This window comes from Streptococcus sp. ELY_90, from assembly GCF_058314475.1.
The window spans coordinates 1-57,671 of record NZ_JBZFUJ010000012.1; the positions used below are offsets into that span (position 1 = coordinate 1).

The 57,671-nt window shown below is 42.6% G+C and carries 50 protein-coding genes, 1 pseudogene and 1 other annotated feature (1 of these 52 running past the window's edge); of the genes and pseudogenes, 46 read left to right on the forward strand and 5 right to left on the reverse strand.

Translation table 11 applies throughout. The features are described from left to right. A pseudogene (locus AC4HAF_RS07890) lies at positions 1-244 on the forward strand (IS5/IS1182 family transposase); the annotation flags it as partial. Between the two features lie 51 nt (positions 245-295). Here the strand turns inward: AC4HAF_RS07890 and mscL are convergent. Further along, positions 296-676: a large conductance mechanosensitive channel protein MscL gene (gene mscL, locus AC4HAF_RS07895; RefSeq protein ID WP_491090676.1), complete on the reverse strand. Its 381-nt coding sequence runs from the start codon at positions 674-676 to the stop codon at positions 296-298. Positions 677-811: 135 nt separating this feature from the next. Here mscL and AC4HAF_RS07900 point away from each other — a divergent pair, with 135 nt between their 5' ends. The 14 genes from AC4HAF_RS07900 (at position 812) to AC4HAF_RS07965 (ending at position 19,044) form a co-directional block, all read left to right on the forward strand. Next, positions 812-2,299 (forward strand): HlyD family secretion protein, encoded by a 1,488-nt coding sequence (locus tag AC4HAF_RS07900; protein ID WP_491097317.1) that lies wholly within the window; start codon positions 812-814, stop codon positions 2,297-2,299. 178 nt (positions 2,300-2,477) lie between these two features. Continuing rightward, the gene (dnaG, locus tag AC4HAF_RS07905; protein WP_491097318.1) at positions 2,478-4,235 is read left to right on the forward strand and encodes a DNA primase; all 1,758 of its coding nucleotides are present in this window, start codon (positions 2,478-2,480) and stop codon (positions 4,233-4,235) included. A gap of 7 nt (positions 4,236-4,242) precedes the next feature. Continuing rightward, the gene (gene rpoD / locus AC4HAF_RS07910; RefSeq protein WP_491090671.1) at positions 4,243-5,358 is read left to right on the forward strand and encodes an RNA polymerase sigma factor RpoD; all 1,116 of its coding nucleotides are present in this window, start codon (positions 4,243-4,245) and stop codon (positions 5,356-5,358) included. A gap of 14 nt (positions 5,359-5,372) precedes the next feature. Further along, complete coding sequence (locus AC4HAF_RS07915) at positions 5,373-5,708, forward strand: metal-sulfur cluster assembly factor (RefSeq protein WP_491090670.1); 336 nt, start codon at positions 5,373-5,375, stop codon at positions 5,706-5,708. A gap of 217 nt (positions 5,709-5,925) precedes the next feature. Continuing rightward, positions 5,926-6,780 (forward strand): dTDP-4-dehydrorhamnose reductase, encoded by an 855-nt coding sequence (gene rfbD, locus AC4HAF_RS07920; protein WP_491097319.1) that lies wholly within the window; start codon positions 5,926-5,928, stop codon positions 6,778-6,780. A gap of 136 nt (positions 6,781-6,916) precedes the next feature. Further along, positions 6,917-8,071, forward strand: coding sequence for a beta 1-4 rhamnosyltransferase Cps2T (gene cps2T, locus AC4HAF_RS07925; RefSeq protein ID WP_491097320.1), 1,155 nt, complete (start codon positions 6,917-6,919; stop codon positions 8,069-8,071). Beyond that, positions 8,061-9,014, forward strand: coding sequence for a glycosyltransferase family 2 protein (locus AC4HAF_RS07930; protein ID WP_491097321.1), 954 nt, complete (start codon positions 8,061-8,063; stop codon positions 9,012-9,014). The genes cps2T and AC4HAF_RS07930 overlap by 11 nt, the downstream gene beginning before the upstream one ends. Before the next feature lie 9 nt (positions 9,015-9,023). Next, positions 9,024-9,836 carry an ABC transporter permease gene (locus tag AC4HAF_RS07935; protein ID WP_491090663.1) on the forward strand — a complete coding sequence of 271 codons (813 nt, stop codon included), beginning with the start codon at positions 9,024-9,026 and terminating at the stop codon, positions 9,834-9,836. After that, positions 9,836-11,059, forward strand: a complete 1,224-nt coding sequence (locus AC4HAF_RS07940) for an ABC transporter ATP-binding protein (RefSeq protein WP_491090662.1) — start codon at positions 9,836-9,838, stop codon at positions 11,057-11,059. Before AC4HAF_RS07935 ends, AC4HAF_RS07940 begins: the two co-directional genes overlap by 1 nt. A 14-nt stretch (positions 11,060-11,073) precedes the next feature. Further along, on the forward strand, positions 11,074-12,468 hold the full coding sequence (locus AC4HAF_RS07945; RefSeq protein ID WP_491097322.1) for a glycosyltransferase family 2 protein: 1,395 nt from the start codon (positions 11,074-11,076) through the stop codon (positions 12,466-12,468). After that, positions 12,465-14,216, forward strand: coding sequence for a rhamnan synthesis F family protein (locus AC4HAF_RS07950; RefSeq protein ID WP_491097323.1), 1,752 nt, complete (start codon positions 12,465-12,467; stop codon positions 14,214-14,216). The genes AC4HAF_RS07945 and AC4HAF_RS07950 overlap by 4 nt, the downstream gene beginning before the upstream one ends. Next, positions 14,213-16,696, forward strand: a complete 2,484-nt coding sequence (locus AC4HAF_RS07955) for an LTA synthase family protein (protein ID WP_491097324.1) — start codon at positions 14,213-14,215, stop codon at positions 16,694-16,696. The genes AC4HAF_RS07950 and AC4HAF_RS07955 overlap by 4 nt, the downstream gene beginning before the upstream one ends. Positions 16,697-16,705: 9 nt before the next feature. Continuing rightward, positions 16,706-17,641 carry a glycosyltransferase family 2 protein gene (locus AC4HAF_RS07960; RefSeq protein WP_491097325.1) on the forward strand — a complete coding sequence of 312 codons (936 nt, stop codon included), beginning with the start codon at positions 16,706-16,708 and terminating at the stop codon, positions 17,639-17,641. A gap of 8 nt (positions 17,642-17,649) precedes the next feature. Continuing rightward, complete coding sequence (locus AC4HAF_RS07965) at positions 17,650-19,044, forward strand: DUF2142 domain-containing protein (protein ID WP_491097326.1); 1,395 nt, start codon at positions 17,650-17,652, stop codon at positions 19,042-19,044. 411 nt (positions 19,045-19,455) lie between these two features. Here AC4HAF_RS07965 and AC4HAF_RS07970 read toward each other — a convergent pair whose 3' ends face one another. Continuing rightward, positions 19,456-21,402: an RICIN domain-containing protein gene (locus AC4HAF_RS07970; RefSeq protein WP_491097361.1), complete on the reverse strand. Its 1,947-nt coding sequence runs from the start codon at positions 21,400-21,402 to the stop codon at positions 19,456-19,458. 241 nt (positions 21,403-21,643) lie between these two features. Here AC4HAF_RS07970 and AC4HAF_RS07975 point away from each other — a divergent pair, with 241 nt between their 5' ends. Next, positions 21,644-23,290, forward strand: coding sequence for a GBS Bsp-like repeat-containing protein (locus AC4HAF_RS07975; protein ID WP_491097327.1), 1,647 nt, complete (start codon positions 21,644-21,646; stop codon positions 23,288-23,290). A gap of 228 nt (positions 23,291-23,518) precedes the next feature. Then, on the forward strand, positions 23,519-24,871 hold the full coding sequence (gorA, locus tag AC4HAF_RS07980) for a glutathione-disulfide reductase (protein WP_491097328.1): 1,353 nt from the start codon (positions 23,519-23,521) through the stop codon (positions 24,869-24,871). A gap of 15 nt (positions 24,872-24,886) precedes the next feature. Here gorA and AC4HAF_RS07985 read toward each other — a convergent pair whose 3' ends face one another. Beyond that, a complete protein-coding gene (locus AC4HAF_RS07985; RefSeq protein WP_491097329.1) occupies positions 24,887-26,140 on the reverse strand; it encodes a bifunctional folylpolyglutamate synthase/dihydrofolate synthase in 1,254 nt (417 codons plus the stop codon). A gap of 125 nt (positions 26,141-26,265) precedes the next feature. Next, positions 26,266-26,751: a DUF6556 family protein gene (locus tag AC4HAF_RS07990; protein ID WP_491097330.1), complete on the reverse strand. Its 486-nt coding sequence runs from the start codon at positions 26,749-26,751 to the stop codon at positions 26,266-26,268. A gap of 130 nt (positions 26,752-26,881) precedes the next feature. Between AC4HAF_RS07990 and AC4HAF_RS07995 the strand changes: the two genes are divergently transcribed. From AC4HAF_RS07995 to rpmA, 6 genes are all read left to right on the forward strand, one after another. Next, positions 26,882-28,024, forward strand: a complete 1,143-nt coding sequence (locus AC4HAF_RS07995) for a cysteine desulfurase family protein (protein ID WP_491097331.1) — start codon at positions 26,882-26,884, stop codon at positions 28,022-28,024. Positions 28,025-28,263: 239 nt separating this feature from the next. Next, positions 28,264-29,481: a tRNA uracil 4-sulfurtransferase ThiI gene (gene thiI / locus AC4HAF_RS08000; RefSeq protein WP_491097332.1), complete on the forward strand. Its 1,218-nt coding sequence runs from the start codon at positions 28,264-28,266 to the stop codon at positions 29,479-29,481. Between the two features lie 235 nt (positions 29,482-29,716). Further along, positions 29,717-30,916 (forward strand): CapA family protein, encoded by a 1,200-nt coding sequence (locus AC4HAF_RS08005; RefSeq protein ID WP_491097333.1) that lies wholly within the window; start codon positions 29,717-29,719, stop codon positions 30,914-30,916. 105 nt (positions 30,917-31,021) lie between these two features. After that, positions 31,022-31,095 (forward strand) — a sequence feature (ribosomal protein L21 leader region). A 35-nt stretch (positions 31,096-31,130) separates the two neighbouring features. Further along, positions 31,131-31,445 carry a 50S ribosomal protein L21 gene (gene rplU / locus AC4HAF_RS08010; RefSeq protein WP_491090645.1) on the forward strand — a complete coding sequence of 105 codons (315 nt, stop codon included), beginning with the start codon at positions 31,131-31,133 and terminating at the stop codon, positions 31,443-31,445. A gap of 11 nt (positions 31,446-31,456) precedes the next feature. Beyond that, positions 31,457-31,792 (forward strand): ribosomal-processing cysteine protease Prp, encoded by a 336-nt coding sequence (locus AC4HAF_RS08015; RefSeq protein ID WP_491097334.1) that lies wholly within the window; start codon positions 31,457-31,459, stop codon positions 31,790-31,792. 21 nt (positions 31,793-31,813) lie between these two features. Further along, the gene (gene rpmA / locus AC4HAF_RS08020; RefSeq protein ID WP_491090643.1) at positions 31,814-32,107 is read left to right on the forward strand and encodes a 50S ribosomal protein L27; all 294 of its coding nucleotides are present in this window, start codon (positions 31,814-31,816) and stop codon (positions 32,105-32,107) included. Positions 32,108-32,393: 286 nt separating this feature from the next. Here rpmA and AC4HAF_RS08025 read toward each other — a convergent pair whose 3' ends face one another. Next, the gene (locus tag AC4HAF_RS08025) at positions 32,394-34,181 is read right to left on the reverse strand and encodes a hypothetical protein (RefSeq protein ID WP_491097335.1); all 1,788 of its coding nucleotides are present in this window, start codon (positions 34,179-34,181) and stop codon (positions 32,394-32,396) included. 337 nt (positions 34,182-34,518) lie between these two features. Here AC4HAF_RS08025 and AC4HAF_RS08030 point away from each other — a divergent pair, with 337 nt between their 5' ends. The 23 genes from AC4HAF_RS08030 to AC4HAF_RS08140 all read left to right on the forward strand — a co-directional run. Then, positions 34,519-35,424 (forward strand): LysR family transcriptional regulator, encoded by a 906-nt coding sequence (locus AC4HAF_RS08030; protein ID WP_491097336.1) that lies wholly within the window; start codon positions 34,519-34,521, stop codon positions 35,422-35,424. Between the two features lie 9 nt (positions 35,425-35,433). Then, a complete protein-coding gene (gene lspA, locus AC4HAF_RS08035; RefSeq protein WP_491097337.1) occupies positions 35,434-35,901 on the forward strand; it encodes a signal peptidase II in 468 nt (155 codons plus the stop codon). Then, a complete protein-coding gene (locus AC4HAF_RS08040) occupies positions 35,885-36,775 on the forward strand; it encodes an RluA family pseudouridine synthase (protein WP_491097338.1) in 891 nt (296 codons plus the stop codon). Before lspA ends, AC4HAF_RS08040 begins: the two co-directional genes overlap by 17 nt. 173 nt (positions 36,776-36,948) lie before the next feature. Further along, positions 36,949-37,521, forward strand: coding sequence for a TVP38/TMEM64 family protein (locus AC4HAF_RS08045; RefSeq protein ID WP_491097362.1), 573 nt, complete (start codon positions 36,949-36,951; stop codon positions 37,519-37,521). A gap of 205 nt (positions 37,522-37,726) precedes the next feature. Further along, positions 37,727-38,251 (forward strand): bifunctional pyr operon transcriptional regulator/uracil phosphoribosyltransferase PyrR, encoded by a 525-nt coding sequence (pyrR, locus tag AC4HAF_RS08050; RefSeq protein ID WP_491097339.1) that lies wholly within the window; start codon positions 37,727-37,729, stop codon positions 38,249-38,251. Between the two features lie 88 nt (positions 38,252-38,339). Then, entirely contained in the window at positions 38,340-39,266 is a 927-nt protein-coding gene (locus tag AC4HAF_RS08055; protein WP_491097340.1) for an aspartate carbamoyltransferase catalytic subunit, read from the forward strand. Between the two features lie 118 nt (positions 39,267-39,384). Continuing rightward, entirely contained in the window at positions 39,385-40,470 is a 1,086-nt protein-coding gene (locus AC4HAF_RS08060) for a carbamoyl phosphate synthase small subunit (protein ID WP_491097341.1), read from the forward strand. A 116-nt stretch (positions 40,471-40,586) separates the two neighbouring features. Further along, on the forward strand, positions 40,587-43,766 hold the full coding sequence (gene carB, locus AC4HAF_RS08065; RefSeq protein WP_491097342.1) for a carbamoyl-phosphate synthase large subunit: 3,180 nt from the start codon (positions 40,587-40,589) through the stop codon (positions 43,764-43,766). Between the two features lie 406 nt (positions 43,767-44,172). Beyond that, positions 44,173-45,465 carry an efflux RND transporter periplasmic adaptor subunit gene (locus AC4HAF_RS08070; RefSeq protein WP_491097343.1) on the forward strand — a complete coding sequence of 431 codons (1,293 nt, stop codon included), beginning with the start codon at positions 44,173-44,175 and terminating at the stop codon, positions 45,463-45,465. Between the two features lie 5 nt (positions 45,466-45,470). Beyond that, complete coding sequence (locus AC4HAF_RS08075; RefSeq protein WP_491097344.1) at positions 45,471-46,178, forward strand: ABC transporter ATP-binding protein; 708 nt, start codon at positions 45,471-45,473, stop codon at positions 46,176-46,178. A gap of 12 nt (positions 46,179-46,190) precedes the next feature. Next, positions 46,191-47,429 carry an ABC transporter permease gene (locus tag AC4HAF_RS08080; protein ID WP_491090630.1) on the forward strand — a complete coding sequence of 413 codons (1,239 nt, stop codon included), beginning with the start codon at positions 46,191-46,193 and terminating at the stop codon, positions 47,427-47,429. Between the two features lie 216 nt (positions 47,430-47,645). Further along, entirely contained in the window at positions 47,646-47,921 is a 276-nt protein-coding gene (rpsP, locus tag AC4HAF_RS08085; RefSeq protein WP_027976223.1) for a 30S ribosomal protein S16, read from the forward strand. 11 nt (positions 47,922-47,932) lie between these two features. Further along, complete coding sequence (locus AC4HAF_RS08090; RefSeq protein ID WP_027976222.1) at positions 47,933-48,172, forward strand: KH domain-containing protein; 240 nt, start codon at positions 47,933-47,935, stop codon at positions 48,170-48,172. A 153-nt stretch (positions 48,173-48,325) separates the two neighbouring features. Continuing rightward, complete coding sequence (gene rimM / locus AC4HAF_RS08095; protein ID WP_491097345.1) at positions 48,326-48,844, forward strand: ribosome maturation factor RimM; 519 nt, start codon at positions 48,326-48,328, stop codon at positions 48,842-48,844. Beyond that, a complete protein-coding gene (trmD, locus tag AC4HAF_RS08100) occupies positions 48,834-49,559 on the forward strand; it encodes a tRNA (guanosine(37)-N1)-methyltransferase TrmD (protein WP_491097346.1) in 726 nt (241 codons plus the stop codon). The genes rimM and trmD overlap by 11 nt, the downstream gene beginning before the upstream one ends. Before the next feature lie 112 nt (positions 49,560-49,671). Beyond that, on the forward strand, positions 49,672-50,685 hold the full coding sequence (locus AC4HAF_RS08105) for an NAD(P)/FAD-dependent oxidoreductase (RefSeq protein ID WP_491091108.1): 1,014 nt from the start codon (positions 49,672-49,674) through the stop codon (positions 50,683-50,685). A gap of 359 nt (positions 50,686-51,044) precedes the next feature. Beyond that, entirely contained in the window at positions 51,045-51,788 is a 744-nt protein-coding gene (locus AC4HAF_RS08110; protein WP_491091107.1) for a DeoR/GlpR family DNA-binding transcription regulator, read from the forward strand. Beyond that, positions 51,785-52,696: a 1-phosphofructokinase gene (gene pfkB, locus AC4HAF_RS08115; protein WP_491097347.1), complete on the forward strand. Its 912-nt coding sequence runs from the start codon at positions 51,785-51,787 to the stop codon at positions 52,694-52,696. The genes AC4HAF_RS08110 and pfkB overlap by 4 nt, the downstream gene beginning before the upstream one ends. Continuing rightward, positions 52,693-54,651 carry a PTS fructose transporter subunit IIABC gene (locus tag AC4HAF_RS08120; protein ID WP_491097348.1) on the forward strand — a complete coding sequence of 653 codons (1,959 nt, stop codon included), beginning with the start codon at positions 52,693-52,695 and terminating at the stop codon, positions 54,649-54,651. Before pfkB ends, AC4HAF_RS08120 begins: the two co-directional genes overlap by 4 nt. 182 nt (positions 54,652-54,833) lie before the next feature. Continuing rightward, a complete protein-coding gene (locus AC4HAF_RS08125; RefSeq protein WP_491097349.1) occupies positions 54,834-55,739 on the forward strand; it encodes an amidohydrolase family protein in 906 nt (301 codons plus the stop codon). Positions 55,740-55,864: 125 nt separating this feature from the next. Beyond that, the gene (locus AC4HAF_RS08130) at positions 55,865-56,368 is read left to right on the forward strand and encodes a phosphatase PAP2 family protein (protein ID WP_491097350.1); all 504 of its coding nucleotides are present in this window, start codon (positions 55,865-55,867) and stop codon (positions 56,366-56,368) included. 325 nt (positions 56,369-56,693) lie between these two features. After that, positions 56,694-57,068 carry a DUF1149 family protein gene (locus tag AC4HAF_RS08135; RefSeq protein ID WP_491097351.1) on the forward strand — a complete coding sequence of 125 codons (375 nt, stop codon included), beginning with the start codon at positions 56,694-56,696 and terminating at the stop codon, positions 57,066-57,068. 4 nt (positions 57,069-57,072) lie between these two features. Continuing rightward, positions 57,073-57,671 carry the 5' portion of a DegV family protein gene (locus AC4HAF_RS08140; RefSeq protein WP_491097352.1) on the forward strand. Its footprint extends 247 nt past the window's final position, so 599 of the gene's 846 nt are visible here — the first part of the coding sequence; its start codon is at positions 57,073-57,075; its stop codon lies off the right edge, out of view.

The following is a 57,671-nucleotide window of genomic DNA, read 5'->3' on the forward strand; positions in this document are numbered from 1 at the left end:
CACAATCTCAGATATACGAGAGAGATTGGCAAGTCCAAAATGGAGGATAAGGTTGGGCTGATTTTAGCGTGTTTAAATCTCAAAAAGTTAGTAAAAATGATGGCAGGAAGGCCTTTTTATTTTGGACAGCTTCAGCTTTCTTACCCGTTTTTCATCTCAAAGATAAAAGACACCAAAAAAGACAAACTCCCAAAAAGAAGTTTGTCTTCAGTCTGAACAGCCTAACTTAGGCTGTTGTCAATAAAAGGGAGAAGCAGCTCAATGACCGTTTGATCGCGATTGCTTCCTGCAGTTTTTAGTTTTGTTTTTCTAAAAGGGCTTTGATGTCTGCTAACAGTTCAACTTCAGTCGGTTCACCCTCAGCAGCGTCTTCTTCTGCTTTTTTGGTAATTGCCATTGCATGATTAGCAGCTTTAACAACGAAAAAGAGTGTTGTTCCTACAATCAAGAAGTTAATGACAGCACTTAAGAAATTACCGTAAGCAACACCGTGCCATGAAAGCTCAGCAATCTTTTCGACGCCTGCAGCTTTTAAGGCAGGGTTCAAAAAGAGCGGTGTGATGACGTCTGAAACGAAGGATGTGATGATAGCATTGAATGCTGCCCCCATAACAACGGCTACAGCAAGTTCAAGGACACTTCCCCGGAACAAAAACTCTTTAAGTTCTTTGATCATTTTGTTTTTCCTTTCTTATTATTAGTTACTTATTATACGGGAAAAAATGGTATTTGACAATAGATGTACTTCACTTTTTACAAAAATATGGTAAAATTGAAATGCTGTAAAAATATATTTTCTGAAGGGAAGACAATGGGAAAGAAAAGACATAAGCGAAAGGGGCTAGTTCGCAAAAGCGAAATTATTGCCTTGAGTGTTTTTGTTTCGTCAGCTGTTGTGCTGCTGGCAGCAACTAATTCTTTTGGAGTTTTGGCCAAAACCCTGCATCTGAAGCCTGTCGGACTCACCCTTCCTTTTATCAATAAGGAAGCGGAGCAAAAATCACAATATGCTTCCGGCGAAAAAGTTCAGATCAATTCCAGTCAAAAGCTGGCAGATTATCAAAATTGGATCGGAACAGTCAAGAAAGTAGAACCTGCGGAGACCTCACAGCAGAAATCAGCCTACAGCTATGATGTTAAGTTTGGCAACGGACGCACCATAAAGCACGTTCGGGAAGAAGATCTGACCAAAAGCAAGAATTCAAAATACCATCAAGGTCAGGTTGTTAAGCTAAAATCATCTGCCAAGGAGAATTTAAAAGGGCACAGTTTGTCGGATTATCAAGCATCAGCCGGCCGAGTTGATCAGGTTTCTTACAACCACAGCAGTGCTGCAGGCGGTTATAAATATGCTGTTACCTTTGATGACGGCGGAAAAGTTACTGACATTCAGGAAGAGGATCTGGATACTATTTATGAGGTCAAGTTAAAAGCTGAAAACAGTGCCGCTCAAAATAATGAAGTGCTGAGACAGGCTTTTGCCTATGCCAAAGAGCATCCCGGCACCATTTTAAGCCTGCCCGACGGTAAATTCAAAATCGGCAGTCAGACGCCAACCAAAGATTACATTACTCTTGCTTCCGATACCGAAATCAGGGGCAACAATACAACGCTGCTGGTTGAAGGAGCAGCCTACTGGTTTGCCTTGGCGACCGGACCTCGAGCAACTGACGGGGTTAAAAATTTCACCATGCGCAATCTGAACATCAAGGCCAGTGATTTGGATAAGGGCAACCATTTTATGGTTATGGCTAACCACGGTGACCATTGGCGGGTTCTGAACAACAGTTTCACTATGGTTCATAAAAAAGGCAGCCATGTTTTTGACATGGGCGGCCTGCAAAATTCCGTTTTTAAAGGCAATCAATTCACGGGTTATGCTCCTGAGCTGGTCAATGCCCGTCAAATTGATGCTAATCTTTCCCTTCACGACTATTATTCTGAGGCTATTCAGCTGGATGCTTCAAGTGATAACGGTGTATGGGACGGCGGTTTGATTAAAGCCATTGATCCTGACTACGGCAGTCACAATAAGGAAAGACAGCTCAGCAGAAATATTGTCATCACTGATAATTCCTTTGTTCCTTATTACGACAGCAAAGGCAATATTAAAGCCTACAGCGGAAGCGTTGGCCAGCATTCTTCAGATGTAGGACCGATTAAGATTTACAACAATCTGTTTAGCAATACTTTGGTTGATCGGCTTAACGTCAATGAAAAAACCAAACTCTGGCTCTTTAAAGCCATTCACCTAAAGACAGAACGCAAAGGCACTGTATACGATAACGATATAGACTGACAGATTCCGTGAAAAGATTATAAGAAGGCACTCTCTAAGCCGGTCGTAAAGACCAAAACAAGAGAGTGCTTTTGTGCTTCTTTAATTTACAAAAAGCCTTAAAAATGGTATAATGAAAAGCAACGCTAAAATAGGGATTTTTATGTGGAGGTGATGATTTCTGGCTATCGATAAGGAAATGATTAACGACATTAAAAACAGCGTCAATATTGTTGATGTGATTGGTGAAGTTGTCAGTCTTTCACGGGCAGGCCGCAATTATTTGGGTCTCTGTCCCTTCCACAAAGAAAAGACGCCCTCCTTTAATGTTATTGAGGACAGACAGTTTTTTCACTGTTTTGGCTGCGGGCGTTCAGGCGATGTCTTTAAATTTATAGAAGATTACCGCAACATTAGTTTTCTGGAGAGCGTTCAGGTGCTGGCCGACCGCGCCGGTATTGCTGTTGCGGTTCAGGACAAGAGTCAGGAAACAAGGCAGGAACACCCCAATCAAAGGTTCTTCAACATCAATGACGATGCCAGCAAGTTTTATCAGGCTGTTTTGAAAACCACCAAGATAGGTGAAACAGCTCGGCAGTATCTTTATGAAAGGGGACTGACAGATGAGCTGATTGATTATTTTAAGATAGGTTTAGCTCCGGATGAACATGATTATCTTTATCAGGCCATGCTGAAAAAATATGATGAAGATACCATCATTAATTCTGGTCTTTTTAATCTGTCAGACAGCAACACTGTTTACGATGCCTTCCAGAACCGCATTATGTTTCCTTTGACGGATGAATTCGGTCATATTGTCGGTTTTTCAGGTCGGATTTGGACAGAGGCCGACAGTGCCAAAAAACTGGCAAAGTATAAGAATACGCGTGCGACAGCAGTTTTCAACAAGTCTTATGAGCTCTATCATCTGGATAAGGCCAAAGCGGTCGCAAAAAAGGAACATGAAATTTACCTGATGGAAGGTTTCATGGATGTGATTGCCGCCTATCGTGCGGGCATCAGCAATGCTGTTGCTTCCATGGGAACAGCGCTGACACCGGAACATGTGAAGCATTTGAAGAAATTCACTAAAAAAGTTATTCTGACATATGACGGGGACAGTGCCGGGCAGAATGCCATTGCCAAATCCTTAGCCATTCTGTCGGATATGGCAGTGGAAATCGTCAGAATTCCCGGTCAGATGGATCCCGATGAATTTATCAAGGAAAATTCTGCGGAAGATCTGAAAAAACTGCTGACACAGGCAAGGATCAGCAGTATTGAATTTTGGCTTCATTACCTGAAACCTGAAAATAGTGATAATTTGCAGGCGGAGATTGATTATGTGGAGAAAATGGCAAAAATTATTGCCGCCTCGCCTTCAATTACTGCTCAGAATACCTATATCAATATGGTAGCTGAAAGTCTGCCGGACTTTAATTATCAGCAGGTAGAACAAGCGGTTAATAACGAGCGCCTCCAAACGCGTTCACAAAGAAGCGAGCAGGCTCTCAGCCGGCCAATCAGGGTGGAGATGCCTGTGACTAAGCATCTGACGGCTGTGGCTAAGGCTGAAAATCAGCTCTTTCATCGCATTCTTCACCATGATTATCTGTTAATTGAATTTCGCAATCGGGAAGATTTCGCCTTTGAAACCCCGGAATTGCAGGAACTCTACCAGCTTTTAAAAAGCAAGGGTGAACTGAATGCCTATGATTTGTCTCAGCTTCCTGAGGAACTTCAAAATGCCTATTACCGTGTTTTAGAGGAAAATCTGCCGGAAGAGATTGCCGAGGGGGAAATCAGGCAGCTGGAAAGCCAGAGAAATAAATACCTGCAGCAGCAGGAGCTGCAAAAACAAAGCAAAGCCATCCGTGAAAACAGCAATCACGGTGACATAGATACTGCAGTTGAGGGCTTAGAAGCTCTCATCGCTCAAAAAAGAAATATGGAATAGAGGAAAAATGGCAAGTAGTAGTAAAAAAACATCAAGTACCTTTAATGTTCAAGTGGCGGATTTTATTCGCAACCATAAAAAAGAAGGGGTAGCAATTGACGATGAAGTTACTGAAAAACTCGTCATCCCTTTTGAACTCGAGGCTGAGCAGATTGATGATTTGCTGGAACGTTTGACTGACGGCGGCATCTCTATCACTGACAAAGACGGCAATCCTTCATCGAAGTATGCTGTTGAGGAAATCAAGCCTGAGGAGCTGACCGATGAGGAGCTTCTGGGAAGCAATTCTGCCAAGGTCAATGATCCTGTACGGATGTATCTAAAAGAAATCGGTGTTGTTCCCCTTTTGTCTAATGAAGAAGAAAAAGAGCTGGCCATTGCAGTTGAAAACGGTGATCTTGAAGCCAAGCAGCGCTTGGCAGAAGCCAACCTGCGCCTGGTTGTTTCTATCGCTAAGCGTTATGTCGGCCGCGGCATGCAGTTTCTGGATCTTATCCAAGAAGGCAATATGGGCTTGATGAAGGCGGTTGATAAGTTTGACTACTCTAAGGGATTTAAATTTTCAACCTATGCCACTTGGTGGATTCGTCAGGCCATCACACGCGCCATTGCCGATCAGGCCCGCACGATCCGTATTCCTGTTCACATGGTGGAAACAATTAATAAATTGGTGCGTGAACAGCGCAACCTTTTGCAGGAATTAGGTCAGGATCCGACACCGGAACAGATTGCAGAGCGCATGGATATGACACCGGATAAGGTCAGAGAAATTCTGAAAATCGCTCAGGAACCCGTGTCACTGGAAACGCCAATCGGCGAAGAGGATGACAGCCATCTGGGAGACTTTATTGAAGATGAAGTGATTGAAAATCCGGTAGATTACACAACACGTGTTGTGCTGCGCGAGCAATTGGATGAGGTGCTTGATACGCTGACAGACCGCGAAGAAAATGTTCTGCGTCTGCGCTTTGGTTTAGATGACGGCAAGATGCGTACGCTGGAAGATGTGGGCAGAGTGTTTAATGTTACGCGTGAACGGATTCGTCAGATTGAAGCTAAGGCACTGCGCAAGCTGCGTCATCCAAGCCGCAGCAAACAGTTGCGTGATTTCGTTGAAGATTAAAAGGAGAGGGAACTATGGCAGAAGCAAACTATACTCCCGAAGAAGTCACAAAGATCAAAGACAGAATTCTTGAAGCTTTGGAAATGGTTATTGATCCCGAGTTAGGAATTGATATTGTCAACTTGGGGCTTATCTATGACATTCGTTTTGAAGACTCAGGCCATACCGAAATTGACATGACTCTGACAACCATGGGCTGTCCTTTGGCAGACTTGCTGACGGATCAGATTTACGATGTTTTAAAGGATGTACCTGAGGTTCTTGATGTTGATGTTAAGCTGGTTTGGTCGCCGGCCTGGTCGGTGGATAAAATGAGCCGCTATGCACGGATTGCTTTGGGCATTCGGTGATTGGCCGCAGCAGAAAATCAAGGAAACGTTTTAAAAAGAGCTGTTAAGGCTGCCGGGCTTAAAGAACGGTCTTGTATACAATACATTTTTAATGGAACACAGACTAAAATCCTAATAAAAAGATAACGGTCCTTGTGTCTTAGCGACACGGCGTCCGTTTCCTATTTTATACGGATTTTTTCACGCCCTTTGTATCTTAAATTAAAGGAGAATACGAATGATTTTAATCACAGGAAGCAATGGTCAGTTGGGTACGGAGTTACGCCATCTGCTTGATGAACGTAATGAAGACTATGTGGCTGTTGATGTCGCAGAAATGGACATTACAAATGCAGAAAAAGTGGATCAAGTTTTTTCACAGGTGCAGCCCAGCCTTGTTTACCACTGCGCAGCCTATACGGCTGTTGATGCAGCAGAGGACGAAGGAAAAGAGCTGGATTACGCTATCAATGTGACAGGAACTGAAAACATTGCTAAGGCCTGTGAAAAATATGGTTCAACTCTGGTTTATATCTCCACGGACTACGTCTTTGACGGTCAAAAGCCTGTCGGACAAGAATGGGAAGTTGACGATCAGCCGGATCCAAAAACGGAGTACGGCCGCACCAAGCGTCTGGGCGAAGAAGCTGTGGAAAAATACGTCAGCAACTTCTATATTATCCGTACTGCTTGGGTCTTTGGAAATTATGGGAAAAACTTTGTCTTTACCATGCAAAACTTAGCTAAGACCCATGATACACTGACTGTTGTCAACGATCAGCACGGCCGTCCGACTTGGACCCGCACGTTAGCTGAATTTATGACCTATTTGGCTGAAAATCACAAAGCGTTCGGCTATTATCATCTGTCAAACGATGCAGCAGAAGACACGACCTGGTATGATTTCGCCCGTGAAATTCTTAAGGATACCGATGTTACGGTCAAGCCTGTTGACTCCAGCCAATTCCCTGCCAAAGCTAAACGTCCTCTCAATTCAACCATGAGTCTGAAAAAAGCAAAAGCAACCGGTTTTGTCATTCCGACTTGGCAGGAAGCTCTGCAGGAATTTTACAGACAAGATGTGAAGAAATAGGCTGAAAAAACGCCTTAATTAAATCTTTATAATAGTGCAAATGACAGCAGGCTTGAGTCTGCTGTTTCTTTTCGCAAAATTCTTTGAAATATGCTATAATACTATGGATTGTATTGTTAAAATGGGGGAATAGAGTTTGCGTCATGTATTCATCATCGGAAGTCGGGGACTGCCGGCCCAGTACGGCGGTTTTGAGACTTTTGTAGAAGAATTAGTTAAGCATCGGCAGTCGCAGGATTTGACTTATCATGTGGCCTGTCTCAGTGAAACTGACCACCATAAGCATTTTACTTATCTGAATGTTGATTGTTTTACGATCAAGGCTCCTAAAGTGGGGCCTGCCAGAGTAATTGCCTATGACATGATGGCCATCAGCTATGCTTTAAAATTAGTTAAAACCCAAAATATTGCAGCTCCCGTTTTTTATGTTTTAGGCAATACAATAGGAGCTTTCATGGCACCTTTTGCCAGAAAGATTAAAGGAATGGGCGGACAGTTTTATATCAATCCGGATGGATTGGAGTGGCGCCGCTCCAAATGGTCCCGTCCCGTGCAGTCTTATCTGAAATATGCAGAAAAGTGCATGACAAAGACGGCTGATCTGGTTATTTCAGATAATATCGGGATTGAAGATTATATCAAGCAAACCTACCCTTGGTCAAAAACGGCTTTTATTGCTTATGGAACGGATATGTCGCCATCCGGACTGGACGAAAATGCTCCTGAAGTTCAAAAATTCTATGAACAATGGGCACTCAAAAGTAAAGGCTACTATTTAATCGTTGGCCGTTTCGTGCCGGAAAACAACTATGAGACAGCTATCCGCGAATTTATGGCATCGGCAAGTAAGCGCGATCTCGTCATTATCTGCAACCATCAAGGAAACACCTATTTTGAAGAGCTGCGGCAAAAAACGGATTTTGATAAGGATTCTCGTATTAAGTTTGTCGGGACGGTCTATGACCGTGCTCTGCTGACTTATATCCGCGAGCATGCTTTTGCTTATATTCATGGGCATGAGGTCGGCGGAACCAATCCGGGCTTGCTTGAAGCCTTGGCGCACACTGATCTGAATCTTGTCTTAGGTGTTGATTTTAATCGCTCGGTTGCGCGGGACGCTGCCTGCTATTGGTCGAAAGACAGAGGCAGTCTTGCACAGTTGATTGAACAGGCGGACGGACAGACGGATTTTTCAGAGTATGGTCAAAGGGCTAAGGATATTATTCGCCGCCATTATACCTGGGAAAAAATTGTAGGAGAGTACGAGGACTTGTTTTTGCATGAAAGTTAATATTGTAATGTCTGCCTACAATGGTCAGGAGTTTATCGCAGAGCAGATTAGAAGCATTCAGCAGCAGACTTTTACAGATTGGAATCTGCTGATCCGTGATGATGGCTCAACGGATGACACACCTGAGATTATTGCAGATTTTGCGCAGCAGGATCCGCGTATTCATTTTATCAATGCTGCTGAGCGTACTAATTACGGTGTTATCAAAAATTTTTATACGCTGGTTAAATACGAAAAGGCTGATTATTATTTTTTAAGCGACCAGGATGATATTTGGCTGCCCAATAAACTGGAGCTCTCTCTGGCAGAAGCTCAAAAATATGACAGCAAGAAGCCTTTGATGGTTTATACTGATTTGAAGGTCGTGGATAAGCAGCTGCAGGTTCTGCACGAGAGCATGATCAAAACGCAGTCTCACCATGCAAACACAGCATTGCTTCAGGAATTAACGGAAAACACGGTGACCGGCGGTACAGCCATGTTTAACCATGCCTTGGCTGAGAAATGGACCGTTTGCGAGGGCATTCTCATGCATGACTGGTACTTAGCATTGATTGCTGCCGCTTTAGGAGACTTGGTTTATTTGGATGCTGCGACAGAATTGTACCGGCAGCATGAGAGCAATGTGCTGGGGGCAAGAACCTGGTCCAAGCGTTTTAAAAACTGGCTGCAGCCCCATAAACTGCTGGCTAAGTACTGGTGGCTGATTACATCCAGTCAAAAACAGGCTGCCTACCTATTAGGTTTGGATTTGCCTGGGGATAAGAACGACTTGGTTGCAGCTTATGTCAATCTGCTCAATCAGCCGTGGCTGCACAGACGGCATGACCTTAAAAAATACGGCTTTGCTAAAAACAGAGCTTTTCATACCTTCATTTTTAAAATTTTAATTACAACGAAAATCGGCTATAGCCATTATCGCAAATATGGCTATCAGGCATAGGAGAATATCATGGACTTGATTAGTAAGAAAAATCGTATCCTGCTAAAAGAACTCATTAAAACAGACTTTAAACTGCGCTATCAAGGCAGTGTCATCGGCTATCTCTGGTCAATTTTAAAGCCTTTGCTGCTGTTTATGATTATGTATTTGGTTTTCATCCGCTTTTTGCGTTTGGGAGGAGATGTGCCTCACTTTCCTGTAGCACTCTTGCTGGCCAATGTCGTCTGGTCTTTCTTTATGGAAGCGACCAGCATGGGAATGGTCTCTATCGTAACTCGGGGAGACCTGCTGCGCAAACTGAACTTTTCAAAATCGATCATTGTTCTTTCAGCGGTGTGCGGAGCCTTGATTAACTTCGGCATCAATTTGATTGTTGTGCTGATTTTTGCCTTGGTTAACGGTGTTCATATCGGCTGGAATGCTGTCTTTTCCATCCCGCTCTTTTTCGAGCTCTTTATCATGGCTTGGGGAGTAGCTCTTCTTTTGTCAACTCTCTATGTTAAGTTTCGGGATATCGGACAGATCTGGGAAGTTATCCTGCAGGCCGGGATGTATGCAACACCGATTATCTATCCTTTAACCTTTATCACTAATCAGGGTCCTAAGGGAGTGCTGGCTGGTAAAATCATCATGCTCAATCCTTTGGCACAGATGATTCAAGACCTGCGTTATCTTTTGATTGACAAGGCCAATCTAACCATCTGGCAGCTGATTAATCACTGGTGGTATTACGCTATTCCTTATGTACTGCCCTTTATCATTTTTGGCATCGGATTAGTTGTTTTCAATCGTAGTTCTAAGAGATTTGCGGAGATTTTATAATGACGAAAGACAATAATATTGCAGTAAAAGTTGACCATGTCAGCAAATATTTTAAGCTGCCTGTCGAATCGACAAACAGCTTGCGCACGACTTTGGTCAATCGTTTTAAAGGCGTTAAAGGCTATAAGAAACAGCACGTTCTGCGTGACATCAATTTTGAAGTGGAAAAAGGTGATTTCTTTGGAATTGTCGGCCGCAACGGATCGGGCAAATCAACGCTGTTAAAAATCATTTCACAAATTTATGTGCCTGAACAAGGCACTGTCAGCATTGACGGGAAGCTGGTTTCATTCATTGAGCTGGGAGTCGGCTTTAATCCTGAGCTGACAGGTCGTGAGAATGTCTATATGAACGGGGCTATGCTGGGCTTTTCAACGGAAGAAGTCGATGCCATGTATGATGATATCGTGGAATTTGCTGAGCTTAAGGAATTTATGAACCAAAAGCTTAAAAACTATTCCAGCGGGATGCAGGTTCGCTTAGCCTTTTCAGTTGCCATTAAGGCACAGGGAGACATTTTGATTCTTGATGAGGTCTTGGCCGTCGGTGATGAAGCTTTCCAGCGCAAATGTAATGACTACTTTATGGAAAGAAAAGAAAGCGGTAAGACGACTATCCTTGTAACCCACGATATGGCAGCAGTTAAGAAATACTGCAACAAGGCTGTCTTGATTGATGACGGTTTGATTAAAGCTTACGGTGAGCCTTTCAATGTTGCCAACCAATACAGTTTTGACAATACTGACAAGGTTGTTGATGACAATGGTGAGACAATTGAAGCTGATACTGCTAAAGAACAAGTCACACACATTGAGAATTTAGCGGTTAAGCTCCTGTCCGATAATCCGATGACACCTAAAAATAAGATTAAGTTTGAAATTTCTTATGATGTGCTCAACGATGTTCCAACCTACATTGCCTTATCATTGACCGATATTGACCGCAATATCTGGGTCTATAACGACAATTCAATGGATTATAAAACATCGGGTGCCGGTCATAAATCGGTGGTCTATGAATGTGATATCGCACATCTGAATGATATTAAACTGAAATTGGAAGTGACCGTTCGCGATGATGATAATCAAATGCTGGCCTTTTCTGATGCGAAACAGACACCGATTATTGTTGTCCATCGTGATGATATTGAAGCAAATGATCTTTCGGCTCTGGATTCAGCCAGCGGTCTTTACCAACGCAACGGTCAGTGGCAATTTGGATAAGATAGGAAAGACGTATGAAGGTTTCCATTATTTGTACTAATTTTAACAAGGGAGACTGGATAGCGGAAGCTATGGACAGTTTTCTGGCTCAGCAGACAGATTTTCCTTTTGAAATTATTGTCGTTGACGATGCTTCAACCGATCAGTCACCGGATATTATGCGGCAGTATGGCGAGCGCTATCCTGATAAAATTAGGCCTTTCTTTAATGAGACCAACAAAGGTATCGCGAGAACCTGGATTGATATTTGCAAAGAAGCTAAGGGAGAATATATTGCCAGATGTGACGGTGATGATTACTGGACTGACAGCTGCAAACTTCAAAAACAAGTCGATCTGTTAGAAGCTTCTCCGGAATCCAAGTGGTCCAATACGGACTTTGATATGGTGGATCCAAAGGGAACTGTCATTCATAAGGATGTCCTGCAAAACGGTGTTATTCCATTTATGGATTCTTATGAAAAAATGCTTGCCCTAAAAGGCATGACCATGGCGTCTACCTGGCTTGTGGAGACGCAGCTGATGTTAGAGGTCAACAGTCAAATTGACAGCCATGCGGTTGATGACACCTTCAACATTCAGCTGGAGCTGTTTCGCAGGACAAAGCTAGCTTTCTTGAAAGATTCAACAACCGTTTACCGAATGGATGCCGAATCCGATTCCAGAACCAAAGATCCTGCTAAAATAGAACAGCGCTTTGACAAACTGTTAGCTACGCAGCTGGAATATATTGCCAAGTACCCTGACAGTGATTATAAAAAAGTTTTAGAATTTTTACTGCCCGAGCACAATGCTTTTGAGAAAGCCTTGGCTCAGAAAGGTGAGAACAGCTGGCACAATCAGCAGCTTACCATTTATTTGGACCGCGGCAAGGATCAGGCTTTCTCAGAAGATGACAGTCTGCATTTTCCTCTGGCGCACTCAGGCAAGCATCAGCTGACGCTTGCAGAAGATGTTCAAAAAATCCGAGTTGATTTGTCTGAAATTCAAAGTTATTACCGCAGGGTTTCTTTGGTTGATAGGCAATATGATACAGAAGTGCTGCCGGTTTGGACCAATGCCAAAGTGATTGGTGAAGCTTACTATTTTACAGCTCCTGATCCTCAGATTATCTATGAGATTCCCGAACATAAAGGCGGAAAATTTCAGCTGACCTACGAATGGTTCAATGCAGACAGACCCGATCAGCCCGACTTTGTTGCTAACAGCTTAGCAGAAGAACTGGCATCAGCAAGAACTGGATTAAAAGAATTCCTGTCTTATAAGTATCTCTACCAGGATGCTGTCTCTTCCAGGGATCAGTACCACAAGGAACTCAATGAAATGACCAACCGTTACAATGCGGTCATCAATTCCCGCCGCTGGCGTATTCCGACAAAAATTATCAATCTAATCAGGAGAAAGAAATGAAGCGTCTGCTTTTGTATGTCCATTTTAATAAATATAACCGCCTCAGCTCTCATGTCATCTATCAGCTGACACAGTTAAGGCCGCTGTTTTCTAAAATTGTGTTTATCTCAAACAGCGAACTTGCCCCAGCTGACTTTGAACGGCTGAGAGAAGAGCATTTGATGGATCATTTTATTCAGCGTCAGAACTCCGGTTTTGATTTTGCCGCTTGGCGGGACGGTATGGCTTTTATCGGTTTTGATGAGTTAAAAACCTATGATTCCGTGACAACCATGAATGATACCTGCTTTGGTCCGCTTTGGGATATGGCGGCAGTCTATCAGAAATTTGAAGCAGATGAGGCCGTGGATTTTTGGGGACTGACCAATAACCGTGCAACCAAAGCCTTTCGTGAGCACATCCAAAGCTACTTTATTTCTTTCCAAAAGCCCGTTATCAATAGCAGTGCTTTCACAGAATTTTGGGAGAATGTCAGAGAGTACCAAGATGTTCAGGAGGTCATTGCTCATTATGAAACACAGGTGACAACTGTCCTTTTAGATGCCGGTTTTAAATACGGTGTGGTTTTTGACACACGTGAGGAAGATGCCAGCCAGCTTTTGCATGCTGATTTTTCCTACTATCATCCGACAGCTGTCTTAAACCACAAGGTTCCTTTTATTAAGGTCAAAGCCATTGACGCCAATCAGTCTATAACACCTTATCTTTTGAATGATATTGAGAAGCGGTCATCTTATCCTATTGATTTCATCGTTTCTCACATGTCAGAAATTAATTATCCGGATTTCAGCTATCTGTTAGGCCACAAGTACATTAAAAGAAGACCTGCTGCTGATTTGAGCGGACAAAAGATTGCTGTTCATCTTCATGTTTTTTACGTAGATTTGCTGGAAGAATTTTTGAGCAGCTTCACACATTTTCATTTTGCCTATGATTTGTTTATTACAACAGATCAGGAAAGCAAAAAAGACGAGATTGAGGACATCCTGCATCAGCACGGCAGTCAGGCGCAGCTCTTTGTGACAGGCAATATCGGCCGCGATGTGCTACCTATGCTGAAATTAAAAGAAGAGCTGTCACGATATGATTACGTCGGTCATTTTCATACCAAAAAATCCAAGGAAGCCGACTTCTGGGCCGGTGAATCTTGGCGCACGGAGCTGATCAGCATGCTGATTAAACCGGCAGACACCATTCTTTCGGAGTTTGTCCGCAATCCTAAAATCGGTCTGGTCATTGCAGATATCCCGACTTTCTTCCGCTACAATAAGATTGTTAGTGCCTGGAATGAACACTTGATCGCACCGGAGATGAATGAGCTGTGGCAGAAAATGGGACTGAGCAAAACCATTGATTTTGAAAACTTTCAGACCTTTGTCATGAGTTACGGAACCTTTGTCTGGTTTAAATACGATGCCTTAAAGCCGCTCTTTGACTTGGATCTGACAGATAAAGACGTGCCTTCAGAACCTTTGCCGCAAAATTCAATCCTGCATGCTATTGAGCGGCTGCTTGTTTATATCGCTTGGAATGAGCATTACGATTTCAGAATCTCTAAGAATCCGGTTGATCTGACACCATTCATCGACAATAAACTGTTAAACGAACGCGGGAATTCAGCACCGAATACCTTTGTTGATTTTAACCATATGGGAGGAATAAAGGGAGCTTTTAAATATATCTTCATCGGACCGGCCAGGGCAGTCAAATATATTATCAAACGCTCTCTGCAAAAGATAAAATCATGAAAAACGATCTGAAAAATATTAATTGGTTAAAGTTGGGCTATGGTTCGCTTTTACTTCTTTCCGTCTTTGGCATTAACTTTTTAACGCTTAATAACAGTATTCTCGGTAATTTAGGCCAAGCAGGCAAGAGTTTCCTGAGTCATCTCAGCTTTATGCCGGTTATTTTCGTCATCTCACTTGCTATTATTGCCTTTGATTTGGTACGCAACATATCTTGGAAATTTGTAGGGAAGCTTAGCTTGGGCTATGCCATCTATTTGATTGTTGCTTATTTTTTGCTGATTACCCGAAACTTAAACAATGAGAAATTTGAATTATGGGATTTAGAGGGCAACGGTTTTTGGCAGGTTGACTTTTTACCCATACTAATCCCACTGGTTATTTCTGCTTTTTTGATAAAAGCCTTGTTTGACTACCTGAAGCCTAAACGTCTTAGAGGTGAATTACTCAAGGACTGTCAGACCTCCAATCTTTTACTTGCAGGCTTGCTTGCCTCTGTCGCTGTTAATGATGGGCATTATAGTGATATTTTACGTGACGGGCTAAAAAATTTTATTATCAATAAACAATTCAGTGAATATCTAAGTAATTTCAACTTTGCATTTTTATTGTCTATGGCTGGGCTAGTTTTAGTGTCCTATTTTGTGATCCGTGCAGGAAAAGATCTTATTGAAAACAGACCGAGCTTGTCTTTAGCTGTAATGAGCAGTGTACTCTTTGCTTTGATTTTTAATTACAGTTTACAGTTTGGTGTAAAAGGGGATTCTGATTTATTAGGACGCTATATCTTCCCAGGCGCTACACTTTATCAAATTCTTGTTCTTACAGCTGTTTTCTTCTTACTTTATGTCTTAATTAACCATTATGTTCCTACCACATTGATCATCATTATTATCGGAACGTTGATTTCTGTTGCTAATGTCCTCAAGGATTCTATGCGAAGCGAGCCGTTATTGGTTACAGATTTTGTATGGCTGCGAGAGATTAATCTTCTTTTAAGCTTTTTAGATGGTTGGATGATTTTTTACATTATTCTTGCTTTCTTACTGCCGATAATTATTTATCTCATTTTTAGAAACCATGTTTTGGTAGGAAAAATTATTAAACAAAAACGTGTCCGACTTTCATTTTTTGTTCTTTTGCTTATCTTTTTCTCATCCATCTTTTTCATCTTTAGAAATGAAGAGGACGGGAAAGTTGTTAAAGATGTTCCCGTGATTTCCAAACTCAATAATTGGCAAAATATCACTTGGATGGGCTTTGGAACCAATGCACGCTACCGTTCTTTAATGTTTGTTTGGACAAAACAGCTAACGAAATCTGTAATGGAAAAACCAGAAGATTACAGTGAAAAAACTATTAATAAGCTAGCTGAAAAATATCAGACAGATGCTGCTGTCATTAATAAAACGAGAAGTCAAAACTTATCAGATCAAACCATCATTTATGTTTTAAGTGAGAGTTTAGCCAATCCTAAACGTGTTTCTGGTGTAAATCTAACGAAAGATATTCTCCCTAATATTGAAAGAATCGAAAGCGGGACGACCAGTGGACTGATGAAGTCAGATGGTTATGGAGGTGGAACAGCCAATATGGAATTTCAAACCTTAACAGGTCTTCCTTTCTATAACTTTTCAAATTCTGTAGCAACTCTCTATTCAGAAGTAGTTCCCAATATGTCAGTCTTTCCATCTATCAGTGACTCTTTTGATAGTAAAAATCGCATTGTTATGCACCCAGCAGGTGCTACCAATTACAATCGTTACACAGTTTATAAAAAATTAAATTTTCATAAACTATATTTTTTAAATGGTTCTAAAGATAAATTTAAACACATTGATAGACAGGGCGTTAGTGTCAGTGATGAAACTGTTTATAATAATATTCTGGAAAATATTGATACAAATCAAAGTCAATTCTTTTCCGTCATTACTATGCAAAACCATGCTCCTTGGTCAGTAGGAAATCCTGTTGATGTTAAAGCTGCCGGTCAGGGTTTTACAGCCCAAGAAAATGATAACTTAACAGAATACTCCCGCCTTATCAGCCATACTGATCAGTCAACGCAATCATTTATGTCTGCCTTGTCAAAAATTAATAAAAAAATTACAGTTGTTTTTTATGGGGATCATCTTCCGGGCATTTATCCAGATAGCGCGTTTAATGGAAACTCCAAAACCCGCTTTCAGACAGATTATTTTATCTGGAGTAATTGGCAAAAGAAAAAATTGACTTATCCGCTGGTCAATTCGAGTGATTTCACAGCAGAAATGCTTAAACACACAAATTCTAAGGTAACACCTTATCAAGCCCTGTTGACTGAAGTCCTTGATAAGGCAAGTGTTTCAAGTAAAATAAGTAATAAAGAGCAAAAAGAAATTGCTCATGACTTACGCTTATTGCAATATGATGTTACTGTTGGGAAAGGTTATATTAAATCTCACAAAGACTTTTTCACTGTACCTAATGAAAAGAAATGAGGAATTACCATGACAGAAAAAATTGCTGTGCTATTGCCAGCTTACAATGAAGAAGCTACTATTCAAAAGGTTATTGAAGATTTCCAGCATTATTTACCGAATGCTGATATTTATGTCTATGATAATAATTCAAAAGATAGAACAAACCAATTAGCGCGAGAAGCAGGAGCAATTGTACGCTTTGAACCTCGTCAAGGTAAGGGAAATGTTGTTCGATCAATGTTTCGTGAGATTGATGCGGATTACTACGTCATGGTAGATGCGGATGATACTTATCCAGCTGCAGAGGTAAATAAACTTCTTCAGCCCTTACGTTCTGGCAAAGCAGATATGACAATTGGCGATCGGTTATCAAATGGTACCTATGCCAAGGAAAATAAGCGTGGTTTTCATGGATTCGGAAATAATTTGGTGAAAGTCCTCATTAATAAGCTCTATAAAGGAAATTATGAGGATATTATGACAGGGTATCGTGGTTTTAACCGCCTTTTCGTCAAAAATTTTCCTGTGTTGTCACCGGGATTTGAAATTGAGACTGAAATGTCCATTCATGCTCTGGACAAGCGCTTTAAATTGGTAGAAGTACCTATTACTTACAAAGACCGTCCGGAAGGTAGTGAATCTAAGCTCAGTACTTTTTCGGATGGGTTCAAAGTTTTACGAATGATTTTTAATCTTTTTAAAGATTATAAGCCTTTACTTTTCTTTAGTTTGGTTACAGCGGTTTTCTTTATTTTAGGGTTAGTTTTTGGTATTCCAGTTATTAGTGAATTTGCAAGAACTGGCTTAATTAAGAAAATGCCATCTGCTATTTTAGCAACCGGATTTATGATTCTAGCAGCACTTTCGTTTATATCAGGATTTATTCTAGATACAATGGTTCGCCAAAATCGTATGCAGTATGAAATGAGCATTTACGATTATTATGAAAGAAATAAAGAGTGAGATATGCCATGAGACAAGTAAACAGATATATAAAAACAAGAGATCTTATTTTTAAACCTTTATCTCTATTCATTTTATTTTCTACTATTTTTGGCTTGTTTTTTATCTTTATTTTCCCGCCGCTGACTGCACCGGATGAAATTGGCCATTTTTCTAAATCCTATGCTTTCTCTGAATTGAAGGTGATTCCAGAACATCATCACCTAAAAAAGAATCACTTTAAATCTTGGGATAATTATGGTTTTTATTTACCGGATGACATTACAGATTTAAATGCTGATGTTACTAGAGTTATCTATAATCCAAAAGCACATTTTGATTATAAGGTTTTGAGTGCTTCAAAATATGGTTCTTACAAAAGAGTCTTTATAGGTTTGGGAGGTCAACTGAATTATTCTTTCTTTCAGTATATTCCGCAAATTATTGGAATAACATTTGCAAGGATATTTACAGGGTCGATTATCATCACCTACTATTTTGCTAGGTTTTTCAATTTATTCTTTTATATTGCTGTTGTAGCCCTTTCAATTTATTATTTCAAATTTTCTAAATGGGTTGCTATGTTGCTGGGACTGAATCCAATGGCCTTGGCTCTGGCTTCGTCTACTAGCGGTGACGGATTTACTAATGCCTGCAGTTTTCTGTTTATTGCCATATTATCAAAATTTATCACTGAAGATAAACTGGATAAAAAGCTGTTTATTTGTTCCTTAATACTTTTGATTGCTTTAGTTCAGATGAAGCCAACGACCATCATATTTGGTTTATTGTACTTTATCATTCCGCTACGCAATCTCAGTTTACAAAATAAATTAATTTATGGAGCAGGAACGTTTTTTTTGGCTGTCGGTATTTATTATGTGTGGGGAAAACTATTTCCATCTCAAGAAATAATGTACCAAGATTTCACGAGCTCAAGTCAGCAGACAAGTGCTATTCTGGAAAATCCAATTAATTTCTTGCGTATTATCAAAAATACAGTAGTAGAACACCATAAGTTCTTATTCAGAAGCTTTAGCGGACAGTTCTCAGCTCTAAACAGAAACTTACCAATGAATATATTGTGGGTTTACTATGCGGTTATTACGGTAGCGTGTTTCAGCAGTCAATATAAAATTCAGCTGTCCATTTCAAAAAGACTAACAATGCTTCTAGCACTGATTTTTTACGTTCTATTAACGTTTGTAGCTCTTTTCCAAATTTGGACTCCGGTAAACTCACCCGTAATTATTGGTCTACAAGGCAGATATTTTATTCCAACATCATTAATATATGTGATGTTGGTAAATTGGGATAAAATACGTCTTAACAAAAAGTTTATGGGTATATTGAGTGTATCAACAATAGCAGTATTACTTTCCTATACCACATTCTTTTTACTAAAATCATATGGCTATATTTAAATTAATTAGGCTCATTGTCAACTATAGTGGGTAACTTATAGCTAAGCACAAAAGAGAATCAGATTGATTCTCTTTTTTATAATGTTAAAATTTTGAGATTTTTCAAACGTTCAAAGCCTAAAAGCCTTACACTTAATAATTTTGATGAGATTGTGAGATACTGTATTTTTAAGAGATTTTTTGATAAGATGCAAGTGTTTCGTAAAACTTTTTTCTAATGATGGTTTGGGTTGATTACCTTTTCATGATAAATCTTGTGGAACTTTTTGATATGTTATATTCAAAAAAGCCCTATAATTTCTAAGGGGAGTTTTACCACTACAGAAATTATAGAGCTTCACTTCTTAAAGTGTGTTTATATCATAAAAAACTAACGAAGTTATAGAAATATTTTTAATATATATTCGCTTACTAAGCAGATATAAATTTCCACTTTTGTGCCAAACTGCCATTTCGCACATGGAGCTGTACGTTAGTTCCTGCTTTTGCAGCTCCGCCTGCGACATCTAGCAGCATGTTTTTATGCTTGGATACAATTTCAAAAAATCCTTTTTCAGTACTTTCTTTGATAATCCATTGCTGTGCTTCAGACTTATTGGGACTGTAGATAACCACATTAGTTCCATTGTAGCTGCCATTGCCAACAGCATCTAAAGCTTTTCCAGATTTTTTGGCTGTTATAGAATAGTAGCCATTGTTTAAATATTTAACTGTAAAAGTTTGGTTAGGATCTGATAGATTCGGATAAATTTGTATATTTGTATTATCATCTGTCGCAGCTCCAGCTGCATCAAGTCCCATTTTTTCATCTAGTGCAGAAACAATGTGATACACACCGTCGGCTAATGTTCTTTTAGTATCAGAATCTACTGCTATGAATCTGAATTTTTGACTATCAGAACTGTTAGCTTCATACATTTGAATATTAGTGTTATTAGCTATTTTTCCTCCAGCAACATCCAAGCTTAAACCACTTTGACGAGAAATAATTTCAAAGGTATTATTAGAACCGTTTTGTTTTAAAATCCACTGCTGAGCCGCACTGCCATTATAGTCCCATAGCTGAACGTTAGTACCAACGTCGCGAGAGGCACTTGTAACATCCATGGATTTTTTAGTGTGTTTATGAATTAACTTATAATACCCATTTCCTAAATAAGAGACGGTAAATATTTGTGAGGAATCCGAAATATTTTTATAAGTTTGAATATTAGTACCATTAGCAGAAGCGGCAGCGGCCACATCTATTCCAAAATTTGGATTTGCTGCTAAAACGATATGATAGTCACCATTTGAAATGGTTTGTCCCACTGAAGCAGACAGCTGGTCGACATTATAACGTTTAATATTTGGTGCTGGTGTTCCTTTTAAATAAACATAGCCTAAGAAAGTTCGTGCTATATTAGGCACTTGTGATTTAGAGTAATTTCCGTAAGATACACCCGTATATCCATTCCAAGATGCTCCGTATACTCCGCCTTGCGAAATAGTTATAGTATTTCCGTTAATATTCTCAACAAATGCCACATGCCCGTAGTTTTCATATCCAGCTGCTGTTGTGTAGCGCCAAACTGCAAGGGCGTATTTAGCTGGTTCGTTTCCTTTAGGATAATTAAGTGTATACCACCAGTTTGAGGCACCGGCTACTCCGCTTGGAGATGTCCCTGTAGGAGGAAGTGTTATCCCCAAAAGATCCTTTACGCGATGATTGCACCATAAAACACAGCCTCCATTGCTGTAATCACGACTGTAGTAGGCATTTGCAGTTGCTTTATTGACTGCCTTAGTATTCGATTGAGGCAATGTAATTTTATTGTTAGAATTTTGGTTATCCAAGATATGTTCAGGGGCATTATCCTGAAAGGCTACGGTTTTATTGAGAGATGAGGTGCTTTCTTTTAAAGACTCATCTTTTTCTATAGCTGAAGCATCCTGGTTATAATCTGAATTCGTTTTGATTGGGATTTTCTCTGAATGATTCTCTTGTGATGATGAAGTAACAGTGTTTGCTGAATTTGTCACATCATTTTCAGCAACATCATCAATGCTTGTTTCAAGAGTTGAAACATCAGAAGCAGCGGTGCTATTTGTTTGAGAATTAGTTGCCGTATTACTTGCTTCAGTTATTTTTTCTTCTGTGACTGTTCCTTCGTTAACAACCGCATTGGTAGAAGTGGTTCCTGCTTCAGAAGTTAAAGGTATAGGCGGTGTGCTCGTTTCATCATCTGCCCGGACAATTGCGCCAGAAGATATAGCAGCTGTTCCAATAGCTACTGCAGCTAGTCCTGTTAAGGCCAATTTATTTAAATTGACCTCTGTTTTAATCCTATGTTTAACCATTTTCTTGTTACTTTTAATCATAAGATTAACCTCCTTTATTTTTATTATCATTATAGACAATTGATAATTCGAAAAACAGTATTATTAATAGATGTATGTATAAAAAATTTTAATCTTAGTAAACACTAATTGGAGTAGCTTACAAACATTTTTTATGATTTTAAACAATAAGCGCTCCTAGAAAAACCATCTTTCTTCCCAAATTTTATCTCAGTTCTTCGAATAAGATAAGTGAGATTAAACAAAAGGGAGATTTTTTGTGAAAAAGTTTAAAGCGGCACTTTTGGCAACGAGTATTTTGGGCATGGCGGCTGCGACGGATTATACTGCGGCCGATGTAAAGGATGTTCCGGCAAGAATCAGCCACTACAACAAACAGTTTGGGACCTTTGATATCGAGGCTAATCAGCCCTCAAACGGCAAGATTGTTCGGTCTTTGGATGTGGCGGTTTGGTCGGAAGAAGGCGGACAGGATGATATGCACTGGTATTCGGCTGATAATACTGGAAATGATCCGCTAACCGCCCATTTTGATCCTGCCAATCATGCCAGTAAGGCTGGCAGTTATGCGGTTCATGCGTATATGACCTATACTGATGGCAGCAGGCACGGTGTGGACTTAGGAAAGCAGGAGATTACACTGGCTGAGCCCCAGCTGGCTCTGACTCAAGCTGGTATTCAGATATTTTCCAAATTAACACCAAGCAAAGAAGCTCAGCTGGTTTCAGCGGTTTGGTCCGATAAAAATGGTCAGGACGATCTTAAGTGGTATGAAGCCGATGCTGCCGGGTATGCTCTGGCTGATTATGCCGGTCACAAAGATTACGGAACTTACCATATTCATACCTATCTAAAGCAAGATGGGAAGATGCTGCCTGTTGCGGCTCAGACCTTGCAGCTTCCCCGAGCTAATGTCAGCTGTCGGATTAATAAGGTAAAGGATACGCGGTATGAAGCTGTCATCAGCAATGTCCCTCCTTATATGAGCGCTGTCTATGTGCCTGTTTGGAGTGAGCAAAACGGACAGGATGATATTCAGTGGTACCGGGCAGAAAAAGAGGCAGACGGGACGTTTAAGGCGGCAATCACTTTAAAAAAGCATGATTTTAATCTTGGAGCATATCAGATTCACCTGTATGGGAGCGGTCCTTTAGGAGAATGGAACTTAGAAGGCATGACCTCGTCTGCTTTTAATGTGGAAACGATAGCAGCTTATGAGGATCCGCAACTAACTGTCCCTAATCATAATCCAGAAAAAGGAACTTTTGATGTCAGTGCTGCTGAAACCGATGACTCCAAGTCTATTAACTCAATCAGTATCGCTGTTTGGTCAGATGAGGATCAAGCCAATTTGTACTGGTACGAATCAGATCAAGTGTCAAACGGACAGGTTTCCCTTACTGCTGATGTGAAAAAACATGGCAATAAGAGCGGCAGTTATAATGTTCACGCTTATATTCATTACACAGACGGGACCTCAACAGGCCATATCCTGCCCAATTTGCAGCTTAATAAAGCAGAACCTTTGCCTCTTAAGGAGACTGCTGCACCGAGAATTATAACCTATACCAGCGAGACCAACACCTATCCGGTCGGTCAGTGTACTTGGGGTGTCAAGGAACTGGCGCCTTGGGCACCGAATTGGCTGGGCAATGGCGGTCAGTGGGCAGCCTCTGCGCGTGCCAAGGGCTTTAGGACAGGAAATGACGCACAGATTGGTGCTATTGCCTGCTGGGATGACGGCGGCTATGGGCATGTTGCTTATGTGACACATGTGGAAAATAATAACCGCATTCAAGTCAAGGAAGCAAACTACCAGAACCAGCAGTATATTGCCAACTTTCGCGGCTGGTTTGATCCAACTGACTCTTATTTGGGAGGTCTTACCTACATCTATCCGGACTAAGACCAACAGCAAAACCAGCACTGCCTTTCACAAAAGGAGCACTTGTTTGAATCGGCAAAGGTATGTGTTTGAGAGAGGCGGGCTTGCCTTGCGTGAGTACAGGATTGTTTCAGATAAGGGCTTGATTACAGTTTAAAAGCAGGCTGCCGGTTTTTTAGTATCAAAAAATTGTCAGCTGATTTTTTTTGTGATACAGTAATTCTATTATGAAATCAAGGAGTTGTTTGTATGACAAAACAATATGATTATATTGTTATCGGCGGCGGTTCCGGAGGGATTGCCTCTGCCAACCGTGCTGCAATGCACGGTGCTAAAGTTGTTCTTTTTGAAGCTAAGGAAGTCGGCGGAACCTGTGTTAATGTTGGCTGTGTTCCCAAAAAGGTCATGTGGTATGGTGCGCAGGTTGCGGACACGATTAACACCTATGCGTCAGACTACGGCTTTGATATAGGAGAAAAAGCTTTTGATTTTCAAGTGTTAAAGAAAAATCGTCAGGCTTATATTGACCGCATCCACGCCTCTTACGAACGTGGTTTTGACAATAACGGGGTTGACCGTGTGTATGACTATGCGACTTTTGTGGACAGTCATACGGTCGAATCAGGAGGAGAACGCTATACAGCACCGCACATTTTAATTGCGACGGGCGGACACGCTCTTCTTCCTGACATTCCGGGTAAAGAATATGGCATTACTTCGGATGGTTTTTTTGAATTAGATGCCGTTCCCAAACGTACAGCTGTTGTCGGTGCCGGCTATATAGCTGTTGAGCTGGCTGGTGTCCTTCATGCCTTAGGCAGTCAGACGCATCTTTTTGTCCGCCGTGACCGTCCTCTCCGAAAATTTGATAAGGAGATTGTTGAGACACTGGTTGACAGTATGAAAGAAGACGGTCCTGAACTGCATACTTTTGCTGTGCCGAAGGAAGTCATTAAGAACGCGGATAGCAGTTTGACTTTGGTTTTGGAAAACGGCGAAGAATACACAGTTGACACGCTGATTTGGGCAATTGGACGTAAGGCAAACACCAAAGGCTTTAATTTAGAAGCAACAGGCGTTGCTCTTAATAGAAAAGGTTTTATTGCCACGGATGAATTTGAAAATACCAATGTTGAAGGGCTTTATGCACTGGGAGATGTCAATGGCAAGTTGGAGCTGACCCCTGTTGCAGTAGCGGCAGGCCGCCGTTTGTCAGAGCGTCTGTTTAACAATAAGCCCAAAGAAAAATTAGACTACAATAATGTGCCAACGGTTATTTTCAGTCACCCAGCTATCGGTTCGGTTGGGCTGTCAGAAGAAGCTGCTCTGGCTAAATACGGTGAGCAGGAAGTAAAAGTTTATCGATCAGCCTTCACTTCCATGTATACAGCAATTACCAGCCACCGTCAGGCTTGCAAGATGAAACTGGTGACAGTTGGACCGGATGAAAAAGTTGTCGGTCTGCACGGCATCGGCTACGGTGTAGATGAGATGATTCAAGGTTTTGCTGTCGCGATTAAAATGGGAGCTACCAAGGCTGATTTTGACAATACGGTGGCCATTCATCCGACAGGGGCTGAAGAGTTTGTCACCATGCGCTAAGAATAAAAACAAGGTTCAGCTGAGCCTTGTTTTTTTAAGCAGATAATGTCTGACTTCTGAAATGAAATAGAGCGAGCCCGTTACAACAAAGAGATCATCGGACTTCTCAGCCTGCTTCAGCCAAGCACGGTAGTCTTTTATCTTGGGATAGCCGTCAGGGTAATCCTGCAGCGGCTGGGCTTCATAAAAAGAGAAAGTGGTCAGTGTAACATTAAAGGAGGCAAGGAGCTTCAGCATCTCTTCCAGCGGTTTTCTCTTCAGGCCGGCAAAGAGAATATGAATTGTTTTGTCAGGAAATTCGTCTTCGAGCAGCTGAATTAGTTTTTTAATGCTGTCTTCATTGTGAGCGCCGTCAAGCAGCAGATTGTCTGCAATCAATTCGCTTCGCCCCAGCCATAAGGCTGACTGAAGTCCCGTTTTTATGACGTCCGGCGTCAGTTTGGGAAATCTTTGAGAAAGAATGAGGCTGGTCATGGCAGCCAGACTGGCATTGATTTTTTGATGGCGGCCCGGCATTTTCAAACGAATATCGGCAATAGCTGCCAGTTTACTGCTAAAATCAAATGTTTTGCCTTTCTCGTTAATTGAAAAATCTTTCCCAAATTCATAAGCAGGACTTTTCATTTGCTGAGCAGTTTGGTAAAAGACAGGCTTGAGCTCATCTGTCATCGGTCCAAAGATGAGAGGGACTTTTTGGTCAAGTGCACCGAGTTTTTGCTGTGCAATTTCTGTCAGGCTGTTGCCCAGTGTTTCTGTATGGTCTTTGCTGATGGAAGGACAGACAAAAGCCAAAGCCTTGAAAACATTGGTAGAGTCGTGCAGTCCTCCAATGCCTGCTTCAATCAGAGCAATGTCAACCGGATTTATCTGTCCAAAGTAAACAAACATCATAAAGGTAATGATTTCAAACTCGGTTGGCTGACCGAGCGAAGAAGTGTTTTGCAGCTTGTCAACAAGAAGCCTTACTGTTTGAGCCAGGTGAGTGAGGTCGTCATCCGAAATGGGCTGTCCGTTAATTGCGATGCGTTCATTGAAATGAGTAATAAAAGGGGACGTAAATGTTCCTGTTTTATAACCGGCTCCAGTCAGTATATGCTGGAGGAAGCTGACAGTAGACCCCTTGCCGTTGGTGCCGACGATATGGACTGCAGAGAGATTTTGCTGAGGATTGCCGACGTTTTCAAGAAGAAAGGCCATCCGTTTTAAATCAGGCCTGCGTCCATTGGCTTTGAAAGAATGGATCCATTCCAGTGTTTGCTGATAGTTCATATCTTATCCTTTGATAGTTTTGATTCATTTTATTATATCATTATCTCTGATGGACAAGGTCAAAAGATGACAAAGCTTGGACCAAATAAAAAGGCTAGGAAATGTTATTCCCCCGCCTTTTGAAATTATTGAGCAGTATTGGCAGCACTGTCAGCGTTGTTTTGCTGATCTTGTTGCTGGTTATTAGCTGCCGGTGCCTGACTGTCTGCTTGGTCTTGAGCAGCAGCATTGCTGTCACTGTCGTCTGCGACTGTCGTTGCCGCTTGATTTTGAGCAGCAGAATTGTTACTGTTGCCGGCAGCGTTGCTGTCAGCAGCTTCGCCGGCCTGAGCACTATCAGCATTGCCACTGTTGCCTGCATCTGAATTATCGACTTCTTTTTCTTTGATAATAGTGGTTTTAGAAGTCGTATCGTTTTTATCGCTGTTGGCATTGTTGCGGTAATTGTTGATAGTAATCAAGGCTGTGATAATACCCAGAACCCCAGCGACAATAGCAACTGTCTTTTGAAGGGCTGAAAAGCCGGTTTTGATATGTTCAGTCGGACGTCTGCGGTTTTGTCCTTTAGGATTTTTATTAGGTTGTTGACGACGAGAATAATTGTTTGCCATGTTTCCTCCTTTTTTATAATATTATACGCTTTTTCCCTAAAAAAGCCATAAAAAAAGTCGTTCTTATTTTCGAAAGAAGTATAAGGAAATATGATATAATGTAGCTATTGTATTAAAAAAGGTGATAAGAATGATTTATTTTGATAATTCAGCGACTACGCTTCCTTATCCGGAGGTAATCAAAACCTATGAGGAAGCGGCAGCAAAGGTTTTTGGAAATCCCTCCAGCCTGCACCGTTTGGGCAGCCAGGCAACGCGGATTTTGCAGGCCTCCAGACAGCAGATTGCAGATCTTTTGGGCAAGTCTGCCGAGGAGATTTTTTTCACGTCCGGCGGAACGGAAGGTGATAATTGGGTCATTAAAGGTGTGGCTTTTGAGAAAAAGCACTATGGCAAACACATCATCGTTTCTGATATTGAACACCCGGCTGTCAAAGAATCTGCCAAATGGCTGCAAAGTCAGAGCTTTGAAGTTGATTTTGCTCCTGTTGATGCCAAGGGTTTCGTTGATGTCAAGGCTTTGGCTGACTTAATCAGACCTGAGACAATCCTTGTCTCTGTCATGGCTGTTAACAATGAAATTGGTTCTGTTCAGCCGATTGAAGCTATTTCTAAGCTCCTGGCTGATAAGCCGACCATTTCTTTCCACGTTGATGCTGTTCAGGCTGTTGGTAAGGTTGCAAGGGACGTTTATCTGACTGACCGTGTTGATTTTGCCACTTTTTCCGGTCATAAGTTTCATTCGGTGCGTGGGGTTGGCTTTGTCTATAAAAAAGCGGGCAAGCGGATTTCTCCCCTTTTAAACGGCGGCGGGCAGGAAGCAGGGCTCAGAAGCACGACTGAAAATGTGGCCGGTATTGCAGCAACTGCCAAAGCTTTGAGAATGGTGCTTGATAAAGAAGCAGCAGCACAAAAAAAGCTTCACGCAATCAAAGAGACTCTTGCAAACAGTTTGTCTGGCTATGATGATGTTACCCTTTTTTCAGGAAATGATCAGTTTGCGCCTAATATTCTGACTTTTGGCGTTAAGGGTGTCCGCGGTGAGGTATTGGTGCATGCTTTTGAAGATTATGATATTTATGTGTCGACAACCAGTGCCTGCTCATCAAAAGCGGGCAAACCTGCAGGGACCCTGATTTCAATGGGCATACCTGCCAAATTGGCTCAGACCGCTGTTCGGATCAGTCTGGACGATGATAATGATATGAGCCAGGCTGAACAGTTTTTGACCGTTTTTAAGCAGATATACCAACAGACCAAAAAAGTCAGGTAACCTCCAGCTTAAACCATGCAAAGCCGGAAAAAATCAAACACAGAGCTGAGATGTTGAATATCTAAAAAAGAGTTCTGTGCACTAAGCTGATCAGTATTTTCTTCCTGTGTTTTTTAACGGTGTATTTTTAGAAAGGAATAGAATACGGTTCTAAAAAGTCGATAATTCAGGCAGCGCTGCCGTTAAATTGCAGCTTTGCTGAATAGTGATTGTTTTAAGGACCTTTGTATCTTTATATTATGCAGTATTCAGAAATTATGGTACGTTACGGAGAGCTGTCTACCAAGGGCAAAAACCGTATGCGTTTCATCAATCAATTAAAACGAAATATAAAACATGTCCTGTCTGTTTATCCCGATGCCAAGGTGGCAGCGGATCGGGACCGCGCCCATGTTTATTTGAACGGAACGGACTATCACCCTGTGGCCGAATCGCTTAAACAGATCTTTGGTATTCAGGCGTTCTCTCCTTCTTACAAGGTTGCAAAAGATGTTGCTGTCTTGGAAAAAGCGGTGCAGGAAATCATGACCGGTCTTTACCGTGACGGACTGACCTTTAAGATTTCAAGCAAGAGGAGTGACCATCAGTTTGAGCTTGACAGCCGTGAGCTCAACCAAGTATTGGGCAGTGCTGTCTTTGAGGCTTTGCCGCAGATACAGGCTCAGATGAAAAATCCTGATATTACTCTCAAAGTTGAAATCCGCGAGGAGGCCGCTTACCTGTCTTATGAAAATATTAAAGGAGCCGGCGGCCTGCCGGTAGGTACTGCTGGCAAGGGCATGCTCATGCTGTCGGGAGGTATTGATTCACCGGTGGCCGGCTATTTAGCTTTGAAGCGCGGTGTTGATATTGAGGCTGTTCATTTTGCCAGTCCTCCCTACACCAGCCCGGGTGCGCTTAAAAAAGCTCATGATCTTACTCGTAAACTGACTAAATTTGGCGGCAATATTCAATTCATCGAAGTCCCTTTTACAGAAATTCAGGAAGAAATTAAAGCCAAAGCACCGGAGGCTTATCTGATGACTCTGACACGGCGCTTTATGATGCGGATTACGGATCGTATTCGTGAGAAGCGGGGAGGATTGGTCATCATCAACGGCGAAAGTCTGGGTCAGGTTGCCAGCCAAACCTTGGAATCCATGCAGGCCATTAATGCAGTAACAGCTACGCCTGTTATCCGACCGGTTGTGACCATGGATAAGCTGGAAATTATTGATATTGCAGAAAAAATCGATACCTTTAACATTTCCATTCAGCCCTTTGAAGACTGCTGTACCATTTTTGCCCCGGATCGGCCAAAAACCAATCCCAAGATAAAAAATGTGGAACAGTATGAGTCCAGACTGGACGTTGATGGTTTGGTTGCGCGTGCAGTAGCCGGCATTAAGGTCACAGAAATAACACCTAAGACGCAAGAAACGGATGAGGTGGACGATCTGATTGCTGATTTATTGTAATGCTGTTTGGACAGCAAGGCCGGAGTTATCCCGGCTTTTTTAGGTTTAGGCGCCTGCTGAAATTCCATAACTGACCTAAGCAACTATTTATAAACTGGGAGGCGCTTCAGCATTCAACAGAAAAACAGTGTTCCGTTTTTGTGATTTTAGCCTCTTTACTGGCTTGAAACAATTTATGATATAATAAACTAAAACCGCTGGAAAGCCGCTTTCTCTTGCTGGAGGGGTGATGGAAATGGAAAAGAAAAAGTTTACAAAGAACCGCAAAAAGGAAGAAACCCTTGTTTTGACAGTTTGTTTCAGCTTCTTGCTGATCCTGCTGCTGATTTATCATTTTATGGATAAAGATACGAATGAGATGGCAAAAAGCACGGATGACAGCGTTAAAACGGCTCGTGTTGTGGCAAACGGCGACATTCTCTATCATGATATCCTTTATACGAGTGCCCGAAAAAGTGATGGTTCTTACGATTTCAATCCTTATTTTAAATATGCTAAAAAGTGGATTTCTAAGGCTGATCTTGCCATTGGAGATTTTGAAGGGACCATCAGTCCGGACTTTCCTTTGAGCGGATATCCTTTGTTTAATGCGCCGCCGGCTGCTGCCAAGTCTATGAAAGATACAGGCTATGATGTTGTCGATTTAGCTCACAACCATATTCTTGATTCTCAGCTGTCCGGTGCCTTGAATACGGTAAAAACTTTTAATGATTTGGGACTGGGTACCATTGGTATTTACAAGAAAAACCGAGCAAAAGAGACATTTCTGATTAAAACTGTCAACGGCATCAAAATAGCTATTTTGGGTTATGCTTACGGCTATAACGGTATGGAAGCCAACCTGACGAAAAAAGAGCGGGCAGCTCATCTTTCCAATCTCAATCAAAAGAAAATCAAGGCGGAGCTTAAAGAAGCTGAAAAGAAAGCAGATGTTACCATTGCTATGCCGCAGATGGGAACGGAATATGCTCTTGAGCCGACGGCTGAGCAAAAAACGCTCTACCACAAGATGGTTAAATGGGGAGCAGATGTTATTTTCGGAGGTCATCCGCATGTAGCAGAGCCTTCTGAAACCCTGAAAAAAGACGGAGAAAAAAAGTTCATCATTTATTCTATGGGCAATTTCATCTCTAATCAGTCCTATGAAAATCTGCAAAATTATTGGACAGAACGCGGGCTGCTTATGGATGTTACGTTTGAGAAAAAAGCAGGTAAGACAGCTATCAAAACGGTTAAAGCCCATCCAACCATGGTCTGGTCTTGGGGAAAAGGCGAAGTCGGTGCTGAAGGCTATGAATACAAGGACTACCGAGTTTTGATTTTGGAAGATTTTATCAAGGGCGGCAAATACCGCAATAAGCTGGATGACGCGATGAAAGATAAAGCTGATACGGCCTATAAAGAAATGACAGATTTGGTAGACTTGAAATGGTAGCTTCTATTTCCATAAAACAAGCTGCCTAAAAATGCCTTATAATTTAGATTATTTGCTTGAAATGAAAAGATAAACATGTTACAATATAAAAGTTGACTAAATGCACATCCTGTGCAACCGCACGAACACCGTTCCAAGCAGTTTCGTACTCACGGTGCAAGGCGAGTCTTCACATGAGGGAAGCCCTCAAACAATATTCTATAGGAGGTGCATAATGAGCACATACGCAATTATTAAAACTGGCGGAAAACAAGTTAAAGTTGAAGTAGGGCAAGCAATCTACGTTGAAAAGCTTGATGTTGAAGCTGGATCAGAAGTAACATTTAACGAAGTTGTTCTTGTCGGCGGCGACAAAACGGTTGTCGGTACTCCGATTGTTGAAGGAGCTACGGTTGTTGGTACTGCTGAAAAGCAAGGTAAGCAAAAGAAAGTTGTTACTTTCAAATACAAACCTAAAAAAGGCAGCCACCGCAAACAAGGTCACCGTCAGCCTTATACAAAAGTTGTTATCAGCGCTATCAACGCTTAATCATTCGCTCTATGATTCAAGCAACCTTTATTCGTCATGACGGTTTGCCGGAAAGCATTCAGCTGACCGGACATGCCGGCAGCGGTGAATATGGCTTTGATATTGTCTGTGCAGCTGTTTCGGCTCTGGCGATGAATTTTGTTAATTCGCTTGAAGCTCTGGCAGACTGCAAGGCCGCTTTAGATGTAAATGAAATTGATGGTGGTTACATGAAGGTTGATCTTTCACATGTAACGCACAAAAGAGATGAGAAAGTACAGCTTTTGTTTGACAGCTTTCTCTTAGGCATGACTAATTTGGCGGAAAATTCATCCGAATTTGTATCCGTCAGGATCATCGAAAATTAATTGAAAAGAGGATACAACATTATGTTAAAAATGAATCTTGCTAACTTGCAGCTTTTCGCCCACAAAAAAGGTGGCGGTTCTACATCAAACGGACGTGATTCAGAAAGTAAACGCCTCGGTGCTAAAGCTGCCGACGGTCAAACTGTTTCAGGCGGTTCAATCCTTTACCGTCAACGCGGAACTCATATCCATCCCGGAGTTAATGTAGGCCGCGGCGGAGATGATACACTCTTTGCCAAGGTTGAAGGTGTGGTACGTTTCGAACGTAAAGGCCGCGATAAAAAACAAGTTTCTGTTTACCCAATCGCAAAATAAATAAAAAAGAGGGCTGGGCGAATTTTCGCTCAGCTCTCATGCTTTAAAAGCAACTCTTAACGCAGTGGTTGGAAGTAAGACTTGTTGGCTACCCCAACTTAGTCTTACCCCTGCACAGTTCTTAGGTACTTTAGCACCAATGAACCACTGCTTGCTGTTCTTATCCCTTATAGGGCAAGCGATAGCGACCGACCTAGTCAACTGTACGGAGGCGGGCAAGAACCTGAAAATTTTAATTTTTGGTTCTTGCTCGCCCCCTTTTGTTTGTCCTTTGCTTTATGGATTATTAAGGCTGCCAGAGAGTGGCCTTGCCCTCAGAATCAAGCTGATAGGTTTTGCCATTATAGTCTAAGGTGCGGTCAGTCCATTTTTCGCCAGTGTCCGGATCAAAATAGTAGAGGCTGCCGTCAATTTCAAAAAGCTCTCCTTTAATTTGTCCGCTTTCTTGATGTGAATAGCCCAGTTTGCTGTTATAGGATGGCTGAAAATAAAGCTGTTTGCCATCGATCATCTGCCATCCTGAAACAGCTGCGCCGTCTGCTCCTAAGTAAAGCCATCCGCTGAAAACAGGCTGATAATAGTAATTGTTAGACGGTGTGATGTGAACAAAACGATTGGTCCAGAGTTCTCCGCTGTCCGGATCAAGGTAATAAAATTTACCCTTGTCCTGAATCAAGCGTCCTTTGGCCTGACTGCCGTCAGAATAGAAGTAAAGCTGCTTGTTATCAATCGTCTGCCATCCTGAAACAGCGGCACCGTCATCGCCTAAATAATACCACACATCATAGTCGCTGCTGTAGCGGTCGCTGTATTGTTTTTGGCTGACGAAGCGGTTGGTCCAGAGGTCTCCGCTGTCCGGATCAAAATAATATTTTTTGCCGTTCAGAACCAGCATAGTTCCCTTAACTTGGCTGCCATCACTGTTGAAATAAAGTCGTTGTCCGTTGATGGTTTGCCAGCCTGTGGCAAGCTGATTGCTGCCATCAAGGTAGTACCAGTTAGACTCATTTTGATAGAATTGATTGTTTTCTATTTTATCATTGAGCAGGAGCCCGCTTTGACGGTCGGTCAAGATGAGCTGACCGTCATCGTCATAACCGATGCCTTTTAGCTGTCTGCCTTCTTTATCAAAATAGTAGCTTTGCTGATTGATGGTTTGATAGCCTGTGAGAACCTTTCCTTGATCGTCAAGATAATACCAGTCACCAATATAATTGACAAAACGGTTGGTCCAGAGTTCTCCGCTGTCTTGATCAAAATAATACTTGTCACCATCTATCGTGTATATGCTGCCCTTGTACTGAGCGCCCGTTCGAGGGCTGTTTTTTTCAGCGAAGTAAAGCTGTTTGCCGTCGACCGTCTGCCAGCCTGTCAGAGCTTTTCCGTCTTCGTCAAGATAATAGAAGCTGCCTGCTTTGTTAATAAATTGACTGACAGCGGGCTGCCCCTGTGAATCAATATAGTAGACGTCATTGTTTACAGTAATGAGCCGATCCTTTTGCAGGCTTCCGTCTGCTGAAAAATAATAGGTCTTACCATCAATCGTTTGAAAGCCTGTAAGCTGCTGGCCTTCTTGATCGAGATAATAGGTTTTCCCGTCATCTCTAGTGACAAAGCCTCTTGTTTCAGCAGATGTCTGCCTTGTTTTTTCAGCTGTTTGCGGCTGAGAAGAAGCAGACGTTTGTTCTTGAGAAACTTGATTCTTTTCTGAGGCAGAAGGCTTTTGTGTTTCACTGCCTGCAGCTGTTGTTTCTGCTGTGGTGACAGTTTCTTGCTCTTGCAGGTCCCCCTGAAAGGCAGTTGACGGCTGAGTCTCGCTTGTTTGGTCAGAAACGGAAGTTTCATCTGACGTTGAATCTTCAATTGAATCAGAACTTGAATAGTAAGCGGAAGCAGGCTCAGAAACCGCTTCGCTCGTTTGGCTGACAGCCGCTCCGTTTTGTGCAGGAGCCTTCTCTTCAGCTAAAACCGGAGCGGCTAAGGAGCCCAGAAGAACTGCTGCTGCGCTCATGATGAAGGTTCCGTGTTTCTTAATTTTTCCCTTATACGGTCTAAAGTAAGTTTGTCTTATCATAAAAACCTCTTTTCTTTTAAAGCAAAGTGCTGGACGACACCTTTATTATAGCACGCTGCGTAGGCTTTGCTTCTTAATGACTGTAAATGATAGCTATCTGTAATGCTGCTGAGATGATGACGCTTATTTGTCAAAAAACTGTATTTGCAGTTACTTTTTAGGCTGCCCTCTTCTTTTTTATCCTTGGGTATTTGAAGCCGGCAGCAGCAAAGCCAGGTGGCCGACGTGCCGGAAAACAGTGAGTGTCTGTCCAACAAAGATAATAAGCGAAAATCACGTGTAAAGTGTGATTTTTATTGTATAATAGAAACAGCAGTTAAAAAAAGAAAGAAGTATCATGAATATTCAGCAATTACGGTATGTGGTGGCTATTGCGAACAGCGGCACCTTTCGCGAAGCAGCTGCCAAGCTTTTTGTCAGTCAGCCCAGTCTGTCTGTAGCTGTCAAAGATTTGGAGCAGGAGCTGGGCTTTAAAATTTTTACACGCACGACGACTGGAGCTGTTTTAACCAGTCAGGGACTGACTTTTTATGAAAAGTCACTGGAGGTCGTTAAAAGCTTTGATTCTTTTGAAAAGCGCTATGCTAAGCCTGACAGTGTCAATAATCAATTTTCGGTAGCCAGTCAGCACTATGACTTTCTGCCGCCTCTGCTGACCAGTTTTTCCAAGCAGTACCCGGAATATAAAGACTTTCGAATTTTTGAAACGACAACGGCTCAGATTTTGGATGAGGTATCAGAGGGTCACAGTGAAATCGGCATTATTTATATGAACCAGCAGAATCGCAAGGGTATTTTGCAGAAAATGGATAAGCTGGGTCTGGAATTTGTCGAAATGATTCCTTTTAAGACGCATATTTATCTGCGCCAAAACCATCCTCTGTCTCAAAAGGAGCTCTTAACCATGGAAGACTTAGAAGGGCTTGAGACGGTTCGTTTCACTCAGGAAAAGGATGAATACCTTTATTATTCTGAAAATCTGGTTGATACCACTGGCAGTTCCTTGATTTACAATGTTACCGACCGGGCAACCCTCAATGGAATTTTGGAGCGGACGGACGCCTATGCAACCGGCTCAGGATTTTTAGACAGCCGCAGTGTTAACGGCATTACAGTTATTCCTTTGGATGATAAGCTGGACAACCGCATGGTTTACGTCAGACGCAGCAGCACAGCCTTATCAACGTGTGCTCTGAAGTTTATCAATGTTATGTTTAATTATTTTGAAACCTATAAGCCTTAAGGAGAACCTATGAGAAAACTATTACTGCCTTTTATCATTCTTCTTTTGGTTGGCTTGGATCAGCTCAGCAAAATGTGGGTTGTCAAGTCAATAGCTTTGGGTCAAATCGTCAATGTGATTCCCAACGTGGTCAGTCTTACTTATTTGAAAAACACCGGAGCCGCCTTTTCGATTTTAGAAAATCAGCAGTGGTTTTTTACGATTATTACCATAGTGGTGCTGGGAGCAGCAGGCTATTACCTTATCAGATTTATACAGTCTGACAATGTCTGGCTTTTGGCCGGTTTGATTTTGATTATTTCCGGCGGTATAGGCAATTTCATTGACCGCTTGCGGCTGGGCTATGTTGTGGATATGGTTCATCTTGATTTTGTTGATTTTGCAATATTTAATGCAGCAGATACATATTTGAGTATCGGAGTGCTGCTGTTGATTGTTGCCCTATGGAGAGAAGAAAAAAATGGAGATTCGCATTAAAGAAGCAGGAACGCGCTTAGATAAGGCGCTGGCAGATTTGACAGAACTGTCCCGCAGCCAAGCCGGTGAACAGATTAAGGCGGGGCTTGTTTTGGTTAATGGCAGAGCTCAAAAGGCCAAATATGCGGTTAAGGCAGGAGACGTGGTTACTTATGAACTGCCGCAGGAAGAAATACTGGACTGTCCGCCGCAGGATTTGCCGCTTGATATTATCTACGAAGATGCTGATGTAGCCGTTATCAATAAACCCCAAGGGATGGTGGTTCACCCTTCAGCCGGCCATCCTTCAGGAACGCTGGTTAATGCTTTGCTTTTTCACATTAAAGACCTGTCCACCATTAACGGTGTGGTAAGACCGGGTATCGTTCATCGCATTGATAAGGATACTTCGGGACTTTTGATGATCGCTAAAAATGATCAAGCCCATCAGTTTCTGGCGGATGAACTAAAGGAAAAGAAATCATTGCGTCAGTATCTGGCCATTGTGCACGGCAGTCTGCCTAATGACCGCGGGATCATTGAGGCACCGATCGGCCGCAGCGACAAGGATCGTAAAAAGCAGGCTGTAACGGCAAAAGGTAAGCCTGCTCTCACACATTTTCAGGTTGTGGAGCGCTTTGATGATTACACTTTGGTCAGGCTGACTTTAGAGACCGGAAGAACGCATCAGATTCGCGTTCATATGGCCTATATCGGGCATCCGGTTGCCGGAGATCCGCTTTATGCACCAAAGAAAACCCTCAAAGGACAAGGACAGTTTCTTCATGCTGAGACCTTAGCCTTTACCCATCCTGTTACAGGCCGGTTGATGCGCTTTTCTGCAGAAGTGCCAGCAGTTTTCCAAGAGACCTTAGATCAGCTGCGCCATCATTGAGAGAATTTTTTTAATATTTAAGCTAAAAAGCAGGGCAAAATCCGACAGATTCTGGATTCTGCCTTGTTTTTTGCTGACAATTTATTGCGGTATATTTTTTGACTTTTTGTTAAAATAGGGACATGAAGAAATCCAATCCTTTAAAAACAGAAACAAAGCTAAAGTACGTTCGTATAGTTTTGCGCTTAGTTACCTGGCTGGTGATTTTAGCATTAATCTTTTTGACTGTTCATCTCTACAATAAGGGCTACCTGACAGATGTTCAAAAATTGCGTGCTGCCATGAAAGGTTACGGCACTTGGAGCCCCTTGATTTTTATTTTGCTGCAAATTATTCAGGTAGCCATTCCTATTTTGCCGGGCGGTGTTTCCACTTTAGCAGGTGTTGTTATTTTTGGTCCTTTTTGGGGCTTTATTTGGAATTACATTGGTATTTGCACCGGTTCTGTTTTGGGCTTTCATATTGCCAAACGGTTTGGGCGGCCTGCTTTGGAGGCCTTCTTCAGTCCTAAGCTGCTTGAAAGCTATGAACATCGGACCAACTCGGACAGTAAATTTGCTAAATATTTTGCCTGGGCCATCTTTCTTCCGATTGCGCCTGATGATTTGCTCTGTTATCTGGCCGGAACGACCAGCATGAGTTACAAACAGTTTATAACCATTATCCTATTGGGCAAGCCGGCAGCCATTCTTGCCTATAGTTTGGGTTTGATGACCATTTTATCAAAATTATTCGGTCTTGGCTGAGTGATTCTTACCAATAAAAAACAGCTGACTCTTGAAAAATATAAGCAGTATGTTATAATGAATGAAATGAATATTCCTTTAACACTGTCCCGTGAGGCAGGCAAGGAGCCGGTAAGAAAAAAAGTGCAGGGGAAACTGTACTTATATTTCGTGAAATCTCCTTGTATGAGGAGATTTTTTCTTATTTTTTACAGAAAGGCATTCTATGAAAACAAAAGAAATTGTTGACGGTGTCACTATGAAGCGTGCTATTACACGCATCACCTACGAAATTATTGAGCGCAATAAGAGTCTCGATACGATTGTACTGGCGGGTATCAAGACGCGCGGTGTTTTTATTGCCCGCCGCATTCAAGAGCGTCTCAAGCAGATTGAAGGAATTGATGTGCCGCTGGGCGAACTTGATATCAAGCCTTTTCGCGATGATATTAAAATCGAGGAAGATACAACCAATATGCCGGTTGATATTACTGACCGTGATGTGATTTTAGTCGATGACGTTCTCTACACGGGCCGCACAATCCGTGCTGCCATTGATAATCTCGTCAGTCTCGGACGTCCGTCCCGAGTGAGTCTGGCAGTCTTGGTGGACAGAGGACACCGAGAGCTTCCTATCCGTGCGGACTACGTTGGGAAAAATATTCCAACCAGCGGTTCAGAAGAGATTGTTGTTAATATGACAGAAAGTGATGGCAAAGACAATGTTTTGCTGCTTGCTCAGGAAGATTAACAGCAAACTTTAAAGTGTTTTGAGACATTTAATGTCCGCATAGAAGGCAAGCCTATATGAAATTTCTTTAAGAAAAGGACAGGTTCTGATGATAGTTACTGATGGTGTTGTGTCGCTCAAGCATTTGGTCAGCATGGAGATTTTATCCAATGAGGAAGTGCTCGGTTTAATTAAAAGAGGGTTGGCTTTCAAAGAAAAAAAAGTCCGTTTTTCGCTGGACAGGCAGTACTTTGCGGCAAATTTATTTTTTGAATCATCAACGCGGACGCACAAGTCTTTTGAAGTGGCAGAGAAAAAGCTGGGGATGGATGTTATTGAATTTGATGCTAAGACCAGCTCTGTAAACAAGGGTGAGACCCTCTATGATACGATTCTGACCATGAGTGCTCTGGGCGTTGATATCTGTGTTGTCCGCCATTCGCAGGATGACTATTATAAGGAGCTGATTGACAGCCGGACTATTCAAACCTCTATCGTTAACGGCGGGGACGGTTCCGGTCAGCATCCCAGCCAGTGTCTGCTGGATTTGATGACTATTTATGATGAATTCGGAAGCTTTGAAAATCTCAAGATTGCCATTGCAGGAGACATTACCCACTCTCGTGTCGCTAAGTCCAATATGCAGATTCTTAAGCGTTTGGGCGCTCAGATTTACTTTTCCGGTCCCAAAGAGTGGTATTCTTCTGAGTTTGATGTTTACGGCAATTATGTTGCTATTGATGATATCGTTGATCAGGTGGATGTCCTCATGCTGCTGCGCGTCCAGCACGAGCGCCATGACGGCAGCGGAAGCTTTTCTAAAGAGACCTACCATGAGCAGTATGGTTTGACCAAGGCTCGCTATGATCGGCTGAAAAGCTCTGCTATTATCATGCATCCGGCTCCGGTGAACCGTGACGTGGAAATTGCAGACAGTCTGGTGGAAGCTCCCAAATCGCGCATTGTCGCTCAGATGCAAAATGGGGTCTTTGTCAGAATGGCTATTTTGGAGGCGATCCTGAAAGGAAAGACCTGATTAACATCTTGTGACCATTCTGAAAAAAGATAAATAAAAATTTCAGTCAGCCGTTTTTACTTAAGCAGCCGCGAATGACTAAAGTGAGAACTTGCTGATTTTACTGAAAGGTACATATATGAGAAAGAGACTTTTAATTTTAGAAGACGGAACAATTTTTGAAGGCCAGGCTTTTGGAGCAGACCTTGATGTAACAGGAGAAATTGTTTTTAATACCGGCATGACAGGCTATCAAGAGTCTATTACGGACCAGTCTTATAACGGGCAAATTTTGACTTTCACCTATCCGTTGGTCGGCAATTATGGGATTAACCGTGATGATTATGAAAGTATTACCCCGACCTGTAAGGGAGTAGTCGTTTCTGAGAATGCCCGTCTGGCCAGCAATTGGCGCAAACAGATGACTTTGGATGAATTTTTGAAAGCCAAGAATATTCCGGGTATCTCAGGCATTGATACCCGTGCTCTGACCAAGATTATCCGCCATCATGGAACAATGAAGGCGACACTGACCAACGGCGGAGACGAATTAAGCCACCTGCAGGATCAGCTGCGGGCCACTGTGCTGCCGACAAATAATATTGAGCAGGTATCGACCAAGGCGGCTTATCCGGCTCCGGGTATCGGTAAAAACATTGTTCTCGTTGACTTTGGGCTCAAACATTCCATCTTGCGTGAGTTTTCAAAGCGCAGCTGCAACGTGACTGTTGTGCCTTATGATACAACTGCAGAGGAAATTCTCAATCTGAATCCGGACGGAGTTATGCTTTCTAACGGTCCCGGCAATCCCCAAGATGTTCCGGAAGCCTTGGATATGATTCGGGGAGTTCAGGGGAAGATTCCGATTTTTGGTATCTGTATGGGCCATCAGCTCTTTAGTCTGGCTAATGGCGCGACGGCTTATAAGATGAAATTCGGTCACCGCGGCTTTAACCATGCGGTACGTGAAATTGCCACAGGCCGGATTGATTTTACCAGTCAGAACCACGGTTATGCGGTCGAACGCGAAAGCCTGCCGGAAGACTTAATCATCACACATGAAGAAATTAATGATAAATCCATTGAAGGGGTACGCCACCGCCGTTATCCGGCTTTTTCGGTTCAATACCATCCGGATGCTGCGCCGGGGCCGCACGATGCCTCTTACCTCTTTGATGAATTTTTAGAAATGATTGATGCCTTTCAGCAAGATGCTAAAAGTTAAAAGGCGGCTAAGAAACCATGCTCCGAGTGAATGAAGAGATTTACTGCTGGAAGCGCTTTTCACATCAAGAATGATTATTTAATGTTAACCAGAGAGCTAGCAAATAGGAGAACTAAATGCCAAAACGTACAGATATAAAGAAAATCATGGTTATCGGTTCCGGTCCGATTATTATCGGTCAGGCTGCGGAATTTGACTATGCAGGGACACAGGCCTGCCTTGCTCTCAAAGAAGAAGGCTACAGTGTTGTGCTTGTCAATTCCAATCCGGCCACGATTATGACGGATAAGGAAATTGCAGACAGTGTTTATATCGAGCCTATAACCATCGAATTTGTGACACGTATTCTGAGAAAAGAGCGGCCTGATGCTCTGCTGCCAACCCTAGGCGGACAGACAGGCCTCAATATGGCTATGGAGCTGTCCAGAGCCGGTATTTTGGATGAACTGGGTGTTGAGCTCTTAGGGACCAAGCTGTCTGCTATTGATCAGGCTGAAGACCGTGATCTCTTCAAACAGCTGATGGAAGATTTAAAACAGCCAATTCCTGAATCCGATATTGTCAACAGTGTTGAAGAAGCAGTAGCTTTTGCCGGTGAAATCGGCTATCCTGTCATTGTCCGTCCGGCCTTTACCCTAGGTGGAACCGGCGGCGGCATGTGTGCCGATGAGGCAGAGCTCAGAGAGATTGCCGAAAATGGTCTCAAACTGTCACCGGTAACCCAGTGCTTGATTGAGCGTTCCATTGCCGGTTTTAAGGAAATCGAATACGAAGTCATGCGCGATGCGGCTGACAATGCCTTGGTTGTCTGTAATATGGAGAACTTTGATCCTGTCGGTATTCATACGGGAGATTCCATTGTTTTTGCGCCGACACAGACACTGTCAGACATTGAAAATCAAATGCTGCGCGATGCCAGCCTCAGCATTATCCGCGCTTTGAAAATCGAAGGGGGCTGCAATGTTCAGCTGGCGCTGGATCCAAACAGCTTTAAATATTATGTCATTGAGGTTAATCCGCGTGTTTCCAGATCATCAGCCTTAGCGTCCAAAGCAACCGGCTATCCCATTGCTAAATTGGCTGCAAAAATTGCGGTCGGTTTGACGCTTGATGAAATGATCAATCCGGTTACCGGTACGACCTATGCCATGTTTGAGCCCGCTCTTGATTATGTGGTGGCCAAAATCCCGCGCTTTCCTTTTGATAAATTTGAACACGGGGAACGCCGTCTGGGAACACAGATGAAAGCAACCGGTGAAGTGATGGCAATCGGCCGCAATATTGAAGAAAGCCTTCTCAAAGCCTGCCGTTCGCTTGAAATCGGTGTTTATCACAATGAAATGGCAGAGCTTGCTGAGGTAACAGATGATGCTTTGGTTGAAAAAATCGTTAAGGCTCAGGATGATCGGCTTTTCTACCTGTCAGAGGCTATCCGCCGGGGCTACACGATTGAAGAGCTGTCAGAATTAACTAAGATTGATCTTTTCTTCCTTGATAAGCTGCTGCATATCTATGAAATTGAGCAGGCCTTGGCAAGCCATATCAAGAATCCTGATATACTTAGGGAAGCTAAACGCAATGGTTTTTCAGACCGTAAAATTGCCGACCTCTGGCACATGTCAGCTGAAGAAGTGCACAAGTTTCGTCTGGATCAGCAGATCATTCCTGTCTATAAGATGGTGGATACCTGTGCGGCAGAGTTTGAATCTGCAACACCTTACTTTTATTCTACTTATGAACTGGAAAATGAATCTATCAAATCGGACAAGGAATCCGTTCTGGTTTTAGGTTCGGGTCCGATTCGGATCGGTCAGGGCGTGGAGTTTGACTATGCTACCGTTCATTCGGTCAAAGCCATTCAGGCTGCCGGTTATGAAGCGATCATCATGAATTCCAATCCAGAAACAGTGTCCACGGACTTCTCAGTCTCAGACAAGCTCTACTTTGAACCCTTGACTTTTGAAGATGTGATGAATGTCATCGAATTAGAGCAGCCAAAAGGTGTTATTGTTCAGTTTGGCGGACAGACAGCTATTAATTTAGCAGAGCCCTTGTCAAAAGCCGGCGTGACAATCTTGGGAACACAGGTAGCAGACCTTGACCGCGCAGAAGACCGCGACCTTTTTGAGCAGGCCTTGAAAGATCTGAACATTCCTCAGCCGCCCGGTCAAACAGCAACCAACGAAGAAGAAGCTGTTGCCTCTGCCCGCAAGATTGGCTTTCCTGTCCTTGTACGTCCATCCTATGTTTTAGGCGGCCGTGCTATGGAAATCGTGGAAAACGAGGATGACCTGCGCGCTTACATGCGGACAGCTGTTAAGGCCAGTCCTGATCATCCGGTTCTGGTTGATTCGTATTTGGTTGGCCGTGAGTGTGAAGTTGATGCTATTTCGGATGGCGAAAATGTCCTTATTCCGGGAATTATGGAACACATTGAGCGTGCCGGGGTTCATTCCGGTGATTCTATGGCTGTCTATCCGCCGCAGACACTTTCGAAGGAAATTCAGCAAACGATTGCTGATTACACCAAACGTTTAGCGATCGGTCTTAACTGTATCGGCATGATGAATATCCAGTTTGTTATTAAAGACGATACGGTTTATGTTATTGAGGTCAATCCTCGTGCCAGCCGGACAGTACCTTTCTTATCCAAAGTCACCGATATTGCAATGGCTCAGGTAGCGACTCAATTGATCTTAGGACGCACACTGCCTGAACTTGGTTATACAGACGGCCTCTATCCGGAAAGTCAAAATGTTCATGTGAAAGCACCCGTCTTTTCGTTTACGAAATTAGCCAAGGTTGATAGTCTCCTAGGTCCTGAAATGAAGTCTACGGGCGAAGTAATGGGAACAGACTCAACCCTTGAAAAAGCTCTTTATAAAGCTTTCGAAGCCTCATATTTCCATCTTCCCTCTTTTGGAAATGTCATCTTCACTATTGCTGATGACACAAAGGAGGAAGCCTTGGATTTGGCACGGCGCTTCTCCAATATCGGCTACAGCATTCTTGCCACTGAAGGAACCGCTGACTTCTTTGCTGAGAACGGTTTAGAGGCCCAGGTTGTCGATAAGCTCGGCGACAATGATACCAATGACATTCCTGCTTTCGTCCGGGCAGGCAAGGTTCAGGCCATTGTCAATACAGTTGGCAACAAGCGTACGTTTGATGAGGACGGGGCAGCAATTCGCAGCTCTGCTATTGAACACGGGGTACCGCTCTTTACAGCCTTAGATACGGCAGCCGCAATGGTTCAGGTTCTTGAGAGCCGAGGCTTTATTACACAGGCAATCTAATTTGAACGGATACTGTGCGAATTTATCCCCCTGGTGCTATTTCAAATCAGCAATCCCTATTTTCTCAGCATTTAGCCGGTCAGCTTTCGTAAAAAAGAGCCAAAGTGCTTTAGCAGCTTTATAAAAGCCGGCAAACAAAGAGATTATTATCCAGGTTTTTAAGTGAGAAAGTGAAGTCAACCATCCTATATTGATTGGCTCACTTTCTTTTTTATTTTATGGTCAGAAAAGCCTTGACATCAGAAAGCAAAGGTTGTATATTTGTATTATAAAGTTAGAACAATAAGCTAGCTGTTTATCTGTGAGCAGCAGTCTTACATTTTTGTAAGATTTTCTGATAAAAGTGTAAGGCTTTTACGTTCGCTTTAGGATATGATGAAAAGGAAAAAAGCAGGAGGGGAAGGTTATGCCAAAAAGAAAAGGTAAAATGACCAAAAAGAAAAAAGGATGGATTATCGTGGGCAGTTTTGCAGCGGCTGTTGTTGTGCTGGGCTTAATTTGGATAAAGCTGCAGGAGACCAGTCAAATAGACTCGCAGAATGTCGGTTATCAGACGGTTAAGGTAAAAGAAGGCTCTATTGCCTCATCAACCTTGCTTTCAGGAAGGATTAAGCCCGAATCAGAACAATATGTTTACTATGACAGCAACAAGGGCAGCAATCCCAAAGTAGTGGTTGCTGCCGGAGATCAGGTAACTGCGGGACAGCAGTTAGTGCAGTATGATACAGGTGAGGCTCAGGCTGCTTATGATCAGGCAGTCAGAAACCTTAATAAGGTCAACCGTCAGATTACAAATTATCAAACCTACGGGACTGTACCGTCAGCAGACAATTCTGCAGAAAGCAGCTCTGCTGCTGATTCGGCAACAGGAGAGGGCAGTACTGCTGGAGCTCAAGGCAGCGATTCAGCAGGCGGTATGACTGACAGTTCTGCAGCTGCTCTGACACCGACAAATTCTACAAATTATGATCAGCAGCTGCAGGATTTATACGATGCTCAGGCCGGTGCCCAAGATGAGGTTAATAAGGCTCAGACAGCTCTGAACAACACATCTGTAAACAGTGAAGTAACCGGAACAGTGGCAGAAGTTAACAACGATATTGATCCTTCCGGAAAAACCAGCAAAGCCTTAGTTCATGTGACCAGTGAAGGCAAATTGCAGGTTCAAGGCACTCTGACAGAGTATGATTTAGCAAATATCAAAGTTGGACAAGCCATTAAAATTAAATCCAAAGTCTATGATAATAAGGAATGGGACGGAAAAATTTCTTACATTTCAAATTATCCAAGTCAGTCAGACCAAGAGCAGTCCCAAGGAGCCGGCTCATCCGGCAGCGGTTCATCTTCAGGTGCGGCTGCCTACGACTACAAAGCAGATATTACCAGTGATTTAGGTGATTTAAAACAGGGCTTCACCGTATCTGTAGAAGTTGTCAATGAAAATAAGAGCCTCATTATTCCGACATCAGCATTGGTGAGCAAAAATGGGAAAAACTATGTTTGGGTTTATGACAACTCAAACTCCCGGGTTTTGAGAAAAGATGTCGCTGCAGGTAATGCCGATGCCAAGTCACAGGAAATTTCTTCCGGTCTTAAGAAGGGCCAAGTGGTTATTGCCAATCCGGACAAGAGCTTAAAAGAAGGCAAGAAGATTGATAAACCTTCTGCTACAAACGATAAGGCCGGCGAGAAGAGGTGAGCAGCATGAGTGATAAGAAAGAACTCATCCACCTTGAGGGCATTACGAAAAGTTACCATAACGGCAGTCAGGAGTTACAAGTTTTGAAAGGTATAAACCTGACTGTTAACGAAGGAGACTTTCTGGCCATTATGGGACCGTCCGGTTCCGGTAAATCAACGCTGATGAATATCATCGGGCTTTTAGATAAGGCAACGGACGGTTCGTATTCTTTGGCTGATGAGTCTATTGAAAAACTGAATCAAAATGAGCTGGCACGTCTTCGCAACGAAGAAATTGGCTTTGTTTTTCAGCAATTCTTTCTGCTGTCCAAACTCAATGCGCAGGATAATGTTGAGCTGCCGCTTATTTACGCTGGCGTATCAGCATCTAAGCGTCATCAGCTGGCGCAGCAATTTTTAGAGAAAGTCGAATTGGCTGACAGGCGCAAGCATCTGCCATCGGAGCTTTCCGGCGGACAAAAGCAGCGTGTTGCTATTGCACGAGCCTTGGTCAATGACCCTTCGATCATTTTGGCTGATGAGCCCACAGGTGCTTTGGATACCAAGACCAGCAACCAAATTTTGGACTTGCTGACCCAGCTCAATCGCGAAGGAAAAACCATTATCATGGTAACCCATGAGCCTGAGATTGCCGATTATGCGACTCGCAAGATTGTTATCCGTGACGGAGAAATTACATTAGATACGACTGAAAGTGTCCGTATTGATTAAGGGAGGAAATTTATGCAAAATTGGAAATTTGCCCTTAGTTCAATTATGGGGCACAAGATGCGATCTTTTCTGACGATGCTGGGTGTAATCATCGGAGTGACAGCTGTCTCTGTTATTATGGCCATGGGAACAGGAATGCGCCACTATATTACAGATCAAGCAACTAAATACCAGCACGATGTCGAAATTTACTATGCGTCAAATGATGAGGATGCGGTGGAGCAGTATTACAGCTCAGACCAATCGCAAAAAGATGCACCTAAAATTAAGGACGAGTGGCTGCAAACGATCGTAAAAGAAGTAGATGGTATTAGTAATTATTATGTGACCAATACAACTTCAAGCGATGTTCTCTATCAAAATAAAAAAGGAAAACAGGTTACTCTTACAGGCGTCAGTCAAAACTATTTTGATGTCAAGGGCTATAAAGTCGTAGCCGGCCGTCAGCTCAATACCAGTGACTACACCAACTTTTCGCGTTTTATCATGATTGATGAAATGCTGGCAGCTAAGCTGTTTTCCAGTCCTGATGATGCTCTAAATAGGATTATTGAAGTCGGAGATAAAAAATACCGTGTTGTCGGAGTTTACAAGGATCCGGATGCGGGATCATCCATGTATGGCATGAATTCAGACGGCAATGCGATTTTGACAAACAGTCAGCTGGCTTCTGAATTCGGTGTCGATGACATCAGCAACATCTATGTTCATGTTCCTGATGCCAGTGTTTCTTCAAAAGTCGGAAAAGAAGCAGCGAAACGTTTGACTAAGCTTTCCAATGCTTCTGACGGCCACTATACGATGTTTGATATCAGTAAAGAGTTGGAAAGCGCTCAGTCGCAAATTACTGCCATTACAACCTTCATAGGTATTATCGGCGGAACTTCGCTTTTGGTTGGGGGGATCGGTGTTATGAATATCATGCTGGTGTCGGTAACAGAGCGTACCAGAGAAATCGGACTGCGTAAAGCCTTAGGAGCTACCCGCCGCAATATCTTGACACAGTTTTTGATTGAGTCTATCGTTCTGACCTTAATCGGAGGTTTTATAGGTTTGCTTTGTGCTTATGGTTTGACCAACGTTCTGGGAAATTCAGAAGGGATAGTTAATGCTATCGGTAAGCCTGTTATTGCACTGAATACTGTTTTAGTCAGTATTGCTTTTTCAGTCTTTATCGGCGCCGTCTTTGGTATTTTACCGGCCAATAAGGCAAGTAAGTTGGATCCGATTGAAGCTCTGAGATATGAATAATATTACAGAGACTTGGTACAGCACTCTTAAATTCTTTATTGTTTGAGATGTATCATAGCAGCCGGCTTGCAGTTTTTAGCAGACCTGATTTTGTAAAAATATTTATATGTGTCAAGAAAAAAACTTGACACAGATTTTTTTTCTGTTATAATAACTAATATAGTTCATAGCTGAGCTATGTTCAAAAAATAAAAAAAGAAAAGAGACTAGTCAAAAATGGCAGTAAAAATTCGTTTAACTCGTATGGGTTCTAAGAAGAAACCTTTCTACCGTATTAATGTTGCAGATTCACGTGCACCGCGCGACGGCCGTTTCATTGAAACTGTCGGAACTTACAACCCGCTTGTAGATGAAAATCAAGTGACCCTTAAAGAAGACCGTATTCTTGAATGGTTAGGCAATGGTGCACAGCCATCAGATACTGTTCGCAACATCCTTTCAAAAGCAGGAATTATGAAAAAATTCCACGAAGCTAAATATTCAAAGAAATAAAGTAATTGCCTATGGACACGATTGAAAATCTGATTATCGCTATTGTGAAACCGCTGATTTCGCAGCCAGATAATTTTACAATAAAAATTGAAGATACACCTGAGTTTTTAGAGTATCATCTTGATTTAGATTCCAGTGATATTGGCCGAATTATCGGTAAAAAAGGTCGCACTATTACAGCGATAAGATCGATTGTCTATTCGGTTCCGACTCAAGGTAAAAAAGTTCGTCTTATTATTGATGAAAAGTAGTGGCTCAGGCCACTTTTCTTATTTTATTTCTGATACGATCAGGACGTATTGAAAAAGCCTTTTTCTTAAACTGTGTTTGATGAGTCTGCCGTTTTCTGTGAGTTTTTACAGGCAGAAAGAGATAAGTAATTAAAAAACATTCAAAGGATGGTTATGGATTATTTTAATGTCGGAAAAATTGTCAATACGCAAGGACTTCAGGGCGAAGTCCGTGTCTTATCGGTGACTGATTTTACCGAAGAACGCTTTAAAAAGGGTTCTCGTCTGGCCTTATTTGATAAAGAAGGGAATTTTGTCAAAGATCTGGAAGTAGCCGGCCATCGTCAGCACAAGAATTTTGATATTTTGAAATTCAAGGGGCTCTATCATATCAACGATGTTGAAAAATACCGCGATTATACGCTCAAAGTAGCTGAGGAAAATCTGACAGAGCTTGACGAAGGTGAATTTTACTATCACGAAATCATTGGTCTTGATGTCTTTGAAGACGGCGTCTTAATCGGTCAGGTTAAAGAAATTCTGCAGCCCGGGGCCAATGATGTCTGGGTTATTAAGCGACAAGGCAAGCGCGATTTGCTGCTGCCTTACATTCCGTCAGTTGTTCTCAAGGTGGATCCTGCGGATAAACGCGTTGATGTGCATGTGTTAGAAGGTCTGGACGATGAAAATTGATATTTTGACTCTTTTTCCGGAAATGTTTGCGCCGCTTGAGTACTCGATTGTAGGTAAGGCGCGTGAGAAGGGCATTATTGATATCAGCTGCCATAATTTTCGTCAGTATGCTGAGAAAGCCCGTCATGTGGACGATGAACCCTACGGGGGCGGTCAGGGAATGCTTTTGCGGGCGCAGCCTGTTTTCGATGCCATGGATGCACTTACGCTGAATAAGCCCCGAGTTCTTCTTTTGGATCCGGCAGGCCGCCGTTTTGATCAAGCCTATGCTGAAGAATTATCACAAGAAGAAGAGCTGCTTTTCATCTGCGGCCATTATGAAGGCTATGACGAACGCATCAAAAGCCTGGTGACTGATGAAGTATCTCTGGGGGATTTTGTCCTGACAGGCGGTGAGCTGGCTGCTATGACGATCATCGATGCGACGGTTCGCCTGATTCCTGAGGTCATTGGTAAGGAAGCCAGCCATCAGGATGACAGCTTTTCATCAGGACTGTTGGAATATCCGCAATATACTCGTCCCTATGACTACCGCGGGATGAAAGTGCCTGATGTCTTGATGAGCGGCCATCATGAAAATATTCGCCGCTGGCGTTTGAAGCAGAGCCTGAAAAAAACATACGAAAGACGGCCTGATTTGCTGGCAAAATATGAATTGACTGATGAAGAAAAGCAGATTTTAGAAGAGATAAAAGGGGCAGGATTTGAGTCTTAGCCTCTTCATTATTGTACTTGATAATGCAAAAACTGCAGGAAACTGGAAATGAGCAGCTAAAAGTGCTTTCTTTTTTTGAAGCAGGTGCAATTGTGCTATAATGGAACTAATTTTGCAGGAGGAAAAAATGACATCTGAAAAAGATATTTATGATATAACGGTTATCGGCGGCGGGCCTGTCGGTCTTTTTGCGGCCTTTTATGCCGGCTTGCGCGGTGTGCGGGTCAAGATTATTGAAAGTTTGCCTGAACTGGGCGGCCAGCCTGCTGTTTTGTATCCGGAAAAAATGATTTATGACGTTCCCGGTTTTCCAGCGGTTACAGGGGCTGATCTGGTGGACAGCCTCATTGAACAGACAGAGCGTTTTAAGGATAAAACCAGCATTTGTCTGAAAGAAGAAGTTAAGACATTTGAAAAAGAAGGCGATGTCTTTACCATTGAGACTACTAAAGGGCAGCATTTTTCAAAAGCTGTTATCATCGCCTGCGGAAACGGTGCTTTTGCGCCGCGGCAGCTGGGTCTGGAAAACGAAGACCGCTATGCGGACCATAATATCTTTTACAATGTTCATAAGCTGGATCAATTTGCCGGTAAAAAGGTTGTCATTTGCGGCGGCGGTGATTCAGCTGTTGATTGGGCCAATGCCTTGGATAAAATTGCTGAGAGTGTTACTCTGGTACACCGCCGTGATGCTTTTCGGGCGCATGAACACAGTGTCGAAGTTTTAAAGTCTTCCAATGTCAATATTATGACACCTTATGTTCCTTTGGAGCTTAGAGGAGATGGCGAAAGAGTTCAAAGCCTTCTTATTCAAAAAGTAAAATCCGATGAGACCGAGGAACTTTTCCTTGACGATCTTATCGTCAGCTTCGGTTTTTCAACGTCCAATAAAAACCTAAAAAACTGGAATCTTGACCATAAGCGCTCAAGTATCAATGTGTCGCCGGTCTTTCAGACCAGTCAGGAAGGTGTTTATGCTATCGGCGATGCCGCCCAGTACGATGGCAAGGTGGATTTGATTGCGACGGGCTTTGGTGAAGCTCCAACAGCAGTTAGCCAGGCAATCCATTATATCTATCCGGAACGCGATAACCGTGTGGTTCACTCAACGTCGTTGATTAAGTAAGAGCGGCTGTGAGCTTTCCCACCATATAACAGGGAAGCTTTAAAAGCTGGCAAAACCATTTTATTATCAAACCTGATCTTTTGTATGGTACAAAAGGTCAGGTTTTTTGTGTTTGGCTAAATCAAGGCAGCTTGATGCGATTTTTTCTGATTTAAACATTTTAAGATAGAGTTGGCAATGAAAACAGCTTTGCAGCTCGTGCAGGATTTAACAGCCGTTTTGTACGCTTTTTCCTGTATTTGCTTACTTTTATGACTTTTTGTTACTTTTTGAAAGAATTTGAGAGAAATTGCTTGACAGTTATCCTATGGGAGTATATAATAACAGGTGTAAACGATTTCAGCGGGAGGTGAGGTCATATTTTAAAATCTGAACGTAAGCAGATTATCATGGAAAAGCTTTCGCAGGAAAATTTTGTGACTTTGGAATTTCTGGTCAGTATTCTTGATACTTCTGAATCAACCGTTCGCAGAGATTTAGACGAGTTGGCGAGTGAGAAAAAGCTTCACCGTGTTCACGGCGGAGCTGAAAAAAATCATCCCTTACAAGAGGAAGAAACGATTCTGCAAAAATCTATCAAAAACGTTCAAGCTAAGCAGGCGATTGTTCAAAAAGCAGCTGAAATGATTTCTGACGGTGATGTCATCTTTATTGATGCCGGAACCACAACTGAACTGCTCTTAGACATGCTGCAGCAGGAGGGGCTGACTGTGGTGACAAATTCTATTCACCACGCAGCAAAATTGGTGGAAAAAAACATCAATACTCTGGTTATCGGCGGCTATGTCAAAAATTCAACAGATGCCAGTATCGGTCAGTTTGCTATCAACCAGCTCAGCCAGCTGAATTTTGACAAAGCTTTTATCGGCATGAATGGTGTTGACCTGCATTTCTTGACAACGCCTGATACAGAAGAAGCAGCTATTAAAAAGACGGTTATTGACAATGCTCAGACAACCTATGCTTTAGTGGATGCCTCAAAAATGGGACAGACCTCATTTGTTAAAGTGGATCGGCTGGAAGCAGTGACGATTATCACTAATAAATCGGACAGCCGTATGTTAAAAGAAACGAAGAAAAAAACGAAGGTGATTGAAGTATGATTTATACTGTAACCCTCAATCCTTCGATTGACTTTATCGTCCGCATTGATACTGTGGAAATTGGCAGTGTCAATCGTATGGACAGTGACGATAAATTTGTCGGAGGAAAAGGGATTAATGTCAGCCGTATCCTGCAGCGCTTAGGACAGGATAACACTGCAACAGGGTTTATTGGCGGTTTTACCGGCAGATTTGTTGAAGAAGGCTTGATTGCTGAGGGCATTAAAACGGATTTTGTTCACGTTGATCAGGATACGCGGATTAATGTTAAAATCAAGGCTGATGAAGAGACCGAGATTAATGGGACTGGTCCTGTTATAAGCGATGAACAGGTAGAAGCTTTAGAAGCTGTTTTAAGCCGGCTTTCTTCAGAAGATACCGCTGTGTTTGCAGGCAGCGCTCCGACTAATCTGGGCAATCAAATCTATAAACGCTTGATTCCGCTCGTCAGACAGACAGGTGCCCAAATCGTCTGTGATTTTGAAGGGCAGACTTTGCTTGATGCGCTTGCTTATCAGCCTCTCTTGGTGAAACCCAACAACCATGAGCTGGAAGAAATTTTTAATGTCCGTCTGAAAGGATTGGACGATGTTGAAAAATATGCACGTGAGATTTTGGCCAAAGGGGCTCAAAATGTCATCATTTCAATGGCAGGAGACGGCGCTTTATTGGTAACGCCGGATGCAGCTTATTTTGCTAAGCCGATTAAGGGACAGGTAAAGAATTCTGTCGGCGCCGGTGATTCCATGGTTGCTGGTTTTACGGGAGAATTTGTTAAGACGGCAGATCCTGTAGAGGCTCTCAAATGGGGTGTCGCCTGCGGTACAGCAACGGCTTTTTCAGATGATTTAGCCAGTATTGACTTTATAAAGGAAACTTACAAAAAAGTAGAGGTAGAAAAAAGATGAAAATTCAGGACTTACTGAACAAAGATGTGATGTTGCTTGACCTGCAGGCGACCACAAAGGAAGTCGTTATTGATGAGATGGTTTCAAAGCTGGCTGAAAAAGGAATCGTTACCGATTTTGATGCTTTTAAAGCCGGTATCATGAACCGTGAAGCACAGACTTCCACAGGCCTTGGTGATGGTATTGCCATGCCTCACAGCAAGAATGCAGCTGTTAAAGAAGCGACTGTCCTCTTTGCCAAATCAAATAAGGGCGTTGATTATGAGGCTCTTGACGGCGCACCGGTTGATCTTTTCTTCATGATTGCTGCACCGGATGGTGCCAATGACACACACTTAGCAGCCTTGGCTGAACTGTCGCAATACCTTTTAAAAGATGGATTTGCTGATAAACTTCGCCAAGTAAGCACTCCTGATGATGTTATTGCTCTCTTTAACCAAACAGAGGAAGAAAAGAAAGAAGAAGTACCGGCAGCACCGGCAGCTGACAATCAAGAGTTTGTTGTTGCCGTAACGGCTTGTACAACAGGTATTGCCCATACTTATATGGCTGAAGAAGCCCTTAAAAAACAGGCTGCTGAAATGGGCGTTGGGATTAAAGTTGAAACAAACGGTGCTTCAGGTATCGGCAATAAACTGACTGCTGATGACATTAAGCGTGCTAAAGGTGTTATCATCGCGGCGGACAAGGCTGTTGAAATGGATCGCTTTGACGGTAAACCTTTAATTTCTCGGCCGGTTGCAGAAGGAATTAAAAAACCAGAAGAGCTGATTAATATTATTCTTGATGACAAGGCTGAAAAGTATGCGGCCGCAGCCAACCATACTGATGCCGGTGAAAGTTCTGCTGAAAAATCAGGTTTAGGCGGTGCCTTCTACAAACACTTGATGAGCGGTGTTTCACAGATGCTGCCATTTGTTATCGGCGGCGGTATCGCCATTGCTCTTGCCTTCCTGATTGATAATTTGATGGGAGTTCCGAAAGATCAATTATCCAATCTGGGTTCTTACCACGAAGTCGCAGCACTTTTCAAGAATGTCGGTAATGCAGCTTTCGAATTTATGCTTCCGGTATTAGCTGGTTATATTGCCTACTCTATCGCAGAAAAACCTGGACTGGTTGCCGGTTTTGTTGCAGGATTTATTGCTAAATCCGGTCTGGCTTTCGGTAAAGTGCCATTTGCCAGCGGCGGTAAAGCAAGCATGGCCTTGGAAGGTATTCCTTCTGGTTTCTTAGGTGCTCTTGTCGGCGGTTTTCTTGCCGGCGGTGTGATCCTGCTTCTTAAGAAACTCTTGACCGGACTTCCACGTTCACTTGAAGGGGTTAAATCAATTCTTCTTTATCCTTTGCTTGGTGTTTTGGTAACAGGCTTCCTGATGCTCTTTGTCAATATTCCGATGGCCAGCATCAATACAGCTTTGAATACCTTCCTTCAAAATCTTTCAGGCAGTTCAGCTGTCTTGATGGGACTCTTGGTCGGCGGCATGATGGCTGTTGACATGGGCGGACCTGTTAATAAAGCAGCTTATGTTTTCGGTACAGGTACACTGGCTGCAACTGTTTCTTCAGGTGGCTCTGTGGTTATGGCATCTGTCATGGCCGGAGGTATGGTACCGCCGCTTGCAGTTTTTGTGGCTACTTTGCTTTTCAAAAATAAATTCACCAAGGAAGAACGTGATTCCGGTCTGACTAACATTGTTATGGGGCTGTCTTTCATCACTGAAGGTGCCATTCCATTCGGTGCGGCTGACCCGGCACGTGCCATTCCAAGTTTCATCGTTGGTTCAGCTCTTACAGGTGCCTTGGTTGGTTTGTCAGGCATCAAATTGATGGCTCCTCACGGCGGTATCTTTGTTATTGCTTTGACCAGCAATGCTTTGCTCTACCTGCTCTATATCCTTATTGGAGCTGTGGTTTCAGGTATTCTCTTTGGAATGCTGCGCAAGGCCAAATAAAAGCAGGACAGTTTCAGCTGCTCTGCAGAAATAGATAAGCAGTAAGCCGGACTTTGCTCCGGCTTTTTTGTCATTAAAACTAAAATAGAGAAATCCTAAGAGCTGTATTCCTTGAGCTGCTTAAAAATGATATAATAAAAGGCACAACAGTAAAGAGAGCCTGTTAAGAGAGGAAGACCGCGATGTCCGAGAAAATAGATGTTTTTGCCCATGTTTTACTGCCCGATTTTTATGAAAAAATAGCTCAGCTGGATGACAAAATCCTGCAGAAATACCCTTTTATGCAAAATCCTGTTTTATCAGATATGGAGCTGCGCCGCAAGCATGCTGTCAAAGGTGTAAAACAAATTATTTCTTATGTTAATCTGAATCCTGAGGACTATGTGTCCGGCGAGCCTGCTGCTCGGCTTTGCCGCAAGGCCAATGAAGAGCTGCTTGAAACAATTAAGCAGTATCCTGAGCTCTTTGCCGGCGGTGTAGGTATGCTGCCGATGAATAACATTTCGCAAGCCATAGAGATTTTGCAAGAGGATATTTTACCCAATCCTCATCTGCTGGGCGTGCAGCTTTTTACTCGGCACTTGGGAAAGTCGCTGGCTGATCCGGAATTTAAGCCTCTTTTTGCAGCCATAGCTGAATTTGGTATTCCTGTCTGGCTGCACCCTGTTTTTGACGGGCGAAAACCGGACAATAATATTGTTTTCAGCTGGGAGTACGAACTGTCACAGACCATGCTGGAATTAGTTAAGGCAGGGTATTATCAGGAGTTTCCTGATTTAAAAATCATTGTCCATCACGCGGGAGCCATGATTCCTTATTTTGCAGGAAGAATTGAACACATTTTGCCTGAACATCTGGCCGAGGACTTTAAGAAGTTTTATGTTGATACTGCCCTTCTGGGCAACAGCAAGGCTTTGGAACTGTGTGTTGACTATTTTGGCAACGATCATGTCTTTTTTGGAACAGATGCGCCTCTTGGCATAGCCCCTGCCGGAGCAACGAAAGAGATTATCAAGGCTATTGACAGCTTACCGATTCTGCAGGCTGAAAAAGAGTACATTTATTATGGCAATTTCCAGAGATTTTAAAAAAAAATAAACAGGAAAACCAGTTGAGCTGTCTGCTGATATATTGGTTCAGAAATGCTGAAATGGCTTTGAACGGAGCAAGTCAAACAGCTTAATGCTGCTATTCCTTAGAAAAGTAGATGAAGATGAAAAATTACGCAGCCTTTTATGAGCACCTGACGCAGCCGGTCAGAGCAAGGCCTAAGCTTATAAAGCTTATCAAATGGACAAATACTCTGATTACCAGACTGATGCCGATTTTTTATCTGGCTTTGCTGGCCTATCTTTTTTGCTCTCACAAAAAAATCTGGACTTTAGGGCCTTATATTATTATTCCGGCTTTGGCTTTTATCTTGCTGTCGCTTGTGAGACGGATTTTAAACAGCCCCAGACCTTATGAAGTCTGGGAGATTCAGCCGCTGATCACAAAGAAGACGAAAGGACAGTCCATGCCCAGCCGCCATGTTTTTTCAGCAGCGGTTATCAGTGTCTGCATCCTGCACGAAAATATTTTCTTAGGTCTGCTTTTGCTGCTGCTGTCTCTTTTTCTGGCTCTGTGCCGTGTTTTAGGCGGGGTTCACTACCCTAAAGATGTTATTGCCGGCTATTTAATCGGTCTTGCTGCAGGCAGCTTGCTTTTTTGGTTCTGACCTCTGTTCGATTCTGGTGAGCTGCAGCCAAACGAAATAAAATCGCTTGCTTTGTGTTTAAGTCCATAGTGAGAAGTGAACTCAAAAAGAGAAATTTTCAATTCATACAGCGCCATAATGCAGAAAAACCTTAGCAGAAGTTTCGTCTGATGAAGAGCTGATTGATGCCAGACGCTGTCAAGTGAGAGATAAGAGAAAATCTGGTTTAGAGCGATATTCGGACATCGTTTTTAAGCATGCGCAAAAGAAATTCTGATTCGGGATTTCTTTAATTTTGTTTTTAAGTGTGCTATAATGAAAAGTAATGTGAAACAAGGAGAAAACAATGGAAATTGTACGTCAAAAAGAGTTTGTCAACCAATATCATTACGATGCCAGAAATTTAGAATGGGAGAAAAAAAACGGAACGCCGGAGACAGATGTGGAAGTGACCTTCCAGTTAGTTGAAAAAAACGAAGAGCTGAATGAAACGACAGTTATAGCTGTCTTGCAGTTCATGATTGTGCGCGATGAGTTTGTGCTCAGCGGCGTCTTATCACAAATGGTTAAGATTAAAGACCGTATCGTCAATCAGCCCAGTGAATTTTCACAGGAAGAAGTGGCAACCTTAGCAGCACCTCTTTTAGATATTTTAAAACGCATGACCTATGAGGTAACTGAAATTGCGCTGGATCGAGAAGGCGTTACACTGGAGTTCTAAAGAGATGAAACTAGCTGTAATTACAGACTCATCTGTCTATCTTCCGGAAGATTTTACGGGAAATAAGGATTTGTTTGTTCTTGATATTGAGATTACCATTGAGGGAAAAACCTACATTGAAGGTAAGAATCTGACTTTAGATGAGTTTTATGCCAAAATGGCAGCTTCTGAAGAACTGCCCAAGACCAGTCAGCCCAGTTTAGCGGATCTGGATGCTTTGCTGACAAAGCTGGAAAAAGACGGCTATACGCATGTGATCGGCCTTTTCTTATCGGGCGGTATCTCCGGCTTCCATCAGAATATCCAGTATCTGGCTGAAGAGCATGCCGGTTTAAAGATTGCTTTTCCTGATACCAAAATCACCTCCAGCCCGATGGGATGGATGGTCATGGAAACCCTGAGGTGGGGTGAAGAGGGTCTTGCTTTTGAGCAGATTTTAGCCAATCTGAAGGTTATGATCGAAAAGACCAGTGCTTTTATTATGGTGGATGACCTCAATCATCTGGTTAAAGGCGGCCGCCTGTCAAACGGTTCGGCTCTTTTGGGCAATCTGCTGAGCATCAAGCCTATTTTGTATTTTACTGATGGCAGGATTGAAGTTTT

What these genes read in the sequence shown, in the direction of transcription:
- AC4HAF_RS07915 (WP_491090670.1), top strand. Translation starts at nt 5,373, where the DNA reads ATGGCAGAAGCAAACTATACTCCCGAAGAAGTCACAAAGATCAAAGAC.
- rpoD (WP_491090671.1), top strand. Translation starts at nt 4,243, where the DNA reads ATGGCAAGTAGTAGTAAAAAAACATCAAGTACCTTTAATGTTCAAGTG.
- pfkB (WP_491097347.1), top strand. Translation starts at nt 51,785, where the DNA reads ATGATTTATACTGTAACCCTCAATCCTTCGATTGACTTTATCGTCCGC.
- AC4HAF_RS08015 (WP_491097334.1), top strand. Translation starts at nt 31,457, where the DNA reads ATGATTCAAGCAACCTTTATTCGTCATGACGGTTTGCCGGAAAGCATT.
- AC4HAF_RS08125 (WP_491097349.1), top strand. Translation starts at nt 54,834, where the DNA reads ATGTCCGAGAAAATAGATGTTTTTGCCCATGTTTTACTGCCCGATTTT.
- AC4HAF_RS07945 (WP_491097322.1), top strand. Translation starts at nt 11,074, where the DNA reads ATGAAGGTTTCCATTATTTGTACTAATTTTAACAAGGGAGACTGGATA.
- AC4HAF_RS08090 (WP_027976222.1), top strand. Translation starts at nt 47,933, where the DNA reads ATGGACACGATTGAAAATCTGATTATCGCTATTGTGAAACCGCTGATT.
- AC4HAF_RS08070 (WP_491097343.1), top strand. Translation starts at nt 44,173, where the DNA reads ATGCCAAAAAGAAAAGGTAAAATGACCAAAAAGAAAAAAGGATGGATT.
- AC4HAF_RS08055 (WP_491097340.1), top strand. Translation starts at nt 38,340, where the DNA reads ATGATAGTTACTGATGGTGTTGTGTCGCTCAAGCATTTGGTCAGCATG.
- AC4HAF_RS08130 (WP_491097350.1), top strand. Translation starts at nt 55,865, where the DNA reads ATGAAAAATTACGCAGCCTTTTATGAGCACCTGACGCAGCCGGTCAGA.
- rpsP (WP_027976223.1), top strand. Translation starts at nt 47,646, where the DNA reads ATGGCAGTAAAAATTCGTTTAACTCGTATGGGTTCTAAGAAGAAACCT.
- rplU (WP_491090645.1), top strand. Translation starts at nt 31,131, where the DNA reads ATGAGCACATACGCAATTATTAAAACTGGCGGAAAACAAGTTAAAGTT.
- rimM (WP_491097345.1), top strand. Translation starts at nt 48,326, where the DNA reads ATGGATTATTTTAATGTCGGAAAAATTGTCAATACGCAAGGACTTCAG.
- AC4HAF_RS08005 (WP_491097333.1), top strand. Translation starts at nt 29,717, where the DNA reads ATGGAAAAGAAAAAGTTTACAAAGAACCGCAAAAAGGAAGAAACCCTT.
- AC4HAF_RS08025 (WP_491097335.1), bottom strand. Translation starts at nt 34,181, where the DNA reads ATGATAAGACAAACTTACTTTAGACCGTATAAGGGAAAAATTAAGAAA.
- trmD (WP_491097346.1), top strand. Translation starts at nt 48,834, where the DNA reads ATGAAAATTGATATTTTGACTCTTTTTCCGGAAATGTTTGCGCCGCTT.
- AC4HAF_RS08060 (WP_491097341.1), top strand. Translation starts at nt 39,385, where the DNA reads ATGAGAAAGAGACTTTTAATTTTAGAAGACGGAACAATTTTTGAAGGC.
- AC4HAF_RS07965 (WP_491097326.1), top strand. Translation starts at nt 17,650, where the DNA reads ATGAGACAAGTAAACAGATATATAAAAACAAGAGATCTTATTTTTAAA.
- rfbD (WP_491097319.1), top strand. Translation starts at nt 5,926, where the DNA reads ATGATTTTAATCACAGGAAGCAATGGTCAGTTGGGTACGGAGTTACGC.
- AC4HAF_RS07960 (WP_491097325.1), top strand. Translation starts at nt 16,706, where the DNA reads ATGACAGAAAAAATTGCTGTGCTATTGCCAGCTTACAATGAAGAAGCT.
- AC4HAF_RS07940 (WP_491090662.1), top strand. Translation starts at nt 9,836, where the DNA reads ATGACGAAAGACAATAATATTGCAGTAAAAGTTGACCATGTCAGCAAA.
- AC4HAF_RS07995 (WP_491097331.1), top strand. Translation starts at nt 26,882, where the DNA reads ATGATTTATTTTGATAATTCAGCGACTACGCTTCCTTATCCGGAGGTA.
- gorA (WP_491097328.1), top strand. Translation starts at nt 23,519, where the DNA reads ATGACAAAACAATATGATTATATTGTTATCGGCGGCGGTTCCGGAGGG.
- mscL (WP_491090676.1), bottom strand. Translation starts at nt 676, where the DNA reads ATGATCAAAGAACTTAAAGAGTTTTTGTTCCGGGGAAGTGTCCTTGAA.
- AC4HAF_RS07900 (WP_491097317.1), top strand. Translation starts at nt 812, where the DNA reads ATGGGAAAGAAAAGACATAAGCGAAAGGGGCTAGTTCGCAAAAGCGAA.
- AC4HAF_RS07990 (WP_491097330.1), bottom strand. Translation starts at nt 26,751, where the DNA reads ATGGCAAACAATTATTCTCGTCGTCAACAACCTAATAAAAATCCTAAA.
- pyrR (WP_491097339.1), top strand. Translation starts at nt 37,727, where the DNA reads ATGAAAACAAAAGAAATTGTTGACGGTGTCACTATGAAGCGTGCTATT.
- AC4HAF_RS08075 (WP_491097344.1), top strand. Translation starts at nt 45,471, where the DNA reads ATGAGTGATAAGAAAGAACTCATCCACCTTGAGGGCATTACGAAAAGT.
- carB (WP_491097342.1), top strand. Translation starts at nt 40,587, where the DNA reads ATGCCAAAACGTACAGATATAAAGAAAATCATGGTTATCGGTTCCGGT.
- AC4HAF_RS08120 (WP_491097348.1), top strand. Translation starts at nt 52,693, where the DNA reads ATGAAAATTCAGGACTTACTGAACAAAGATGTGATGTTGCTTGACCTG.
- rpmA (WP_491090643.1), top strand. Translation starts at nt 31,814, where the DNA reads ATGTTAAAAATGAATCTTGCTAACTTGCAGCTTTTCGCCCACAAAAAA.
- thiI (WP_491097332.1), top strand. Translation starts at nt 28,264, where the DNA reads ATGCAGTATTCAGAAATTATGGTACGTTACGGAGAGCTGTCTACCAAG.
- dnaG (WP_491097318.1), top strand. Translation starts at nt 2,478, where the DNA reads ATGATTAACGACATTAAAAACAGCGTCAATATTGTTGATGTGATTGGT.
- AC4HAF_RS07955 (WP_491097324.1), top strand. Translation starts at nt 14,213, where the DNA reads ATGAAAAACGATCTGAAAAATATTAATTGGTTAAAGTTGGGCTATGGT.
- AC4HAF_RS08040 (WP_491097338.1), top strand. Translation starts at nt 35,885, where the DNA reads ATGGAGATTCGCATTAAAGAAGCAGGAACGCGCTTAGATAAGGCGCTG.
- AC4HAF_RS07935 (WP_491090663.1), top strand. Translation starts at nt 9,024, where the DNA reads ATGGACTTGATTAGTAAGAAAAATCGTATCCTGCTAAAAGAACTCATT.
- AC4HAF_RS08030 (WP_491097336.1), top strand. Translation starts at nt 34,519, where the DNA reads ATGAATATTCAGCAATTACGGTATGTGGTGGCTATTGCGAACAGCGGC.
- AC4HAF_RS07930 (WP_491097321.1), top strand. Translation starts at nt 8,061, where the DNA reads ATGAAAGTTAATATTGTAATGTCTGCCTACAATGGTCAGGAGTTTATC.
- AC4HAF_RS07950 (WP_491097323.1), top strand. Translation starts at nt 12,465, where the DNA reads ATGAAGCGTCTGCTTTTGTATGTCCATTTTAATAAATATAACCGCCTC.
- AC4HAF_RS08080 (WP_491090630.1), top strand. Translation starts at nt 46,191, where the DNA reads ATGCAAAATTGGAAATTTGCCCTTAGTTCAATTATGGGGCACAAGATG.
- AC4HAF_RS08135 (WP_491097351.1), top strand. Translation starts at nt 56,694, where the DNA reads ATGGAAATTGTACGTCAAAAAGAGTTTGTCAACCAATATCATTACGAT.
- AC4HAF_RS07985 (WP_491097329.1), bottom strand. Translation starts at nt 26,140, where the DNA reads ATGAACTATCAGCAAACACTGGAATGGATCCATTCTTTCAAAGCCAAT.
- lspA (WP_491097337.1), top strand. Translation starts at nt 35,434, where the DNA reads ATGAGAAAACTATTACTGCCTTTTATCATTCTTCTTTTGGTTGGCTTG.